This window comes from uncultured Thalassospira sp. (assembly GCF_963976115.1).
Lineage (GTDB): Bacteria > Pseudomonadota > Alphaproteobacteria > Rhodospirillales > Thalassospiraceae > Thalassospira.
Genome location: NZ_CAXBJJ010000022.1, coordinates 1 through 57,671, shown reverse-complemented (window position 1 = coordinate 57,671; position 57,671 = coordinate 1). Strand labels below are relative to the sequence as shown.

Genomic DNA, 57,671 nt, shown 5'->3' with positions numbered 1-57,671 from the left:
GCCTAGATGTAATCTCTAGGAGTTTTCGGGGAATCGAACAGGTAGATCGCCCGTGCTTCCGGGTTAAGTCATTGACCTCTTCGCAATCGGTTCAGGCTTTTCTGGATCTATGGAAAGCTAGGGATGGAGAGCCCGAACTCATGGGCAAGCGTGTCGTCGTCAGCGCAGGGACCTCATTTCCCGTTCCGGATGAGTTCAGAGCTGAAGCGGGGAAATCAATCACTTTCTATCGTAATCATATTGAAGGTGGCCTTGTCTATCTTGAGACCAAAGTCGAGTCGGATGAGCAGGGTTTGAAAAACCTATTTACTCTGAAAGACAATAATTTCCTTGATGGTAGTTTTGATGGGGAAGATTTTTCCGTACCTCGGAGAATCATCCAAATTGCGCGGGCGGAGATAAATTCTTCGGACAGTGCTCCATCGGCTCTGTTGACCGAACGCATAGTTGAGGTTCTGAGCGCTCTCCATCCAGAACACGTATCCATCTCGGTAAGAAAATATATCTCATTTGTAATTACTGCGCTCGATCGAGCTGCGGCTGTAGGCGAAACCCTTGAGCCCGACGAAATTGATCATATCGTCGGAACGTCCTTGGAGAGCCTAGATTTGTTTCCAGATCTAGAATGGAGGGAGCCGGGCTCTGAGGCGCGTATTCTGCGCCGCCTCCGGATGAACGCACTTCACGCCGAGCTTGCCTCTTCAGCCGCTTCCGATATTGACGTCGAGCAGTTGATTGATAAGTGCGCGGTTAAGAAATTTGTTGATGAAAGCGGTGAGGAATACAGTGCATCCGATCAGTCCACATGGCGCACGCTGTGTATGCAGTATTGCCGGACCATTACAAGGGATATCCGACGTCAGATCCCCTACCGAATTTTCATGCAGTTATTTGCTGCCGACAATGTCGGTCTTCCTCTGGGGGACAGAGTTTTTCAGGAAATCGACGAAAATGATTCCGATAGAATTCAGGAATTTAATGCACTTGGGGTTCAAAAGGGGCTGAATCTCAGGCGTTCTGAGGATGCACAGGTTTTTCTGGATTATGAAGCCGAGCAGACCGGGGGGCCGGCGTTGGTGGAGTTAATTGCCAAACAAACCCGGAGAATGGTTGAGAAACTGGCCCGCCCCACGAATGATAAGTTTGATAACCCTTTCTCGAAAATTGCGGACGTTGCGACAATTCTCCTTGGAAGAAGCTCTGAAAAAGATGGACTGACAATTGAAGTCCGATTGGCCGGACAGAGTAGTGCCAATGATCCCACGGTAGGCCTGTTTGCATTTTTGTTTGGCAATTGTCTCTCGAGAGTTGCCGAGTTGAGCCGTGATAACGTTGAAGGTGCAAAGCTGGTTGTTTCTGATGAGCTTACGCAAGTTGTCGCAACGCCTGAGCCAAAAGTCGATGACGATGCAAGCCTTGGGGATGACTCAATAGAGGATCATATCGAATGGCCCCCGGTTGAGGTGGAATTCTCATTAATTAATAGCTCCGGCAAGAAAATCGATTCTGAGGCCGGCTTTGAATGGCTTCCCGAGGATATCGAACATTTAGTCTTTTTCTGGCTTTTGTGCAGTTGCCCGGGATCCCCGCTATTTGAGCCTGTGTATCTCTCGCTGCCGGGCGGCGAGCCTTCAGCTGAAATGACTTGGCTTGCCCAAGCTGCGTCAAGAGTCGCGTCTTTAAGCAGATTACGTTCTCATGCGTTTGCAGACCAGGTTATTGGGGATGGACTTATTACGACCGCTATTGAAAATGGTCGGGAGTTTTTGAGTGCAGTTTCAACACAGGGCCTGACCGTGCCGTTGATTGAGCGATACTGTACTGACTGGGAGGCCCTACTTAAGACAGCAAAAAATGACTACGTTCCTCAAGCTGCAGTAAACCCGGTTATTACAGCACTGCTCTCGTTAACCAGTATCGGCCTTTCCGATAAGCGTTTTCTGGTTACACCACTGCACCCTGCAAAAATGAGATGGATATCTCTCTATCTCACAAGCAGTCAAAATCTGGCTCTCCGATCCTTGGAGGGGCAGTTTCCGCTGAACGAACGTAACCAGAAATTATATTTAAATTGGTTCGACAGGCTGACGCCTCACAAACAACCCCCAATTGCCCCCGGCAGAGATGCAGCTCTAGGTTCACCGGCTCGCCAGGTGGCTTGGTTTGATTATTGTACGCCGCTCGAGTTCGCGACGGGGGATGGTAGTCTGGACAGCCTGTGCCTCGAAGAGGTTGTCCGGCAGTTGAGGGCATACATGGACGCCCATCCCCATAAATCTGATGGGTTGAGCCTTCTGATTGTTGCGCCTTACATGGCAGAATTGCCTGCAAGGTTGGTGGCCGCCTTTAGAAAAGGCCAGTGGAAGAGCCTTAAAATCAATATTCACGTTGTCTCGAACAGAAAATCCTGGGAGCAGATTTCCGATAGCTTTGAGGCGTTAAACTCAGAGAGCCGAATGAGCGTGGGCCTGCCGCTCTTTCCTCCGCTTCAGTTGTATCTACATGAATTTGATCCTGTAAGGGGCTTGGGCTTGGAGGGCGAGAGACTGCTCTTTGACGTAGGTGTTGCCCCCAACTTCCTTAAGGACCGGATCTCTGTTCAGTATAATACGGATCCACCGGTGCCAATGCCGGGTGCTTTTGACCCTCTTCTCGATTTTCCCACACAGATATCGGGCGGGGCCGGAGGTGGTTTTGTTTCTGTATCGATGCGACCTCGTGACCCGGATGCGATGATGTCTGACTGGTCTACAGTTGCGGTCCGGAATACGCGGGGGAAGCCGGTTTCATCATCGCAACCTGAAAACCATGATTTTGCCGAACTCCGTATCGATTTTGGTTCCGCAGAAAAGGTCTTTGCGGAGCTCCATGAGAAATGCCACTGGGTTGTGACTATCGAGGAGCATATTACACGGGAACAGATCGAAAGGTTGGAGGGTGGTCCGGATATCTTGTCCGTCAAAGAGGGGATAGGGTCGGGAGGTCTTTACACTCTAATAGTCTCATCAAATTCGGGACGGAAATTTATCACAGAACGACTGACACGGAAAATTCATAAAATCTGCAGTGCAACTGGTCGGCAGAGCGATGACGCGTTCCAAAAGCAGCTTGCATCGCGGATCTATGAGGAAACCAGTAACATCTCCCCTCGTCTCGCACTGCAGGCAATGGGAATATCCCGTGTGACTGAGGAGATACTTGGACTGTCTGTGGCGAAGGCGCTATCGGACAAACAGCTCCCTTTAATCCCCCAAAAGGGCTGCGTAGGCTGGGTGTCTCTCGATGATCATGTGGAGTGGTTCGGTACGTCAGGCACTACAAGGGCAGATCTTTGCCGCTTTGGTTTTGAGATGAAGAATGACAAGTTGCTGGTTGATATCTTGGTGGTCGAGGGGAAACTCCGACAACAATATGATCCACACGGCATGTCTCAGGTTCGAGAGACGTTGGATCTGCTAAAGTTGGCCCTGGCAAACAATGATGCCGAACCTCCGCTGGATGCTCGGCTATGGAGGGAGAAGGTTGTTTCGGCCATTGAAAATAGCAGCCCGCAGGCACGACAGATTTTTGGCTACGGTGACCAGGGGGCTTCAGCGGCAGCTATCCCTCCCGATATCCGTGATGCTTTCCGATCCGGGCGCTATAGCATAAGGCGTATCAGCGGCCTTTATTCTGCGTGCAGATATGGTTCGGATGGCGATCCCGAGATACTCGAGGAGGGGGACATCTTATTGGTTAAGTCGTATCAGCAACAGATTATCGAAATTGTTGAAGGTGAGATCGTTCCCGAGGCTGTAATTACATTTGGGGAAGCGATCGGTGCGGACAATGCTTCCGCTGGTCAGAGTGTTTCTGATCCCAGTAGCCCTGATGAGCCGTCCTCTGAGAGCGATATTGAAAGCGTGCCGGTACCTTGGACCGTACAGGATGACGTTCAGGCGCCGGGTAATGCTGAGCCGGTTCAGGTTCAGTTCAAGCCGGTTGAGCGTGGGAGAATGGCAGAAGATAAGCTCAAGGGGCTCTACCAGATAATTTTGGATAAGTTTGGCGAATTTGCCGTTAATGTGAAGAAGCCGGCGGACCTAGGCGATTGTTTCGTCGAGGGACCCGCCAGCATTCTCTTCCGGGTCGTTCCCGGCGTTGGCGTTGAGCCCCGGAGAATTTATGAGAAGGCGGATCTCCTCAAACTGGCGCTTGGCCTAGCAAGCGGACAGGAAATCCGGTTCGATATTGGAGATGGATTTATCAATATCGACGTGCCAAAGAGATCCGAAGACCGATATTTCGTAACTGCTGAGAGACTATGGGAGAGGTGGGACAAGCAGAATGGGAAGCTGTGTGTTCCGCTGGGTGAAAACAGGTATGGAGAAATAGTCAGTATTGATTTTTCGTCATCTTTAACACCCCATCTTCTTATCGGTGGAACAACAGGTAGCGGCAAATCAGAGGCTCTCAACACGATACTTTTCGGTCTGGTCAAATATTACGACCCCAAAGAGATCATGATGTTTCTGGTGGACCCAAAGGGTACTGAGCTGCAGGCGTTTGAGGATCATACCTGCCTTGGTGCGCCAATAGGCTGGGATGGGGCCGATGCAATTTCCATACTCGAGAAGTGTGTTCAGGAGATGCAGGCGCGTCTTCAGAAATTCAAAGACAAACGGCAGCGGACACTCCCGGATTACAATGCAGCGGTCGAAGACTCTGAGAGAATACCCTGGTGGATCGTTGTGCTGGATGAGTATGCCGACCTCACTACCGAACCAGCAGAGAAAAAGCAACTTGAGAGCTTGCTGCAACGTCTGGCACAGAAAGCCCGCAGTGCCGGTGTCCACGTCATCGTCGCAACCCAGAACCCCAATGCAAATGTGATAAACACCACGGTGCGCTCGAACCTGCCTGCTCAACTGGCCCTCCGTGTCCGCAGTGGTCAGGAAAGCAGGATCATTATGGATGAGGGGGGGGCGGAAGCACTGAACGGCATGGGGGACGGATTCCTGAAGGCCGGCGGCGAGGTGGTCCGTGTTCAGTGTGCCAAGGTGGAGAAACAATCACTTTGACGTGGTCCTCAGGCTGACGCCGGGTTCATCCGTAACTAAAGTGTTGGATAATATGAGGACAGGATCAGCCTGAGAGTTGGGGGCGGGGTTTTCTGCATGTGGCCTGCTGATTGCCTATCACGAGGCCCGCAGGATAAAGGCAAACGGATTTGACATGCTCCCCTATCTGGTTAAGCCGACGTTTAGGCTTTCCTTATCCCAAGATCTTGTAAACTGCTTTAGCTATTTGCCACGCCAAGTAAGGTGGTACTGCATTACCTACTTGATGATATTGTTTGGTTCGAGACCCACAGAAAAAATAGTTGTCAGGGAATGTTTGTAAGCGGGCAGCCTCCCTCACTGTGAGTGAGCGGCACTGGCCGGGATCGGGATGGATAAAATAATGACCATCCTTGGATATATGGCTTGTAACGGTAGTCGATGGGCGTCCAGACACTTGGGTGCGGAAGCGGTCTGAAAAATGTCCAGAATCCCGGTTCTTATGGGCAGGCTGCAGAAACTCTGGAAACTCATCCAGCTTCGGAGAACGTGCGTACGCGCTCGAAAAAGCAGAAGAGAAAAGGTAACGGCCAATATCGTCCGGGATGTGTCCTCGGGTCTCATGATGCAACGTTGCATGAAGTCGTTCATCATCGAACCACTTGAGGAGATGTTTTGGCATATCGCTAGCAATTGTCTTCTCGCGACTTGACCTTGCTTCAGGCAAGTTGTTGGCAGAAGAAATTTTTTGAGCGATATTCCTCACTTTTTCTGGAATGTTTCCTGTTCTGGCAATGTGCATAGCCTGTTCAACTACTGTTTTTTTCCAAGCTTCTTTCGTGTCGCCGCGGCTAAGTCCACTGCGGAGACGTGAAAGGCCATCAATTGCACGGCCCACGCTCACCTGCTTTTGCGGTTTGCCGAGAAGCGGGCCATCAAGTTTCAGGCGTAGTGCCAGATCCGCCCGAACTCCGAGAATGATTACTCGATGGCGGGCTTGCGGAACTCCAAAGTCTTCTGACCGTATCAGAAAGTCTTTGGCCGAAGCTCGGGAGCCGTCGCTTGGGGCAGAATTTGCGAGCGGTAACAAACGGTATCCGTCTCCCGCCACTTCGAGGTCGTCAAGGACTTTGCTGAAAATCCGACCGCCGTTAATTTGGCTCGAGAGCATCCCCTTGACATTTTCCATCACAAAGGCCGCAGGGCGAAGCCGGTCCAGGATGCGCACATACTCGCGATACAGAAAATGCCGATTATCATCTTCGGGAACGTAACCTGCTTTGCCCCGATTTCTCGATCTTCCAACCAAGGAATATGCTTGGCAGGGAGGTCCTCCGATCAAGATGGTATCGCCATGATGATGTTCGCGTACTTGATCAAGCTCGGTCGCAAGTTCCTCGAATATGCCATCGCTTCCCAAAACACGTTGGCGTACCTCCTTGGCTGCAACTTTCCAATTGTTGGGATAGAGCTCGGCCCAGTTTGGAAGCTCAAGACCACTATTGATAGCGTCGTAATATTCTTGGGGAAACCGGTCAAAGGACCGCAGGAATGCTCTCAGCCGCAACGTTTGAATTGCATGGTCATCCATCTCGATTGAGAGATGGGTCTTCATTGAGGTTTCCTCGTCACGTCCTGCCCTTGAAAATCCTTCACCCAGCCCTCCTGGCCCGGCGAACAAATCAATGATGGCAAATTCTTTGGACATCGTTTCTCCTCATAATGACGAGCCTTTTACCAGGTTTCACCAAGTGTCACCAGGTGGAAAATAAGCTTAATTGCACTATGTTTGTTAAATCATGGATATAGTTGACCCCAATACCCGCTCCAGAATGATGTCGGGCATCAGGAGCAGAAACACGAAGCCAGAGATTCTGCTGAGAAAAGCACTACACGCTGTGGGCTATCGTTACAGACTCAATGTACGTCTGTTGCCGGGCTCACCGGACATAGTGCTGCCGAAGTGGCGAGTTGTGATTTTTGTGCACGGTTGCTTTTGGCATCGCCATCCGGATTGCAAAAAAACGACGACACCGGCAACAAACACTGATTTCTGGACTAAGAAATTTGCGGCCAATACCAAGAGAGATAAAACAGCGATAGAGGAACTGCATAACTTGGGTTGGCGCACTGCAATTGTATGGGAGTGTGCTGTTGGGTCAAAGATTGATGTTGAGCTGATCGATGACTTAGCTAGCTTCGTAAGCCAAACTGCTAAAGAGCATGTAGAATTTGGTACTCCTCAGAAAGGTCGTAATCAACGCTAGCCTCAATGAGTATCTTGGAGCGCGATATACGGTTCGATGCATGACTAGATTACACCAGAAGTAAAATTCGACACATAATCTTCGAACTTTTTAGCCTTTTCCTCAAACTGGATGTAATATAAGTATTTGATTTTATGAATTTTCTAAGGAACAAGGAGAATTCCAATATTTTGCTTCAAAACTTTCCAGCATAATGCGTCGTAAAGTTCGAGATTTCGTTGGAAAACGGTGGTGCGAGTTTCTGGGTTTATGCGTCAATTCACATTTTCGGCTTATATTATGATGCAGGGTCCGCCATTTTGTGGCGGGCCCTGCGTGCATTTGGGGGGCGATATAAACATGCCGATGCATCCTTTTGTTGTGCGCCGTCCTGAGCGACACGGCAATGCCGCCCGATGGAGGTTTCGGGGCCTTGTACGATGGTGATGAAACCATGCGTGAACGGGTGGGCAGTTTAATCGCAACAACGTTAAGCGAGGTATGAAATAGGGGGATGTGTTGTTGAGGGCCGGGGAGAAATGGCCGATAGTGTTACCGGACGGAGCCTGTCAAGGCAGTTTGCGCGTTTGATACCATTTGTTAAGGCATTAAGCGTTTACTCAAAAAAGCAAAATAAACTTGCGGTATGAGCGGATTGGGACGTGGACGAAAATAACGAGTCGAAACGAAGTGGCGCATTGGCAGCACAGGCTGCCATGCAGGCAATAGAAGAACGACGACTGCGCGAGGTGCGGCAGCGTCAGCGGCGTGTTCGGCTGGCCATAGCATCAGTGGTTTTGCTGATTCTGGTCGGTATCTCCGCCGTTGTGACAGTGTCGATTCAGACCCAGCTGGATTTTAGTCGCAAGGCAGATCGCAGCCCCGATGTTTTGATTGCGGGGTTTGATGGCACCGTGATCAAGAATGTTCAGGGCCATTATAGCCAGGATGTGTCGTTAATTACGTTTCCGAAACGGCTTCAAAGCGTGTTTATTGCCGCCAGCGACCCCGGGTTTGAACATCATTTTGGTGCGGGTTTAAGTGATTTGACCCGGATTATATCGGGGGACCCTGAACCGGGATCGACCCTGACAATGAAGGTGGCACGCGGTTTTTTTGCGGTGCCCGATACCGGTGTTATTCGCAATTTCGAAGAATTTCTGGTCGCGCTGTGGCTGGAGGCGCGGTTTGATAAAAGCACGATTTTACGCTCCTATCTCGAGCGCAGTTATGTCGGCTCTGGTATTTTTGGCATTACGGCGGCGTCGCGTATTCTGTTTGGGGTGCAGGCTCAGAATATGAGCGTGCATCAGGCGGCGGTTCTGGCTGCGGCGATGAGTGACCCGATCAATTTAAATCCCCTGCATTTTCCTGCGGCATCGGCCCACGCGGCCAATATCGTGTTAGGCGAAATGGCGGCCCAAAAAATGATCGAACCCGAACAGGTTTCGGCCCTGTCGCGCAGTGTTCCGCAGCTTTCGCCCCGTATTCGCGAAGACGATTATTCGCAATATGTGATTGACCAGGTCATGGAGGAAGTGGCCACCCGGGTTGGTTATACCAGCAAGGATTTGCACGTTGTCACCAGCATCGACACGCGCCTGCAAATTATGGCGCAGGAAGCGGTAAGCGAGATCAGCAAGTTGCGCCTTAAACCACGCGGCGCAGATCAGGCCGCATTGCTGGCAATTAGCCCCGATGGTCGGGTGCGTGCCATGGTTGGCGGTACAAGTTATGATCCGATGTCGCGAAACCGGGCATGGAATATCCGCCATTATCCCGGACGGATGATTAAAATTCTTCCGTATTATTATGCTCTTAACCACAATCCCGATCCGGCCCAATGGGTAGCAGATTCCCGCAACGAAGTTGAAGGATGGAAACCGGTTAACCCCGACCGGCAATATCGCGGGCAGGTATCCTTGCGCGATGCCTTTGCGCGGGACGTGAATACCGTTCCTGTCGAACTGACCCATAAATTCGGCCTGGATAATGTGCGCGAATTTGCGCGTGATATTGGTGTTGAAAGTCCGCTATCGGATGATATTCGCACTGTTGTCGGCCTTGATGCCGTAACGCTTCCTGATATTGCCCGGCTGCACACCTTGTCGTTGAATGGCGGGGTTACGCCAGATGTTACTGTTATCAATGCCATTCGATCGACGGCGGAAGGGCGGCCGGTCCTGTATCAGCGTGTTACCAAAATGCGCGAAAAAATGCTGACCGATGAAGCCATGCAGGCGGTAAACAGCATGCTGGCAGGTGTGACCGACCCGCAGATGCGCCTGGACCGGCCTTTTGTCGGTTTTGGGGCCGCAGCCGGGCGGGGCAGTGACGCGTGGTTTGCCGGGTTTACGGCCGATTTATATACCGTTGTGTGGGTCGGCAATGATGACAAAAGCCGTGCCCCGGGCATCCGGCCCGATATTGACGTGGCATCGTTATGGCGGCTGTTTATGCTTGATGCGTCACAGGGGTTTTCGATCCGTTCGGTCGCGCGGGGCACCAACCAGCGGCTGGTGGAGCAAGATGGTGTTTCCGATATGTGGAAACGCTACTGGTCAGACCCCAATCCGCCCTTGGAAAATCAACCCTGAGCCCGGTTTGTTTGCAGGGTAAATCCTGCCTCATCGACCTGTCGGATCATAAAAACGAACGATGCCGGTGGTTTGTTCGAATTTTGAATTATCTGCGGTGTGCGTGATAGATTAAACGTCTGTTGCAGGGGGCGGCTGTGTCGGCGGCAGTGATTGGGCAGAAGACCAAGGGGCGGGAAATATCTTCAAGACATTGACCGGTGATTGTGCGATGAAAGCCAACCGGTTTCTGGCATCAAGGCCCGCCTTATATTAAGGAAACATGTTCTCCAAGGGCGAAAATCGCCCCTTTTATGCGCTTGGAACATGGTTTCTTAGGGAAATGATGTTTTATTGGCAACGCAGAGCGTGACGGTTCGCACGGGCCTGCAACAGATATCGGCCGGACGGGATTTTTCCGTTCACGGCGGGTAATTTACGTACCCATCCCCGATGATTTCAGGATTTGAGGACGATTTTGGCGAAGCGACCTACCCGTAGCACATCACCGGCCCCCAAGCGCCGGACATCGCGCAGCTCGTCGGGCCGGGCATCATCGCGCGGGCGGCGTCGAAGCAGCCGCAAACGATCCTTTTTCTCCAGGCTGACGTCACTGATGCCACGTCCGATGCTGATCGCCCAGATCATGATGGTTCTGTCCGTGTGGGCGGTGGTGCTGTGCGGCGGGCTGGTAGCCTATTATGGCTATGATCTGACCAGAAAGATTGATTTTGATGTTGCCACCCAGCGCAAGCCGCTGGTGCGGATCATGAGTCTGGATGGTGTGAACCTGGCCAATTACGGTGACCGTTATGGAAGCCCGGTTGAGGTAACCGACCTGCCTGATTATGTTGGCGCAGCGTTTGTTTCAATCGAGGATCGGCGGTTTTATCATCATTTCGGTATCGATCTTATCGGTATAACCCGGGCACTTGCGACCAATCTTTGGCGCGGACACATTGCCGAGGGCGGCAGTACCATTACCCAGCAGTTGGCAAAGAACCTGTTTTTATCGCCCGAGCGCAGCTATGGCCGCAAGGTGGAAGAAGTTCTGTTGTCGCTGTGGCTGGAAATCAAATTTTCCAAAAAGCAAATTCTGTCGCTGTATCTGAATCGCATCTATTTCGGCTCTGGCGTTTACGGGATTGATGCGGCATCGCGCCAGTATTTTGGTATCGGTCCCCGTCGTTTATCGCTCTATCAGGCGGCGGTTCTGGCGGGCCTGCCCAAGGCACCGAGCCGGTATAACCCGCTGGTGGCACCCAAACAGGCGGCCAAACGCGCCAATCAAGTGATCAATGCGATGCTTGATACCGGCGCGATCAGCAAGCAGCAGGCACAGACAAACCATTACAGTACCGTCACAACCGCGTCGGCGAGCGGGCGCGGCGGGCCCAATGTGCGCTATTTTACCGACTGGATTCTGGATCGGGTTACCGATTATGTCGGATATCACGATCAGGATATGGTGGTGTATACGACCCTTGATTCCAAATTGCAGGACTCAGCCGAAGATGCCGTTGGCCGTGTGCTTGCTAGCAAGGAAGCCGATAAGCACCGGGTGAGCCAGGGCGCGCTGGTTGCCATGACGCCGGATGGCTCTGTTCGGGCGATGGTAGGCGGGAAAAGCTTTTTCGAAAGCCAGTATAACCGTGTGACCCAGGCCAAACGCCAGCCGGGATCGGTTTTTAAATTATTTGTTTATCTGGCCGCCCTTGAAGATGACATGCGCGCCGATGACTGGATGCGCGACGAGCCTTATACCGTTAACGGCTGGAGCCCGCGCAACTTTGATCGCCAGCACCACGGCACCCTGTCGTTGCGCGATGCGGTGGCAACATCGAACAACACCATCGCGGTTGAAGTGGCGATGAAAACCGGGCTGGGCAAGGTGATTGATATGGCCCACAAGCTGGGGGTGTCATCGGATCTGCCCGCTGAACCCAGCCTGGCGCTGGGGACGAGCGAAGTCACTTTGCTGGAAATGACATCGGCCTATGCCGTTGTATCGAACGGCGGGTTTAGCATCATCCCTCATGCCATTACCAGGATTGTCGGTCAGGATGGCAAGGTTTTGTACGAACGCGAAGGCGGCTATATGACACGGGTTTTAAACCCGGTTACGGCGGGCGAAATGAACAATATGCTGGCCGCTGTCATGGCAAAGGGGACCGGTAAAAATGCCCTGCTGGACCGCCCGGCGGCGGGCAAAACCGGCACCACATCGGATTATCGCGACGCCTGGTTTGTGGGTTATACCGCCGATCTGGTTGCCGGGGTGTGGATGGGCAATGATAACGGATCGCCGATGGAAGAAGTCACCGGCGGGGGCTTGCCTGCCAGCATGTGGAAATCCTTTATGTTGCGCGCCCATCAGGATTTGCCGGTGCGCTCACTGGGCAAGGCCGCTTTGATGCGGTCTATCCGCATGGGCGAGGATGACAGCTGGAAACAGTTTAATTCCGGCTTTACCGGCAAAAACAGATAATTCCTTTAAATCCCTGGTACGGACGCTGACAAAAAAAGAGGCCGGATGTCGGTTGGCGACAATCCGGCCCGAGGAAGGCATTTTCAGTTCCGAAAGGGAGAATCCGGAACCGCTGGAAAGACCTTGACAAGCGCCTTGATCCGAGGTGGACGCGGGGAGGTGTCGTGGATGCAGATCAAGGGGGTGTCACGTTATCAAAGCCGGATCAGGACGGGTTTTTCACCACCTGATGACCCAACTTCTCCAGGAAAGCCAGGCATTCGTCGAGTTGGGATATCTCGACAAATTCGTTGCGTTTGTGGGCCTGTGCAATCGAACCGGGGCCACAAATAATGGACGGAATATTGCCCTGTTTTTCAAAGATCCCGCCTTCGGAACCGTAGGAAACCTTGCCGGAAACTTCGTCAACAATGTTGCGGACAAAGGCGAAACTTTCGGCATCGGTGCTATCGCCCATGCCGGGATAATGAAAGATTTCTTCCCATTCAAAACCGGTATCGGCTTCGCGGGCTTTCATTTCGGCATCCAGGGTTTCGCTGATACGGGTTTTGATCTGGTCAATCACCGCGGCGGCATCGTGGTCGGGCAGGTGGCGAATTTCAAAGGTAAATTCGCAACTGTCCGGTGTCACGTTGGTGGCGGTGCCGCCCGAGATGGTGGTGGTCAGCATCGTGCTGTGGGGCACGGTAAAGTCGGGGTCGAACGGGCCATTGGTTTCAAATTCGCGCGCGACATCGGAAATCATGGCGATGGCGCGGGCGGCATATTCAATGGCATTGACGTGACGGGGCGCAAAGGACGAATGCCCGGCGGTGCCCGTAACGGTCACACGCATCGAATATTTGCCCTTTTGGCCGTTGATCACATTCATTTCGGTCGGTTCGCCAATAACAGCCAGGCGTGGCGGATGATCCATTTTTGCCAGATGATCCACCATGCTGCCAACACCAAGGCACCCCACTTCTTCGTCATAGGACAGGCACAGATGAAACGGGATCGCCAGGTCCTGTTTGACCAGTTCGGGGATCAGGGCCAGCGCGCAGGCGGCAAAGCCTTTCATATCGGCAGTGCCACGGCCAAAAAGTTTGCCGTCGCGTTCGGTCATATCAAAAGCCGGGCTTTCCCAGCCTTTTTCCAGGGCGGGCACCACATCGGTATGGCCTGAAAGAACAATACCTGGCACGTCTTTGGGGCCGATGGTGGCCAGCAGATTGGCTTTTTCGCCTGTTTCGTCATGAAACAGGGTCGTTTCGATATCGTATTGGGCAAGATAATCCTGCACATATCGAATAAGCCCGAGATTCGAGTTCTTGCTGGTTGTGTCGAACGCCACCAGCTTGCCCAGAATATCGATGGCAAGGTGCAGGCGGGACATGTTGGTCTGGGTCATTTTTTTCAGCTTCTCGTGTCTCGAATTAATTGGCGGCGCGCACATTGCTGCGCCATTTTTGCCATTCGCGGCGAATGGTTAAGGCCACGAACAGAATGGTCAGGGCAAAGAAACCCCATGAAATCCATGACTGGAAGAAAACGCCAAGGTCACCGCGCGAGATTGCCAGCGAGCGACGCATATTGTCTTCAAACATCGGGCCAAGGATAAAGGCGATCAGGAAAGGTGCGGCGGGAATGTTGAGCACCATCATTACAAAGCCGACAACCCCCATGACCAGCAGCACAGCAACGTCAAACGGGCTTGAGGCAACCGAATAAATGCCAAATACACACAGGATAACGATGCAAGGCAGCAGCACCTGTTGGGGAATGCGCGAGATTTTGGCAAAGCCGCTGGCGGTCAGTTTTCCTGCAACAAACAGGAAGAACGAACTAAACAACATGCCAATAAACAGCGAATAAACTTCACCGATATTGTTCTGGAATAACAGCGGGCCGGGGGTAAGGCCGTGGATCATGAAGGCACCTAACATGACACCGGTGATCACGTCGCCCGGCACACCAAGGGCCAGAAGCGGGATCATGGTGGCACCACAACAGCCGTTATTGGCCGATTCAGATGCGGCAATGCCTTCAAGTTCGCCTTCGCCAAACCGGTCGCCGTTTTTCGAGGTGCGCCGCGCCTCGCTATAGGAAAAGAATGCTGCGGTCGACGGGCCAATACCGGGAATGGCCCCCAGAATAACGCCGATAAAGCTGCCCCGGATGATCGATTTCAGGCTGCCGCGAAATTCTTTCATGGTCAGGCGGTTGTCGCCCAGTTTCATGGCCTGGGTGTTTTCCTCGGGCCGGAAAATGGCAAGTTTCAACATTTCAGGCAGGGCAAACAGACCAATCAGCACCGGTACAACGCCAAGGCCGCTTTTCATATCTTCGGTCATGGCAAAACGAAACGAGCCATACATGTCTTCGCCAACAGTGGCGAGTAACAGGCCAAGGCAAGCCGCAACGATGCCCAGCAATAACGAACGGCCGGAAATACTGGCAACAATCGTCAGGGAAAAGGCCATCAGCATGAAATATTCCGGCGGGCCGACACGCAGGGCAAACAGGGCCAACGGGGCGGCCAGAAAGATCAGCGAGATGTTGGAGATAAAATCGCCGATGCAGCTTGAAATCAGCGCCATATTCAGCGCCTTGCCGCCCTTGCCTTCACGGGCCAGCGGGTAGCCGTCCAGAACCGTACAGGCCGCCGAGGCGGTGCCGGGCGTTTTGATCAGGATGGCGGAAATCGACCCGCCATAGGTTGACCCTTTATACAGGGCAACCAGCAGCAGAAGGCTGGTAACGGGCGGTAAATAGAAGGTAAAGGGCAGTGCCAGCGTTACGGCCATCGTGCCGGTCATGCCGGGGATGGCGCCAATAATGACTCCACCCCAGATCCCGGCAGCCATGGCGATGAAATTGGGCAGGGTTGCGACAGCGACAAAGGCGCCAAGCAATTCATTCCACATGGTATTTTCTCGTCAGATCAAATGCAGCAGACGGGCAAGGGAAAACCATTTGCCGTGCGGGAAGGGGGTGTGGGTGATTTCGGTGAAAATCACATAAAGAAAAATCGGGAAAACAATGGTCAGACCGATCATCCAGGCCTTTTTGGAAAAATCACCTGTCATGACGAACAGGAAGGCCAGCAACACCATGGTTGCCGTCAGGAAACCGATTTTGGGCATCAGATAAACAAAGGCGGTAAAACCCGCGATCATCCAGATGAAACGGTAGATGAAAACACGGTTGGCACACAGATAGGCACCAATCGATGTTATCTGGTCGCTGGACCGGCGGCGCATTTTGGGCACCGCCAGAACCAGGGCCAGAACCCCCATGACAAAGCCGACCCAGCCAATAACGCGGGGCCACATGTCGGGGGGCGGGGCAAACCCCGGAATAAAGGACGGAACCCGAACGTAAACCGGGATTAAAACAAACAGAACAAGGGCAAAAAATGCCGTTGCCACCATTCCGGTGTAAAAATCGCGGTTGGGGATCATGGTTCCGCCTCGCATCCTAAAAACGGGGTAAAATCTTATTGGATATAGCCAAATTTCTTGGCCAGACCATGATACAGGTCGAACTGCGATTTGACATAGGCTGACGGGTCTTCATCACCAATAACCGAGATGGAACCACGTTTTTCGGCCAGATCAAGCCACTGTTCGTTGGTTGCAACTTTGCCCAGGATGTCTTTCCATTTGGCAACAACATCGTCGGGCAGGCCCTTGGGGGCGTAAAGACCGCTCCAGCCGGCAACCTGCGCTGCGGTTGCGTAACCCAGTTCCTTTGCGGTCGGAACGTCGGGCAGGTCGGCCATGCGTTTGGGGGCATAAACCATCAATGCGCGCATTTTACCGGCCTGGATATGGGGCATTAGCGAACCGGCGGAAATCGCCAGAAAATCAACGTGATTACCCAAAAGGGCTGCTGCCAGTTCTCCGCCGCCTTTGTAAGGTACCAGAGTCGATGCGCTTAGCGGGTCAAGCCCGGCATCGGTCAACAATGCCTGAACCGAAAAACCGTCAATCGCGGTCGGGCCGGATGCAGCATAGGTGGTTGCCCCGTTGCTTGCCTTGATTTTGGCCATCAGGTCATCAACGGTTTTGATGTCAGACTCGGCATTAACAGCCAAAATCATCGGGGTGGCTTCGAGAATGCCAAGGAAGGTGTAGTCGTCCCATGCGACGGGGCTATCGGAATAAACAGCAGGATAAAGCGCCATGCCAACCCGCGACAGCAGCAGGGTGTAACCATCGGGGTCGGATTCGGTTACGAAACGCGCGCCATTCATGCCACCGTTACCGGTCTTATTCACAACAATGATTGGCTGATCGTTGGTATAGTTGCGCGCTGTTTCTGCAAGCGCACGACCAGCCAGATCAGAGGCGCCGCCAGCGCCATAAGGAACAACAAGCGTAATGGCCTTTTCCGGATAGGAATCAGCCTGCGCTGCCGACGTGAATGCCGTTGCGCAAGCAAGGGCTGCAACACCCAGTGCAGCTTTCTTCAGATGACGAAACATTTTCATGTCTCCCTGGAGGTGGTGGCGTTATTGCCAAGTCCATGCTTTTTATTTTGTGTTTGAAACATGGCAAACTATAACTATTGAAGCAAAAAATTAATTTCACTATTACTTATGTAAATACTGAAATCGGTACAGAGGGGATGGCATGAATTTGCGTGAACTGGAAAGTTTCAATGCTTTTATGACCTATGGCACCGTCAGCAAAGCGGCCGAGGCGATGAATATCAGCCAGCCAATGGTCAGCCGGATGCTGGCTAATCTGGAAAAATCGGTGGGATTTGCGTTATTTATCCGCAAGCGCAACCAACTGGTCGCGACCGAGGAAGCTGTGCAGTTCCATCATACCGTGCTGCGAACCTTAAACGGTTTTCGCGATCTTGAAAGCAGTGCGCGGGCGATTGCCAACCAGCAGCTTGGCAGCATTCGTATCGCGGCCCAGCCGATATATGTGGATACCTATCTTTTAGATGTTATTGCCAAATTCAAGGCGTTACATCCCAATGTGTCGGTCAGCATTACCGATTCGGGGATGGAAGGCATACTGGAAATGGTCACATCGCGAAATTGCGATCTGGGCATTGGCATTACGCTTGATCTGACGGACCGCGATGTGGCGATGATGCGCCTGGCCAAATGTCGTGCCGTTTGTCTGATGCCGCGTGATCACAGGCTGGCCGGGTTTGAAACCATTGATATTGATTTGCTGCGCGGCGAGAAATTTATCGAGCTGAGCAACGGCAGCCCGCTGCGCACCAAGGTTGACTATATTTTTCAGATCGCCGGGCGCTTGCGCCACATCGCGGTCGAGGCGCGCACGGTCAGAACCATCTCTCGTCTGGTGGAACGCAATGTTGGTATCGCGATCAGCGATCCGTTTGCCGCCTTGCTGGTCGATCAGGACCGGGTTGTGGCCCGGCCCCTAACCCCGGAAATTTCGTGGGATGTGGCGGTATTTCATGCCAATCGCGAATTATCGAATGTGCAACGCAGCTTTTTGGCGTTTTTGCGCGATGAAATTCCGCATCTGCGCGAAGCCGGGTGTGTTTTGTAACTGCCGTTTATCGTTTGAACACCGTTCAGGCCTTTTGATCAAAGGCCAGTTTGGCGGCAAGGGTCAAAAAGATACAGCCGGTAAAGACCTGAAACGCCCGGGCGATACGCGCTGATCGGGCCAGAAACTGCCCCAGTTTACCGGCAAAGCCCCCGACCAGACAGTTAATGATGGTGCCGCCAATATTAAGGATCAGCCCCAATAACAGAAATTGCAGCAAAACCGACCCGCGTTTGGGATCGACAAATTGCGGCAAAAACGCCAGCACAAAAACAATGATCTTCGGGTTAAGCAAATTAACCACAATGCCGTCGCGCCACGCCCGAAAGGCAGATCCGGGGCAGGTTTCGGCGGCTTTCAGGGCATTATTGCGGTTTCGAAATGTTTTCAGGGCCAGCCAAACCAGATAGGATATGCCTGCCCAGCGCAGGATTTGAAAGGCAACCGGGTGAGCCGCCAGCAAAGCCGCCAGCCCCAGACCAGCCAGAAATGTATGCACAAGCGCCCCTGTCGAGATGCCAAAACTTGCCGCCAGCCCCGCCCGTGGCCCCGATTTAATGCCCTGCCCCAAACAAAACAGCATGTCGTTGCCCGGCGTCATATTAAGGGCAAGGGCGGTTGGGACAAAAACCAGCAATGTTTCAAGCGGAATGATCATGGTGTGTCCTGAATCTGATTGGGGGCGAAGGGCGGGTCGTTTTTATAAATAGCACCAGCCTGTCAAAATGCCGCAGCTACAGAAATTTGCCAAGCGGCATGCAAGACAATTAGATGTTTACTCGCCCGCGCCAAACCGATGCAGCCCCGACCCGTTCCGTTTTAACCAGTGTTGCTGTTTGGCTGACGAACCATAAAGATCGTCGACCACCTTCCAAAAGCGGGCACTGTGGTTGAGTTCCTGCAAATGGGCCACCTCGTGGGCGACGACATAATCCAGCACATCTTCGGGGGCCAAAATCAGCCGCCAGCTAAAGGATAAATTACCGCCCGACGAGCAACTACCCCAGCGCGTGCGGGTATCCTTGATCGAGATCCGGTTGATTTTTTTGCCGATTTCTCCGGCATAGGCATGGGCGCGCGGGGCAATTTCGAGTTTGGCCTGCTTTTTTAACCAGTCCGCGACTCGACGGTTGCTATGTTCCATGGCACCCGAAACCCAGATCACGCCGGATTCCGCCCAAACCCCGCGTTTGGCCTCGGGCACGGCGCGTATGGCATGTTCCTGGCCCAAAAACGGCACCCAGGCCCCGGGCACAAACAAAACCCGGTCGGGCAGGCGCGACAGGTGGGCTTCGATCCAGTCAATATGCTGGCGCAGCATCGAAAGGGCGGTTTTGCGCGATATACCGTTGGGAACGACAACTTCGACACCATCGAACCCGGGATCGATCCGCAATTTAAGCCGCGACGCACGCGCACTGATGCGCAGGCGCACGGGCACAGGCCCCAAACGCGGCAGGTCAATCTCGGTTTCTTCGATGTTATTTGCCATATTAGTGTGGATAATCGTTGAATCTGTTAAAAAAGCACGCTGAATTTACGCGTTTTTACCGGCAGGTGCATCTTGGGCCTTGCCCGTCACATGGGTTTTCCTATACTCCGCGCGCAAGGTCCAGGCGAATGTTTCGTTTGGCCCCCGTGATGACACGGGATGACGGCGAAACCACGCTGCCCTGGCACAACATCGGAAGAAGAAAGGCGTCACAGCATGAGCAATCCGGTTAAAAAGGTGGTGCTTGCCTATTCGGGCGGGCTGGATACCTCCATTATCCTGAAATGGCTGCGCGAAGAATATAATTGCGAAGTCGTTACGTTTACCGCCGACCTCGGCCAGGGCGAGGAACTGGAACCTGCCCGCAAAAAAGCCGAAATGTTTGGCGTGAAAGAAATTTTCATCGAGGATCTGCGCGAAGAATTCGTGCGCGATTATGTGTTCCCGATGTTCCGCGCCAATGCCCATTACGAAGGCGTTTACCTGCTTGGCACCTCGATCGCACGGCCGCTGATCGCCAAGCGTCAGATCGAAATCGCCGAAATGGTCGGTGCCGATGCCGTATCGCACGGGGCGACCGGCAAGGGCAATGACCAGGTGCGTTTCGAACTGGGCTATTACGCCCTGAAACCTGACGTCAAGGTGATTGCACCATGGCGTGAATGGGATTTGAATTCGCGCACCATGTTGCTCGATTTCGCCAAAAAGCACCAAATTCCGATTTCGGCTGACAAAGCGGGCGGCGATGAACCCCCCTATTCAACCGATGCCAATCTTCTGCATATTTCCTATGAAGGCAAGGCGCTGGAAGACCCGTGGGGCAAGCCGGACGAAAACATGTTCATGCGGACCGTATCGCCGCAAAACGCGCCCGATGCGATCACCACGATTGAAATCGAATTTGAACAGGGCGATCCGGTTGCCATTAACGGCGAACGCATGAGCCCGGCCACCCTGTTGACCGCGCTGAACGACGTTGCCGGTAAAAACGGTATCGGTCGCCTTGATCTGGTGGAAAACCGTTATGTTGGCATGAAGTCGCGCGGTGTTTACGAAACCCCGGGCGGCACCATTCTGGCAACCGCGCACCGCGCCATGGAATCGATCACGCTGGACCGTAATGCAGGCCATCTTAAAGACGAGCTGATGCCGCGTTACGCCGAAATGATCTATAACGGTTACTGGTGGTCGCCGGAACGTCAGGCCCTTCAGCGCCTGATCGATGACACCCAGAAAACCGTTAACGGCGTTGTTCGCCTTGATCTGTACAAAGGCAATGTCACCGTGACCGGTCGTAAATCGCCCAATTCGATTTATTCCGAAGCCCACGTTACCTTTGAAGCCGACACCGTTTACAACCAGCGCGATGCCGAAGGCTTTATCAAGCTCAACGCCCTGCGTTTGCGTCTTGGCTTTGATCGTAACAGCGTTAAGTAATCGCGGCAGACGACAAGAATCGACGATTTGGAACGAGGGGTGTCTGGCACCCCTCGTTCTGTTTTAACCCCCGAGATACAAGACAGGCGATGCAAAGATATAAATGCACTGTCGAATATGATGGTCGCCCCTATCATGGCTGGCAGTATCAGGATGAAGTGATTTCGGTTCAGCAGGTGTTTGAAGCAGCCCTTGAAAAGCTGGTGAAAACATTTGTCCGTGTCCATGTATCGGGGCGGACCGATGCCGGGGTTCATGCCCTGGGCCAGGTGGTGCATTTTGATCTGGAAAAGGTTTATCCCGCCGAAGCAGTGATGAACGCCCTGAACCATTATTTGCAGCCAGACCCGGTGGCCGTGGTCAGTGCTGAAATGGTCGATCAGGATTTTCACGCCCGGTTCGGGTCGAAAAAACGCTATTATATGTACCGGATCATTAACCGGCGCCAACCGCTGACCTTTGAAGCCGGGTTGGCATGGGGTGTTTACAAGGCCCTTGATGTTCCGGCGATGAATGAGGCCGCACAGCTTTTGATTGGCACCTACGATTTTACCACGTTTCGCGCCACCGAATGCCAGGCCAAAAGTCCGATTAAAACGCTTGAACGGCTGGAAGTCGTGGCGTGTGAAGGCCATGAAGTGCGCATTTATGCCGAAAGCCGGTCCTTTTTACATCACCAGGTACGCAATATGGTGGGAACACTGGTGCTGGTGGGCAAAGGAAGCTGGCAACCTGCCGATGTGAAAAAAGCTCTGGAAGCAAAACGTCGCAGTGCCGGCGGGCCGACGGCCCCGGCAGACGGGCTTTATTTTGTTCGGGTTGAATATTGAAAGCGGCACAAAAACGTCTTTTTTGCGCAAAATTCCCCCGGATTACTGTTTGGTATTTTTCCAAATTTCGTTTGTATTCATTTGAATTAGAGTAATCTTTTTTATCGGTAATCCTATTACGGGTATAAGTTTTTTTATTTCTCTTATATTGTTATTTTTCTGCCTGGTCCCACTACGTAAAAAGATCCCTGCAATTTGTTTCGCCGTCCTTCCACGCGGACTCCTGTCAGGGAGTATGAATGGGAGAGACCTGTGAAATGAAAAATAGCATTGTGTTTAAAGTCACCGCGGCCTCTGTGGTGATTCTGATAGTGGGGATCATGTTGCTGGGGGGCGTGATCATGCAACGCGTTTCGCAACAGGTCAGCGACACCAGCCTGCAATCACAGAAACTGAATTTGCGTGTTGCAGCGTTGATGTTTGAGAACGCAGCCCCGGATTTAAAAGTGACCATTGACAAGGCGGGGGAAACCACCCGTCTGGTGATGCCCGAAATTCCCGATCTTTCGTCACATGTGCTGATTGACAGAATTGGCACCGCCACAGGCGAAACCGCCACTGTATTTCAGTGGGTTCCCGATAAAAAAGACTTTATCCGCATTTCAACCAACATCATCAAACCTGATGGCACCCGCGCGGTGGGGACTTTTTTGGGCAACGGCAGTGCGGCCTATCAGCCGATCATGTCAGGCAAGACATTTCGCGGCGAAGCCGTGATTCTGGGCAAGGAATATGTCACCCAATACACCCCGATCTTTAATACGGTTGGCGCAGTGCAAGGCATTTTGTATGTGGGCATTGAAAAGGCCAAGGTTGCGGCGGTTTCCGGTTCTATCGAGATGCGGATTATCGTTTCCGGTATCATTGTCGCCATCATTGCCACAATCCTGCTAACGATTTTGCTGCGTCGCCAGTTGGGGCCGTTTCATGAACTGGGCGATATTATTGAACAGTTTGTGAGCCGCGATTTTTCAGCCGAGGTTCCCCATACCAGGCGGAGCGACGAGGTTGGCGTGATTGCCAAGGGCCTGTTGCGCTGGCGTGAAGCGGCCCAACACATTGGCGAGGCCGAGGAAGCCAAGCTGGTTGCCGAACGCAAGGCGGCTCTGGAACGTCGCGATCAGCGCAATGTTCTGGCAGCCGAGCTTGATGCATCGGTGGGCGAAATTATCGCCTCTGTTCGCCAAGCAACCGAAGGCATGGTGCGGTCGGCCCGGCAACTAAGTGAATCGGCAAATCATTCGATTGCACAAAGCAAAAATGTCAGCAATGCCGCCAATGACGCGGCGCGTAATGTGCAAACCGTTGCGGCAGCAACCGAAGAACTTTCAGCTTCGATCAATAATATTGGCGGGCAGGTTAAAGATTCGACTTTGATTGCGACAACCGCAGTCGAAGAAGCATCGCGTGCCAATGAAATGGTTGGTGGCCTTGCCGTTGCCGCCGAACGCATTGGCGAAGTGGTCAGCCTGATTAACGAAATTGCCGCTCAAACCAACTTGCTGGCCCTGAATGCGACGATCGAGGCCGCCCGTGCCGGTGAAGCTGGCAAAGGGTTTGCTGTGGTGGCCCAGGAAGTTAAAAATCTGGCCAATCAGACCGCCAAGGCAACCGATGAAATTGCGCAGCAGATTGGTTCGATCCAAAGCGAAACCCTTATGACGGTTGAAGCGATTGAAAAGGTAACCCGCACGATTGCTTCGATCAGTGGCATTACGGGTGGTATTTCATCTGCGGTGGCCGAACAAAATACGGCCGTCAATGAAATCGCATCGAGTGCGCAAAATGCGTCAATCGGCTCGACCGAGGTGGTTGATACCATTGCCGCAGTATTACATGCCGCCAGTGATGGGGGCACGGCTGCTGGCGAACTGGAACATTCGATGTCAGACCTGTCGGCGCGCATTGAAACCCTGCAAGGCAAGGTTGTCGAATTTCTTGGGCATTTGCGGGCGGAATAGGCTTGTTAAACGGGATGTGAAAAAGCTGGCAGCGGAAATGTTGCCGGCTTTTTTTGTTGTGGTCGGGATCACTGTTTATCTGGCGAAAACCGGCATGCGCAATCATCGGATCGAATAATAGTTGTGGTTGAGGTGTGTCGGTTCTATTCATTTTCTGCTTGGGCCGTACACATTTCAGGGAATACCCAAATGGCATTCGATTTTCCGATTTTTGCTGGCATCGTCGCAGTGCTGGCGGTTTTTATTATTTTGCAAAGCGTGAAGATTGTGCCGCAGGGCTATCAATACACGCTGGAACGCTTTGGCCGGTTTACCCGCAGCCTGAAACCGGGCTTAAACATCATTGTGCCATTGATCGACCGGATTGGCCGGAAAATGAACATGATGGAAAGTGTTCTTGATGTTCCCTCGCAGGAAGTGATTACCTCTGACAATGCGATGGTGACGGTTGATGGTGTGGTGTTTTACCAGGTGATTGATGCCGCCCGTGCCGCCTATGAGGTGAACCGGCTTGAAGTGGCGATCCTGAACCTGTCGATGACCAATGTGCGTACCGTGGTCGGCTCGATGGATCTGGATCAGTTATTATCGCAGCGCGACCAGATCAACGAACGGCTTTTATCGGTTGTCGACAGTGCCACCGACCCCTGGGGCCTTAAAATCACCCGTGTCGAAATCAAGGACATCACCCCGCCGCGCGACCTGGTGGACTCGATGGGCCGCCAGATGAAGGCAGAACGTGAAAAGCGCGCCCAGATCCTTGAAGCACAGGGATCTCGCGAAGCTGCCATCTTGCGGGCCGAAGGTGAAAAACAGTCCAAAATTCTGGAAGCCGAAGGCCGCCGCGAAGCTGCCTTTCGTGATGCAGAAGCCCGCGAACGTGCGGCCCAGGCCGAAGCCGAGGCCACAATGGTGGTGTCCAAGGCGATTGCCGAAGGCGACATTAACGCGATTAACTATTTCGTCGCCCAGAAATATGTCGAATCACTGTCGCAAATTGCCGCTAGCCCCAACAGCAAACTGGTGTTTATGCCGTTGGATGCGTCAGGTGTTGTCGGCTCAATCGGCGGGGTAACCGAACTGATCCGCAATCTTGGCAGTGGCGGTGGTCGTGCTGCTGCTGGCGATGCGGCGGGTAGTACGGGTGCAACACAAGCCCGCCCCGGGCCGTGGGGTGGTAAATAACGCCCCCGTTTGGTGTGTTTGCGCTGTGATCTGGCAATGCGCAACGACCGATCACTATCTGCGTGTATCAGGCGGCGAGTGTCGGTGTCTGATACACGCATTATTGTGTTAACCATGAAAGGCCAACCAAGGTGGATTTTCTGATTTCAGCGGGCATGACCTATTGGCACTGGTGGAGCCTGGCGGCCATTTTGCTGGTGCTGGAAATGCTGGCACCGGGGGTTTTCTTTTTGTGGCTGGCTTTTGCTGCCGTGCTGACCGGTGCCGCCAAACTTGTTTTTGGCGGTATGATCTTTGAAATCCAGTTGCTGGTTTTTGCGCTGTGCGGTTTGGTCGCCACCTTTGCCGGACGGCGCTGGGTGATGCGCCGTATCAATGCCAAAGGCGATGATGACAATGCCGAATCGCCGGGGTTGAACCAGCGCGAACTGCAATTTCGCGGCCGGATCATTACCTTGCCCCATGATATGACCAGCGGTGAAACCCGCGTGGTGCTGGATGGCACCACATGGCGGCTTTATGTGGGGCAATTGTTAAAAGCAGGCGATCAGGTGCGGATCACCGCGATCAAGGGCACGGTATTGCAGGGTGAAGCCGTTTCAGATTAAACCGGCTTCACTCCATATTCTAACCAAACAGCCAATGCCATAAAAACGGAACGGTCAGGGCGGTGGCGATGGTGTTTAACCCCATCGACAGCCCCGAAAAGGCCCCGGCGGTTTGATTAACCTGAAAGGCCCGCGCCGTACCAATGCCGTGGGCGGCCACTCCCATGGCAAAGCCACGGGCGCGCCAGTCGGTCAGGCCGACGATATTCATGACCGCCGGGCCAAGGGTGGCTCCGACAATGCCGGTCACAATCACACAAACAGCGGTTAGGGCCGGAACCCCGCCAATTTCCTTGGCGATGCCCATGGCAACCGGGGTGGTGACCGATTTGGGCGCCAGGGATGCCAGTGTTTCCATGCTTGCCCCTAATAAATGGGCGATGGCAACGGTGCTGGCCGTGGCCATTAAGGAGCCGAACAACACCCCGAAAATAATCACTGGCAAGGCACGTTTTAACGTTTCCATCTGGCGAAACAGCGGCACGGCAAGGGCCACGGTGGCCGGGCCGAGCAAGAAGTGAACAAACTGTGCGCCGTCAAAATACACCGAATAGGGGGTGCCGGTGACATGCAGGATGGCGGCAATGATGGCAATGGCGATCACTACCGGGTTGCAAACCGGGTTGCGGTTGCTTTTTTGATACAGCCAGAAACCGATGGCATAGGCGACCAGCGTAATCGTCAGCCCGGTCAGCGGTTTGGTTGAAAGATAGACCCATAATTGTGTCAGATCAGCCGGTTCCATCATTTGGCCCCTTCATCTTGCGGGGCGGGGGATGCTTGCGACGCCGGGGGTTTGGGCAGTAATTTTGACATCAGAAATGCGGTGGCGGCGATGGTCAGCAAGGTGGAAATCACCAAAGATGCGGCAATCGGCAGCCAGTCGCTTTTTAACCGGTCGATCTGGGTGATAACGCCAACACCGGCGGGCACAAACAGCAACGAAAAATGCATCAGCAAATTATCGGCGGCATCGGTCAGTTCCCTGGGCGGTTTGCGTTTGATCAGCAGGCCGATAAACAACAGCCCCAGGCCAATCACCGGGCCGGGCACGGGCAAGCTGAAAAGTTCGGATATGACCTCGCCAAAAAGTTGGCAAACAAGGATCAGGGCAAATGCGGCAATCATCTTTGGCCTCCCGATGGTGCGTTTATTGTGATCGTGGTCACGTTTTTCAATTTCTTACTGTGACATACCCTGCTTTGGTGCCGATAACTTTTATTAATAACGAAAAACGCCCGTGCATTTATGGCACAGGCGTTGGCGATAGGCTAAAATCTGTATTCGTTTTAGAAGCGGCTTACAAAATTGCCAGCACATCTTCGGGCGGGCGGCCCAGGGCGGCCTTGTCACCGTTGACAACAATGGGCCGTTCAATCGCACGCGGATGGGCCACCAGGGCGGCAATCAGTTCGTCACCGGTTAAATCGGCTATGCCTTCTTCGCGGGCTTCTTTTTTGCGCATAATCTGCTCTGGTGCTTTGCCCAGTTTTGCCAGAATGGCGGTAAGGTCGGCGACGCTGGGTGGGGTCGTCAGATACTCCACCACCGTGGGGGTCATGCCCTGTTCCTCGATCAGGGCCAAGGTCTGGCGCGATTTGGAACAGCGTGGATTATGGTAAATGGTGACGGTCATTGCGTATTTCCTGTCATTTGGGGCGCTTGTTGGTGCTTTGTTACGTTGTCGTATCGTTACTGTATCGTAATCGTGCCCGGTTAAAGGCCATCAATAATTTGCAAAAGGTTTTCAAGCTCGTTGCGATCAGCATCGATGATGCGGGTGGCAATGTCATAGGAAAAGCCTTGCCGGGCGAGGGCGGCCAGATCCTTGTCGTGTTTTTCATCGCGCTGGTCGGGGGAACGAAACGGGCCAAGGCGGCGGCGCCGCGCATAGGCGGCGGCAGCGGCCAGGTTGGGGTCGGTGCCGCGCATGTCGGTACGGGCGGCATCATCGGCCTCGTCGCGCAAATCGGTGATGGTTTGATCGACCATGTTTGATGCAATGCCGCGTGCGTTTAAATCTGCGCCGATCACGCGAATGGCTTTGCCCTTGCGCAACATGGATCGCGCCCGACCCAGCGCATAGGCCTGATCATTGATGAAGCCCGCTTTTTCACAGGCATTTAAAACGCTTTTCATCCAGTCTTCGGCTTCTTGCGGGTCGGTATCATAGTGCGCAACCGACAGCCTGATTTTGCCGCGCATCAGTTTTTCCAGCCGGGCGCGCGATGCGGTAAAGCGTTCCAGATACCAGGTGGCATAATTCATCAAATAGTCACGGGTCACCCGGCGTGGCTTTTTTTCGGCCGGGGTTTGCCGGTCGCGTCGCGGGCCGGATTGCCGGGTGTTGCGCTGGTTATCGGCCCTGTCGCTTTGTTCGCCCTGATCGGGTTGGCCGGTGGCAAATATGGATGAATTTTTGCGGTCTGACATAACTCTTTACGGGCTGCCCTTGCGTTTGGGGTGCAACTATCCCTATTTTACCGGCAATTATATGTGAATTTCGAGGAAAACCAATGCAAGAGCTTGCTCCGCGTCAAATGGGCGCGATCAACTGGCTCGGCCTGTGGACGCTGTATGCAAAAGAAGTGCGCCGTTTTTTGAACGTGCATCTTCAAACCGTCGGCGCGCCTGTGGTCACCAGTCTTCTGTTTTTGGCGGTGTTCCTTCTGGCCCTTGGCCGGGCGGTTGAAACCGTTAATGGCGTTTCGTTCGCCACTTTTCTTGCGCCGGGTCTGGTCATGATGACCATGGCGCAAAACGCATTTGCCAATACCTCCAGTTCGATTCTGATTTCCAAGGTACAGGGCAATATTGTCGATGTTTTGATGCCGCCGCTATCGGCATTTGAACTGGTTGCCGGTTTTGCCCTTGGTGCTGTAACCCGTGGCGTCATGGTGGGCTGTGCCACCATCATCGCCATGGCATTTTTTGTCGATCTTCAGTTCCATAATATCTGGGCTATTCTGTATTTCGGTATTTCGGCATCCCTGATGCTGGCACTGCTGGGGATTGCCGGGGGTGTGTGGTCGGAAAAGTTTGATCATATCGCCGTTGTGACCAATTTTGTCATTACGCCGCTGTCGTTTTTGTCCGGTACTTTTTACAGTGCCGAACATTTGCCCGAAGCGGGCCGGGTCCTGGCCCATTTCAACCCGTTTTTCTACATGATTGACGGGTTCCGCTATGGCTTTATCGGTGTTTCGGACGGGTCGATCACAACCGGCGTTATTGTGCTTTTATGCGTAAACGTCTTTCTGTCGATCCTGTGCTACCGCATGATCAAAACAGGCTACAAACTGAAGGCCTGATGCGACGGCGGTGTGCCCGTTTTCAGCATTAAATTCCGTTTTTGGGCGGCATTCGGAATTGGATGCTGCCCAATTTATTTGTGCAATGCGTCGAAAAGCGTGTTTTGCCGCATTGACAGGGCTCGGGAATCTCTTGATACTCCGCAGCTTTCCGGTATTCTGCCGGTGCTGACCATGTGGTCAGGAATGGAATTTTACCCTAGTCGAGGAAATAAACCGTGATTACACCCGTCATGCCGACCTATGCGCGGGCCGATTTGGCCTTTGAGAAAGGTGAAGGACCTTATCTCTATGCGCAGGATGGGCGACGATTCCTCGATTTCGGGTCGGGTGTGGCCGTGAATTGTTTGGGCCATGCGCATCCGCATCTGGTAGCGGCCATTACCGAACAGGCCAACAAGGTGTGGCATACGTCGAACCTGTACCGTGTGCCGGGCCAGGAAAAACTGGCACAGCGGTTTGTTGAGCATACTTTTGCCGATACCGTGTTTTTCTGTAATTCCGGTGCCGAAGCCAACGAAGCGGGCCTGAAAATGCTGCGCCGCTATCAGTATGTGAACGGCCATGCCGAAAAGAATCGCATTCTGGTTGCCAGCAACGCCTTTCACGGGCGGACCATTGGCACTTTAACGGCCGGGGCCAGTGACAAATACCGCGAGGGTTTTGGTCCGATGCCCGAAGGGTTCGACCGGGTGGCGTTTGGCAACCTCAATGAATTGCGCAATGCCATTACGGAAAAAACCGCCGGTATTTTGGTGGAACCGATTCAGGGTGAAGGCGGCATCATGCCTGCACCCGAAGGCTACCTTGAAGGGTTGCGCAAGGCCGCTGATGAATATGGCCTGCTGGTGATGTTTGACGAGATACAAACCGGCATTGGCCGGACCGGCAAACTATTTGCCTATGAATGGACCAACATGCTGCCCGACATTATTTCGTCGGCCAAGGGACTTGGCGGGGGATTTCCGGTCGGGGCACTTTTGGCCAATGAAAAGGCCGCTGCGGCCTTAACGCCGGGCATGCATGGCTCCACCTTTGGCGGTAATCCGCTGGCGATGGCGGCAGCAAATGCGGTGCTGGACGAAGTTTTAAAGCCGGGATTTTTCGATAACGTTCTGGCCATGAGCAAATTGATCCGTGATGGCTTGGCAAAAATTTCTGCCAAATATCCCGGTTTCATTGACGAGGTGCGTGGCGCCGGCTTGCTTTTGGGCATGAAAACGATCCCGAATAATGGTGATGTGGTGGCTAAACTGCGCGACCATAACCTGCTGACGGTTCCGGCAGGTGATAATGTTGTGCGGATTTTACCGCCGTTAAACATCACAAAAACCCATGTGGACGAGGCGCTGGCGGCGATTGAAGCCGTGGCGGCTGCCTTTACCTCGTAAGGAACACTCTAATGACGGATATCAGACATTTTCTGGATATCGAAGGCATGTCCACCGGGACACTGCACGATATTCTGACGTTGGGAGACAACGAAAAGGCAGGCAAGGCCCCGTTTGGGGCCAAGCCGCTGGCAGGCAAGACGCTGGCGCTGATTTTTGAAAAACCTTCGACCCGAACCCGGGTTTCTTTTGAAGTTGGCATGCGCCAGCTTGGCGGCGATGTTGTTATTCTTGATGCGGCGAGCAGCCAGCTTGGTCGCGGCGAAAGCATTGCCGATACGGCCCGTGTGCTGTCGCGCTTTGTCGATGCCATCATGATCCGTACCACCGATGAATCCAAACTTTTGGAACTGGCAGAATATGCCACGGTGCCGGTGATTAACGGCCTGACCGACCAAAGCCACCCCTGCCAGATCATGGCCGATTTGATGACGGTGCGGGAATATAAGGGCAAGCTGGACGGGCTTAAATTTGCCTGGGTTGGCGATGGCAACAATGTTTCGACATCGTTTATTCATGCGGCCCCTAAATTCGGCTTTTCGCTTGATATGGCGTGCCCGGTCGGTTATCGCCCGCAGCAGGGGCTGATTGAAACCGCCAATGCCGCCGGTGGCAAGGTGCGCCTGACCGAGTTCGACGACGCCCTTTCAGGTGCTGATGTTGTGGTCACCGATTGCTGGGTATCGATGGGGGATAAAGACTATGATGCCCGTATGGCAGCCTTAACCCCCTATCAGATCAATGAAGGTGCGATGGCGAAAGCGGCCAAAGATGCGATGTTCATGCATTGCCTGCCCGCACATCGTAATGAAGAAGTGACCGATGCGGTGATTGATGGCCCGCAATCTGTGGTGTTTGACGAAGCTGAAAATCGTCTTCATGCACAAAAGGGCATTCTGCTATACTGCTTTAACGGCTTGCCCGCATAAAAATTCTCCCTAGATTAGGGATAACACTTTGGGGCGAACAGCAATGTTCGCCCTTTTGGCATTTGAAACGAACTGCAACCATCGGAACCTGATCATGCAAGTTGCTGTCGATTTTTGTCAGCCCTTTACGCTGGAACATTCCAACATCCGTGGCCGCTTTGCCCGCCTGGGGCCGACAGTGCAAACCATTGTCGGGCAACATAACTATCCGCCTTTGGCCAATGACCTGCTGGCTGAAATCATCGCGTTGGCGGTGTTGCTGTCATCTGCTTTGAAATATGAAGGGCTTTTTACCCTGCAAACATCGTCTGACGGGCCGATCAGCATGCTGGTGGTTGACGTGGACAGCGATGGCAACGTTCGCGCCTGTTTGCGGGTGGATGAAGACCGCCTGAACGCCATGATCGCTGCCGAAGAAGGCGGTGAAGACGCGTTGCGCGGCAAGGTGCATAAACTGATGGGGCAGGGGCATATTGCCTTTACCGTCGATCAGGGCGACGACCATGAACGTTATCAGGGGATTGTGTCGCTGGAAGGCGAAACCCTGTCGGAATGTGCGCAAGCCTATTTCAAGCAGTCAGAACAGCTTGAAACCGCCTTTAAAATGGAAGTCCATCGCGGTGAAACCGACCGTGACTGGTGGGTTGGCGGCATGTTTGTGCAGCGTTTGCCCGGCAGTGCCTCGGGCGATGCGCTGACCCCGGAACAGGATGCCGAATGGCAGGATAACTGGAACCGGGCCAAAATCCTGATGGCAAGTGCGACGGCGACCGAACTGGTCGATATTTCGCTTTCGGCCCATGATTTGATCTGGCGGTTGTTTCATGAAGAAGAACCGCGTGTGTTTGACCAGAACCATTTGCAGTTCAAATGCCGCTGTTCACGCCAGAAAATCGAAGGGGCGCTGGCGTCCTATCCGCTTGAGGAATTGCTTGATATGCGCGAAGCCCATACCGGCGAGGTTGGCGTAACGTGCCAGTTCTGCAATACCCATTACGGTTTTAACGAAGCCGACCTGCGGACGTTAAAAGCCGATATTGCCGCAGATGCCGATTCCGGGGCATAACGGCCAAAAAGCCTGTCCTGCCACTATGGTCACAGGCTTGCCTTAATCATTATTCATCTTCACGATGACAGATAACAGGGCCGGGGCAATGTCCCCGGTTCTTTTCGTAATGATAAATGTTTTGGAGAACGGGGACATGATGGGGTTGTCTATGCGTGGCATAAGCATGGCGTTGGCGGGCGGAATGGCGATGATGGTGGCGGCGTGCACCAGCGCGCCGGTTCAAACTTACCCCGATGTAACGTGGCGGCATTTGCCAGCGATTGCATTTTCAGCCGGGCCGATTGAAAAGGTTGCAGCCTATGGAGTGCCAGCCGCCAATGATTTGCAGCCCGACTTGCCGTTTAATCTGGGTCGCATGGCCATGAAATGGCCCGATGACCGTTTACAGACGGCTGGCACCAACGATATTTTGCGCTACAGCGTGACCGATGCCGAGATCACCACGGCAAGCCTTGAAACCAAAGGCGGGTTCACAGGGATATTCACCGACGATCAGTCGCAAAAAATTAACCTCAAGGTTGGTGCCAAACTGGAATTGCTGAACGAGGACGGTACGCAAAAAGGTGAAGTCGCAGCCATTGTCGAACGCACCCGCACCCTGTCGGAATCGATGTCGGTGGCGGAACGTGAAAAAGCAATTTACGACGAAACGGCGGCTCTTCTGATCGATATGGACCGCGAACTCGATAAACAGATTCATCAAAATCTGGGACGTTTTATTTTGAAATAACCTGTGATCGGCACTCGTGCCTGCCTGTCTGTCTACCTTGTCGGACCATGTGAACTGTACCGGCAGGGGCATTCGGTCCACATCCCGGGGATTGTTCGATGATTGCGGTGCCCCTGCCCTTTGTTGTTGCCCTTGTTCTGGGCATATATGCCTGGCATCTTGGTGCGCGCTGGCGGCATGATCTGCGCGTGCGCCGACCGGCCCTTTTTGCCCTGGCCTGTTCTGCGTTGCTGGTCTGTGTCGGGCTGCGCTGGCATTTTGATACGGCATTTTTCCGGTTTTTACAGCCTGTTGCGGCGTCGGTTTTACCGGTGATGGCATGGATCTGTTTTGCCCGCTTTAATGCCCCGCTGGTGACAGGCAGGCAGTTGGCACTGCACAGTATTTTTGTTGCGATTGTTTTTCTGTGTTCGTGGACCAGGCCCTATTGGCATCCGCCACTTGATGTTTTGTTATGCGGGCAGTTTACCGTTTATGGCATATTGCTGGTGCGTCGCGCGGTCGCAGGTGATGCCTGTTATGGTGATATCTGCATTGGCAACATTGGAACGGCCCGGCGCATTGTGGCGGCGGTTGGGGGGATTCTTATTTTGTCGGCCAGCGTTGATGCAGGAATTGCATTTGATTTTGCCTGGCAAAATGGTCTGCATGTGCGCGAAATTGTTGCCAGCGGCAATGCAGTGATGCTGGCGTTTTGCGTGTTTCTGATTGTGCGTCTGGGCACATATGTTGCACCCGTTGCCGGGTCTGGCGAAGTTGCCGGGGATGAGGGAACTGGCAGAGCGGGCGGGCGCGATGTCGTCGCCGGGCCGATAAAGGATAATACAGCCAAGAGTGACGCATCTGATCGCGACATTGCCGCCGCCCTTGACCAGTTGATGCAAACGCACAAGCTGTATCGCGATCCTGATCTGACACTGGATCGGCTGGCGCGCCGGGCGATTATTCCGGCGCGCACGATTTCGCTGGCGATCAACCGGTATTATGGTCGCAATATTTCGTGCATCATCAATGAATATCGCATAGCCGAGGCGATGCAGTTGTTGGCCGACACAGCCAAAACCGTCACCGATATTCAGTTTGACTGCGGCTTTCAGACCAAATCAAATTTCAATCGCGAATTTCGCCGCGTAACCGGCATGAGCCCGCGCGATTATCGCAGCCGGAACGATTACCCGCAGCACAGCATCACGACGCCGTTTGATGCTGTGCCAGAAACGCAAGGATCTGTTTGATCGCCGCGCGGTGAAGGGCTTCCCGGTCGCCATTGATACCATCGAGACAAATGATGCCATCACCGGGGGTATCTTCTTCCAGTAACGCAATGGCGTTTGGCTTGCACGATTGTAAAAAACTGAAATGGGCCGCGTTTTTAATCACGCTGATTTGCCGAAATTTGGCAGGCAAATGATCAAACAGATATTGCGATTCCAGTTCTGCCGGAATTTTCGGGTTGGGGCTGCCTGCGGCAATAATCAGAACCGGAATTTTGATATCGGCCAAACTGCGATCGCTAAAGCCCCGTGCCAGGCCAAGATCAAGGGAAACAACGCGTTTCACCCTTGTATCGCGCAGGTCTTGCGCCAGTTTGATGCGGTCTGTTTCGGTTTTGCCAATGGCAAAGTCGCGAACAACATCGCAGGCGGCCAAATCGGGGTGGGTTTGACAATCGCGCGCCATTTTGTCGGCATCCATGCGCGCGCCTGCCACCTCAAGAGCAGTCCAGCCGCCCAGCGAATGGCCAATAACCGTGATGTTTTCCCGGTCGATATGCCCTGACCACAGGGCGTGGTCTTCCAGTGCGGAAATCACATGTGAAATGTCGCGCACGCGTTGCCAAAGCAATGCGCCTTTGCCGGGTTCAAGATCGCGGCTGGTGGTGCCCGGGTGGTTGATGGCGGCAACGATATAGCCCGCCCGCACCAGTGCCGTTGCCAGCCACGCCTGATTGCGCCAGTTTCCGCCAAACCCGTGCGACAGGATCACAAGAGGATGGCGGGTTTTATCGGGGATGGCGTCAATAATGGCACGTTGACCGACAAAGGCAGCGTTGTCGGCAATCAATGTTGCGGGTTGGGGGGTGGCATTGTCGGCTGGATACCAGATAACGCCAGCAAGGGCGCGCAAGGGGGCATTTGCCGGGATATCGAGTTTTTGAAACCCGGGTTCCCGAGCATGGGCAGGGGAAAACTGAATTGCAAACAAGCCCAGTATCAGCACAGACATTAAAAAAAATCGACGCATCAAAGAAACCTTTCATGGGTAGGAAGACAGCACCTTTGTGGATCGATATCTTTCCCTGTGGCGACCTCGATCGCGATCTGGTTCCTTTTTGGGCGGATATTTCACCCTGAAGACCCCACCTGGTTGCACGAGGCGGGATCATCCTGTTTTGGTTGTTGATGCGATCGATCAGAAATGTATTTTCGTCGAAATTTAAAAAAACATCATCCCTGACGGAATAATCGGCCCGGCCACCTGTCTAACTATTATCACATCCCAGACAGGAGCCCGCCCCATGACCCTCGTCCGATTTGCAACCTGCCATATTGGTGGTGCTTTGATATCATTTGCTGTGCTGGGCGGGAGCATCGCGTTCGCCCATAACGGTATTGATCACAGCAAACAGCAACCCGATGCGGTATCGGGTATGGCAATGGCAGGTTCCGCTGCGTCTGATCCTGCCTCGAATAAAAATCTGGCACATGAACAACCGTTTTTGCAGGGCAACGAAGCCGCGATGGCCAAAATGATGGCCGGGATGCATGTTCAGCCCACCGGCGATATTGACCGCGATTTTGTTGCGATGATGGCCCCGCATCATCAGGGTGCTATCGATATGTGCGTTGCCTTTTTGCCCTATGCCCAAAACCCGCAGCTTAAACGCCTGTGTCAGGAAATCATCGTGACGCAGCAGCAGGAAATTGCCGCGATGTTTCTTGCCATTGGCAAGGACCTGCCTCCGTCCACCCCCGCGCCCACCCGTTAGGCTTGATCTCGCGGTTATTTCGCGGTTTCAGCCCGCCATTCATCACACCGGGAATGTGCAGGGCTTCCCACCTGCACATTCTGTCTTCGGGGCCGGGTTTCTGTTCCCGCCCGGCCCCGGTCTGGTCCGCCCCGAACCAGCCGGGCGATTTTTATTTTGGCTCCCCCAACATCGCCATCTTCTTTCCTTCATCCCGTAAATGTCTGGAAACCCTATGAAACGTTTATTTGCCTCGACCTTTTTAACCTGCAGCCTGTTTGCCGGTGCCAGTGCGGCATTGGCCGGGCAGGCCCCGCTGGCTGATACGGCAAAGGACATCCCGATCAGTCATCATGACCGGGTTTATGCCGCCGAACAGTTTTCCAACACGGTTTCCGTGGTAGACCCGGCGGATAATAAATTGCTGGGCGTTATTCGGCTGGGTGACCCGCAGCCGCGCAATTTAAGCCCGCTTTATCGCGGGCAGGTACTGGTGCATGGCATGGGCTTTGCGCCCGACCATAAAACACTGGCCGTTGTCGCCGTGGGCAGCAATTCGATTTCCTTTATCGATACCGCGACCAACAGTGTCAAACACACCACCTATCTGGGCCGGTCCCCACACGAAGCGTTTTATACCCCCGATGGCAAGGAAGTCTGGGTTACCATTCGCGGGGAAGATTATGTTTCCGTGATCGATGCCGCCACGTACGAGGAAAAAACCCGCATCAAGGTGCCAGCAGGGCCGGGCATGCAGATATTTTCGCCAGACGGTAAATACGGTTATGTCTGTTCATCGTTTAATCCCGAAACACTGGTGATTTCGGTGGCGGACCACAAGGTCGTCGGCCATATCAAACAGGCCAGCCCGTTTTGCCCCAATATTGCCGCCAGCCCCGATGGCAAACAGGTGTGGTTCACCCTGAAAGATATTGGCAAGGTGCAGGTGTTTGATGCGCGCCCGCCGTTTGACGTGATCAAAACCATTGATACCGGGCCAATCACCAACCACGTTAATCTGGTGCATAATGTCAAGGGTACCTTTGCCTATGTCACCGTTGGCGGGCTTAATCAGGTCAAGGTTTTTAATGCCAAAACGTTCGCGCAGGTGGCAACCGTGCCGGTGGGAAAATTGCCGCATGGCCTGTGGCCGTCGGGCGACGGCACGCGGATTTATGTGGGCCTGGAAAATGACGATGCCCTGGCCGCAATTGATACCTTAACCAACAAGGTGGTGGCGACCATTCCGGTGGGGCAGGCTCCGCAGGCGGTAAATTATGTGCCCGGTGCCGTGACCAGCGGTGACGGCACGGCAAATTTGCAGCCACTGGGTAACACCGATCAGGCGGTGCAGTTTGTGTTGCACCCGGTTGACCATGTCGACCAGCAACCCACCAGCGTGTCACTGTTCGATCAGGGTTTGACCCAGGTGGTTCAGGCATCGGTGAGCGGGCTGGAACCCAAAAAGGATTACGTGCTGGCCTTGTCAAACCATGCCGATGGCAGTGGGGCGTTGCAGGCGATTGCGGCCTTTAAGGCCAATCCGGTTGGCGCTGGCATTGTTAACGCCCTTGGCCCCATTCGCCAGCTTGTGCAGGGCGAAGAAGGGGTGGCCAAGCGGTATCTGGTTATTGCCAGTGGCACGGTTGCCAATATCGGCAAAGCGGTGCAGGTGCAGGCCGCAGATTAGCCGTGATTGACTTGAACAATGCTGCCCGGCACCGGCTTAATGTACCGGGCAGCATGTTTTGTGCGTTCAAAACGAAAAACAGGCATACTCGACCAACAGCCCGGGCCGGAGGCCAGTATGATGCATGATGACGAGATGACCAGACGGATCGCACCGCTTATTCCGGCATTGCGCCGTTATGCGCGCGCCCTGATGAAAAATCCGGCGATGGCCGATGATCTGGTGCAGGATTGCCTGGAACGGGCGGTCAGCCGCTGGCATCAACACCGCAGCGATGGCAATACCCGCACATGGATGTTTACCATTTTGCATAATCTGGCAGTAAATAGCTGGCAGCAGGCCCGTTTTCGCGGCGTGCATGTGATGATTGACGATGTTGGCGATGCGGCATTTTCACATCCGCCACAACAGGACGAAAACCTGCATTTACAGGATGTGATGGCTGCATTGGAACAGTTGCCCGATGATCAGCGCAGCGTTGTTTTGCTGGTATCGGTCGAAGATTTATCCTACGCCGATACGGCAAAGGTGCTGGGTGTGCCGGTGGGGACGGTGATGTCGCGCTTGTCACGCGGGCGCGAACGCCTGCATCAAATCCTTGCCGGTGCCACAAATGGCACGATAGAAAAACCCCACGGACCAGCCTTGCGGAGGGTGAAATGAGCAACCGGCCCATCACCGAAGATGATCTTCATGCCTATATAGACGGTGCGCTGGACGCAGCACGCCACAAGGACGTTGAACGCTATCTGGCGTGCCACGAAGATGTTGCCGTTCGCGTGGCCGGATACCGCAAAGACCGCGATCTTTTGCGCAATGCCTTTGCCCGTGTGGCCGGGGAACCGGTGCCCTCGCGCCTGAATGTGGACCGTATGGTGGTCGCGCAGCGCCAGGCATCGCGCTATCAGATATGGCACTTGGCCGCCGCTGCGATGGTGATGCTGGTGGTTGGGGCCGCCGGGGGCTGGTCGTTGCATGGGCAATTACGCAGCCCCGACCCGACTGTTGCGATGGCAGCACCCGCAACCGGCATTGCCGCCCTGGCACGCGAGGCGGCAGACAGCTATGACGTTTATGCGCCGGATACTTTTCGCCCGGTTGAAATGCGTGCCGATGACAGTGCCGATTTTGTGCGCTGGGCATCGCAACGATTATCACACCCGGTCCGTTTGCCAGACCTTGCACCGGCGGGATATCGGTTTATGGGCGGGCGGATTATCGCAACCGCGCATGGGCCAGCGGCAATGCTGATGTATGATGACGACAAAGGGGTGCGGCTGGTGATGCTGACACGCCCGATGGAGGTTGATCAAAACGCAGCCATGACAAGCAGCCATCGCGGCGAGCTTGGCGGGTATAGCTGGGCGGATAAGGGGCTGGGATATAGCGTGGTTGCCCCGCTGGCCGATGGTACCTTGCATCCGCTGGCCGATGAGATCCGCCGTCAGTTGGGACATGATATTTGACAAAACAAAGGCGTGCGAACCCGAACGGTCGCACGCCTTGTGGCGTTTGTCGATGCCCTAAGCCTAGCGGAACAGCATCACCGGCACATGGCAGGAACGCACCATTTCGGTGGTGGTGCTGCCAATGATCAGGTTGCGAATGCGCGAATGGCCATAGGCCCCCATCACCAGCAAATCATAACCGTCTTTTTCAATTCGGGTTTTGATCACGGTTTCCGGATCGCCTTTTTCAACCGCACTTTCGGTATTGATCCCGGCATTTTGCAAAATCGCAACCGCATCATCCAGGGTCTGTTGACGTTCGCGGTTCATATCACCCGCTGCCAGCAGCAAGCACGACAGTCCCTTGAACACTTTGCTTTGGGCAATGTGGTCAATGGCTTTCATCACGCTGGGGCCACCATCAAAGGCGATGACGAATTTTTCAATCGGCTTGAACGCGCGCGAGGTGACCATGATCGGCTTGGTTGCGGCGCGCACCACCCGTTCCAGATTGGACCCCAAATGCATTTTGGCAAAATCGGCGGCTTCACCGCGTTTGCCGACAATGATCAGGTTGGTGTCTTTTTCAAATTCGGTAATGGCTTCGATCAAATCACCATGGCGCAGTTTGGTGCCAACTTCGGCAATGCCCTGGCTTTCAAGCTGTTCTTTGGCTTCGGCCAGTAATAGACGACCATGTTTTAAGGCCAGCTTGGCTTTTTGTTCATCAAGATCTGCCAGTTCCTGCAACAGGGCACTGCGTGCGCCCAGCTTCAGGTTACCACTGAAATCGGCATTTTCGCCGCTGCCTTGTCGGCGCCCCAGGACATGCATCAAATCAATCGATGCATCGGCGCGCTGTGCGATCCAGGCGGCATGGTCACAAACGCTGTGCGAATAAACCGACCCGTCAATCAGTGCGATCAGATGTGTCATTGGATATGTTCCCTTAATGCCCCATCAGGCGTTCAAATGCGCCGGGTTTATCGTGGATTGCCAGTTTATCGACAATGGTTTCACTGGCGTCATTGAGACCAATCAATTCGACCTCGGCCCCTTCACGGCGGAATTTAAGCACCACCATATCAAGCGCCGACACACTGGAAATATCCCAGATATGCGCGCGGCTGACATCGATCACAACTTTATCGAGGGCTTCTTTAAAATCAAAAGCCAGGGTAAATTTTTCGGCCGATGCAAAGAAGATCTGCCCTTCGACATGATAGGTGCGGGTGGCACCATCGGTTGAAATTTCGCTGCGGATACGGAAAATCTGTGAAATTTTCCAGGCAAAGAAAATGCCCGACAGCAAAACACCAACCAAAACGCCGATGGCCAGATTATGGGTTGCGACAACCACCACCACGGTTGACAGCATTACAACCGACGAACTGCGCGGATGGGTTTTAAGGTTTTTGATCGATGACCAGCTAAAGGTGCCGATTGATACCATGATCATGATGGCAACAAGGGCTGCCATCGGAATGATACGCACCAGATCGCCCAGAACCACGATCAGGATCAGCAGAAAAATCCCGGCCAAAAAGGTTGATAACCGGCCACGCCCCCCAGATTTAACGTTGATCACGGACTGTCCGATCATGGCACAACCTGCCATGCCGCCAATAAAGCCGGTGAAGAAATTGGCAATGCCCTGACCATAACATTCGCGAATACGGTTGCTTGGCGTGTCGGTCAGATCATCGACAATCGATGCCGTCATCAAGGATTCCAACAGGCCCACAGCCGCAACCCCGACCGAATAGGGCAGAATGATCAACAGGGTCTCAAGGTTGAACGGAACATTGGGGATCATAAAGGACGGGAACGCATCGGGCAGTTTGCCCATATCGCCCACCGTGTGGAAATCGGCGGTAATAAACAGTGAAATGGTGGTCAGAACCACAATTGCTACCAGCGGCGATGGCACCACCTTGGTCAGGCGCGGGAACAGGTAAATAATGGCCAGGCCCCCGGCCACCATCACATAGGTCACCCACGGCACATTGGTCAGTTCAGGCAACTGCGCCATGAAAATCAGGATGGCGAGTGCGTTGACAAAGCCGGTCATCACCGATTTGGAAACAAACTTCATCAAATTGCCCAGCCGCAGCAAGCCTGCGAGCATTTGCAAAACACCCGCCAGTACCGTTGCCGCCAGAAGATAATCCAGCCCGTATTCGCGCACCAGCGACCCCATTAATACAGCGGTTGCCGCGGTTGCTGCCGATATCATGCCGGGGCGTCCGCCGAAAATGGCGGTAATGACGGCAATTGAAAAAGACGCATACAGGCCGACCTTGGGGTCGACCCCGGCGATGATTGAAAAGGCAATGGCTTCGGGAATCAATGCCAGTGCCACAACCATCGCGGATAATACGTCACCCCGAATATTGCCCAGCCATTCGGCGCGTAATTTCGGTAGGAAATCTGTGTTCACAGGAATATCTCCAGTCGTCCCCTGTCCCATGGCCGGTGCCGTGGGTGGATTTTTTATCGGAATGTATGAAAGTGTAGAATGATCAATTGATTAGGTGCTTTGCCGCACAGGTATTTGTTGCGCCGGGAAATCTGGTTTCCGTCGCAGCCCCATATTGGCAATGATATTCTTGCACCTTACATTAAATTCTGATCCGTCATTGATCACATGCTGGTAAACAGCGAAATGTACATAGCCCAATTTGGATTGAAAAACAACCATTCGGGCGGTTTTGCTGCGATTGGGAAAATAAAAACCGCGCCTTTTCAATGGTAAGGCGCGGTTTTGTGTAATGTTATTAAATTACTATAACAAAGTTGGCGTATTGTTTTTCTCAGTCGCGATCCTGGATTTCAGCAAGAAAATCATCTATCTCGCTGCGTAAATTATAGGCCTGCCGGGCCAGACTGTCGGCCGCGATGGTGACATCGGCGGCTGCGGTTTCACTGCGTTTCGCCGCGTCGCCAACTCCGGCAATATTGCGCGTAACTTCGTCAGTACCTTGCGCACTTTGCTGGGTATTGCGGGCAATATCGCGGGTGGCGGCACCTTGTTGTTCAACCGAAGCGGCAATGGTGGTGCCAATGGTGTTGATATCGCTAATCACCTCGGAAATTGCCTGCATCGATAATACGGCTTCGCGGGTGGCGTCCTGAATGGTGATGATCTGATTGCTGATTTCACTGGTGGCCCGGCTGGTTTGTGCAGCCAGCGATTTCACCTCGCCTGCAACAACGGCAAATCCCTTGCCGGCATCCCCGGCGCGGGCCGCCTCGATGGTGGCGTTCAAAGCCAAAAGGTTGGTTTGCCCGGCAATATCATTAATCAGGGTTACAACTTCGCCAATGCGATCTGCACTTTGCGCCAGAGTTTTGACCAGATTGTTGCTTTCATTGGTGCGGGTAACAGCCCCTTGGGCAATGTCGCTTGATTTGTGGGCCTGATCGCTGATTTCGAGAATGGATGCCGATAATTGTTCGGCAGCAGACGCAACCGATTTGACATTGCCCGACGCCTGGCGCGCGGCAATAATGACGTTGTTGCTTAAAAGGTTGGTTTGGGCCACGGTTTCGCCCATCACACCGGCACTGGTCCGCATTGATTGCGATGCTTGCTGTACCAATGTTAGCGCTTCGTTGCTGCGGGTGCGGAATTTATCGATCGAGCGGTGAATTTCTTCGGCACGGTCCAGCTTGCGCCGACTTTCGGCTTCGCGTTCACCCGTCAGACGGGCATTTTCGCGCAAATTGGTGCGAAACAGACCCAGAGTTTCAAAAATGCGGCCCACGGCATTGCGGCTGCCCGGTTCGGGGATGGCAATATCAAGCTCGCCCTGCGCCAGGCGTTCCATCAGCGCGACTGCCTGGGTGAGCGGGCGGGTAATGCCGCGTCCCAATGACAGGCCCACCAGAACGGCAATTGCCGCAACACCGACCAGCAGCATCAGCGAAAAATTTCGCATCCAGATGGCCGGGGCAAAAATTTCGTCGCTGTCGATTTCGGCAACCATGGCCCATTTGGCATTTTCAAATGTCATTGGCACATAGGATGAAACCACGCTGGCCGCCCGATAGTTTAAATCTTCCATTGTGCCGGTTTTACCCGACAATGCATCTCGCACCTGTCTGGTGTCGATCTTGCGGCTCAGGCTGGTGCTTTCGCTGCCCATGCGGCTGTCATTACGCATCAGCAAATCCTGACCTACCAGGTAAACTTCCCCGCTTTGGCCCAGTCCTTCACTTTGCTGCAATACATCATTTATGCGAGCCACCGGAATTGCCACGGCAAAAACACCCACCCGGCTTTTGCCGTCATCGCCAAAAACCGGGGTTGCCAAAAAGGCGTTACCGGTGTTTTCAGCCGGGCCATACGGGCTGAAATCCTCGAACGCGATTTGTCCGGGCATGGCATTATTTGCCGCTTTAAACACCCGGCCCAATCCGGTTTGCGTCCACTCTCCATTGGCAACATTACTGGCGAAATCGGGGCGTTTGGCCTCGGAATACAAAACCGCGCCATCATTATTGATCAGGAAAATATCGCCGTAACCGCGTTCATCGAGCAGCTTTTCCATCCACGGATGATACTGGTGATGAATATCAGACCAGGTTGATCCGTCTTTGGCCTGTAATAACCGGTCGCGCTGGTTCGCGGGGTTGGGGTTTTGGGTAATATACAGATTTTGCAGGGTTTTTTCCGGATCGTTACCCAAATCGGACCAGGCAAAAGCAAACAGTTTCATCGCCTGACGGATGGCGGGGCTGTCGGCCTGAATGAGCAAATCCTGCCGCACGGAGCCCAGATATTGCCCCAGTTCGCTTTGCCGCGAATTGGCAAGGGCGTAAAGTTTGTCGGTGGCCCCTTCATTTAAGGCATCGCGGGCAATAACATAGCTTGAAATCGCTGTAATGGCGGTGGCCAAAATTGCAATCAGGGCGATAACAGACGGAATGACCCGTCGTAATGACATTCTGGCTAAAAACCCCACGATGCGCCTTTCTGTTTCTTGCCGCGTTGGGCATAGGCCAGACGCGCTTTATTACTCAAATGTATAGGGTTTTATCTATGAGGCTTTGCAGGTTCGGGGAAATCACATCTGTGTGCTGTTAAGGTGATACAAATGTGAACGATCATTCCAAAATGATGCTTGCCAAAACCTGACCCTGCAAAAGCAAAGCACAAATCGCTGTGTCGGGGCCGGTAAATGGAACCTGTCGCGCTGGTTTATAGGGGCGGGGGCGGGATAGCGGTTTGGAACCGGTATGAAAAAAGGGCGGCATCGGTTAAGGATGCCGCCCTTGAATGTCGTTGCCGGTAAAACCCGATTGGTTAACGGTTCTGGCGGTTATCGATCAGATCATCGACCACGCCGGGATCGGCCAGGGTCGAGGTATCGCCAAGCTGGTCATATTCATTGGCGGCAATTTTGCGCAAGATACGGCGCATGATTTTGCCCGACCGGGTCTTGGGCAGGCCCGGCGACCATTGCAGGTAATCGGGGCTGGCAATCGGACCAATTTCCTTGCGCACCCATTTTACCAGTTCGGCGCGCAATTCTTCGCTCGGTTCTTCATCGGCATTCAGCGTGACATAGGCATAAATGCCCTGCCCTTTAATGTCGTGCGGTACACCAACAACGGCGGCTTCGGCGACCTTGGGATGGGCGACAAGCGCGCTTTCTACTTCAGCCGTGCCCATGCGGTGGCCTGAAACGTTGATCACGTCATCGACGCGGCCGGTGATCCAGTAATATCCGTCTTCATCGCGGCGCGCGCCGTCGCCCGTGGTGTAGGTTCCGGGGAAAGCTGAAAAATAGGTCTGGATAAAGCGTTCATGGTCGCCATAAACCGTGCGCATCTGGCCCGGCCAGCTGCCTTTGATCACAAGGCTGCCATCGGTCGCCCCATCAAGTTCCTTGCCTTCATGATTCATCAGGGCCGGTTCGATGCCAAAGAAGGGCAAGGTCGCCGATCCCGGTTTTAAATCGGTCGCACCGGGTAATGGTGAAATCAGAATGCCGCCGGTTTCGGTCTGCCACCAGGTATCGACAATCGGGCATTTCCGCTTGCCGACATGCTCATGATACCATTCCCAGGCTTCGGGGTTAATCGGCTCGCCCACCGATCCCAAAATGCGCAGCGACGACAGGTCGGCCTTTTCCACCCAGTCGGCCCCTTCACGCATCAGGGCGCGAATGGCGGTGGGGGCGGTATAGAAAATATTGACCTTGTGCTTGTCGCAGACTTGCCAGAAACGCGATGCATCCGGGTAGCTTGGCACACCTTCAAACATTAGCGTGGTGGCACCATTGGCCAGCGGGCCATAAACGATATAGCTGTGCCCGGTGACCCAGCCCACATCGGCTGTGCACCAGTAAACATCGCCATCGTGATAATCGAACACATATTTATGCGTCATCGAGGCATAAACCAGATATCCGCCCGATGTGTGCAAAACCCCCTTGGGCTTGCCGGTGGAACCTGATGTGTAGAGCACAAATAACGGGTCTTCAGCGTTGATTTCGGTCGGCGGGCAATCGGGCGATGCCGCATCGCAAACATCCTGATACCAGACATCGCGCGCGTCATTCCACGGAATATCCTTGCCGGTATGTTTGACCACAACCAGCTTTTCAACGGTTTTGATCCCGGGATGGGTCAGGGCTTCGTCGGCATTGCGTTTCAGGGCAACGCCACGGCCACCGCGCAAACCTTCGTCCGACGTGATCACAACCTTGGCACCGCAATCTTCGATGCGACCGGCCAAAGCCTCGGGCGAGAAACCGCCAAACACGATGGAATGAATGGCACCGATGCGTGCACAGGCCAGCATCGACACCGCAGCGGCGGGGATCATCGGCAGGTAAATGACAACCCGGTCGCCTTTGTTAACGCCCATGGATTTAAGGGCATTGGCAAAACGCGAAACGCGTTCATGCAGGTCTTTATAGGTGATGTGTTCGGAAACAGAGGGATCGTCACCTTCAAAAATGATCGCGGTTTGATCGCCGCGCGTCGCAAGGTGGCGGTCCAGGCAGTTGGCCGCAACATTCAGCGTGCCGTCTTCATACCATTTGATATAAAGATTATGCGGGTCATAGCTGACATTTTTGACCTTGGTGTAAGGCTTGATCCAGTCAATGCGCTTGCCATGTTCGCCCCAGAAGCCTTCCGGGTCATCAATCGATTGCTTGTACATGGCATCGTATTTGGCCTTGTCGATCAAGGCGCTTTTGGCGATTTCCTCGGAGACGGGATAAACGTTCGCAGACATTGTTGAGCCTCTTGTTCGTTTCCTGTGGTCGGTCACGGGTTTCAGGAGCCGTTTGAAACATGGTATCGTGGCCGATGCCAACCCCTGATTTTTCCGGCTAACCGATTGATGTGGCCGTTTTATGGTTCACCAAAATTATCCGGTGTCCGATATTTCTGCCGTCAATCGCTGGCCTTTATCTTGTTCCATGCTAGCGGTCTGAACCGTCGCAGGAAATACAACTTAAGACGGGGGCAAAGCGCCCGGTCCGGGCAAGGCGATATGACAGAACAAAAACAAAGCAGCCGGAACGGTTCTGGCGACGGTTAATTATCTTGTTGAAACATAGGTGAATTTTACCGAAATTTCCAGCGATGGTTACGCCCCTGCGCTGTGTGGCGCTCCAGTGTCACCTGTGCTGCCGGTTCGGTAACGTCATTGTGCGGCCTGTTAAACGGTGAATGTCGCCAGATAACGGGATGGTTGCTGGATTTGACGGAACAAAACAGATACAAGCAGGCAATATTACAGTCAGATGGGGTGGTTATGGATCCGGTTTCTTTGGCCGTGGGTGGCATTGCGGTTTTGGTGGTGTCGCTGATTTTCAGTGTGCAATTGGTTAAACGCGCGCGGGACTCGGCGATGGCCGAGGCCGAGGCGCACAGTGCCCTGCTGGCGGCACAGCTGGAACAGACCGAAACCACCCGGCGCGAACTGGCAACCGAACTGGCCCAGTTGCGCGACCGTTTTGACGCCGCGTCGGAAAAACGTGCCATTGCCGAAACCACAGCCAGCCGGGTGCCGGGGCTGGAAAGTGAAATTCGCGAATTGCGGGGCTCGCTGGAGCATTGGCGCGAAAAAGGCGCCGAACTTGAAACGTCGCTGGAAAAAGAACGCGAAGCCGCACAGGAAAAGCTGCAAATGCTGGATGATGCGCGGGTCAAGTTGCTTGATAGTTTCAAGGTGCTGTCGTCCGATGCCCTTAAAATCAACAATGATGAATTCATGAAAATGGCGCGTGAAAACTTCTCGCGTCTTCAGGAAGGGGCCAAAGGCGACCTTGAAAAACGCCAGCAGGCGATTGACGGGCTGGTAAAACCCATCCGGGAACGGTTAGAGGCCTTTGATGTAAAGGTAAATGAGCTTGAAAATTCACGCAAGCAGGCTTATGGCGAGTTGCGCGAACAGGTTGGGTCGCTGGTGACATCGCAACAGCGCCTGTCACGCGAAACGCAAACGTTAAGCTCGGCCCTGCGGTCCAGCTCGGCGGTGTCGGGCAAGTGGGGCGAATTGCAGCTTAAACGCATTGTCGAGCTGTCAGGGATGCTCAACCATTGTGATTTCGAAGAACAGGTTCACTTCAAAACCGATGAGGGTGACCAGAAACCCGATATGGTGATTCGCCTGCCAGGCGGTAAAAACATTGTTGTCGATGCCAAGGCCCCGACCTCGGCCTATCTTGAGGCGATTGAAGAAAAACATGATGACGCCCGTCGCGAAGCCCTGATGACGACCTATGTTGCCAATGTGCGCAAGGTCATTACCGGTCTCTCCAAGAAATCCTACTGGAAATCCGTTAATTCGCCAGAATTTGTGGTGTTGTTTTTGCCCGGTGAAAGCTTTTTCTCGGCAGCATTGGAACGTGACCCCAGCCTGATCGAAGACAGTTTTCGCGACGGGGTGATTTTGGCAACGCCAACCACGCTTTTGGGCCTGCTAAAGGCGGTGGCCTATGGCTGGCGCCAGGAAGCATTGGCCGATAATGCCCGCGAGATTAGCGAAATTGGTCAGCAATTGTTTGACCGCTTGGGAGCCCTTGCCAAAAACTTTACGGCGATGGGTAAATCGCTTGAAGGGACGGTCAAGCATTACAACAAGACGCTGGGGTCGCTGGAAAGTTCGGTTCTGGTGTCGGCCAAGCGACTGAAGGAAAAGCAAATTGTTGCCGATGATCGCGAAATCGATCAGCCCTTGCAGTCTGAAACCCATGTGCGTCAGCTCAGCAAGCCCGAACTGACGGTCGATTTGCTAGAAGAGGGTGGTGCAACCAAGGTCTGAGCCTGATCAGGAGCCTGATCCTGAGACGGATGTGTTGCCACGGGCCTTGCAGTGGCAGGCAGGGCATCTTTCTTGGGGGGGATGGGGACGGACTTCTTGACTCCCATAACTTGCGGTCTTATCTCCAAGCCCGACTTATATTATATTGAAACCGTTCCATTGGGGGCGGTTTCATCCTTTGCATCCGGAAAACCTGACATGGCCTTGCGTGAAATTCTTATCGTTCCTGATCCTCGCTTAAAGCAGGAATGCGACCCGGTATCGGAGGTGAATGACGAAGTTCGCCAGATTCTGGATGATATGCTTGAAACCATGTATGACGCGCCGGGCATTGGCCTTGCCGGTCCGCAGATTGGCGTCATGAAGCGCCTTGTGGTGCTCGATGTTTCCGATGACAAGGAAAAACCCGAACCCATGAAGCTGGTGAACCCGGAAATCATTTGGGAATCGGAAGATTGCTCGGTCTATCAGGAAGGCTGCCTGTCGATCCCTGATCAATATGCCGATGTGGAACGCCCGCTTGAAGTTGGCGTGCGTTACCGAGATGAAAACGGCAAAGAACACGAGATCGAGGCCGAGGGATTGCTGGCAACCTGCATCCAGCACGAGATCGACCATCTTGATGGTATCCTGTTTACCGATTATCTCAGTGCTTTGAAACGCAACATGATCCTGAAAAAGGTCATCAAGCTGCAAAAATCCAAGAAATCAGCCTGATCTGTCCGCTATCGTCTGCGCGAGAAGACGGATATTTTAATAAGGGCTTGTTTTCCGGCTTTTTTGCTGTCGCAGTCATCTCAGACTACCGCTTTAGCGTGCTGGAACGTAATATGGTCCTGAAAATTTAACGGAATCGTATCAGGTTGCAAAGCCGGTGTGTATCTGGACATAGAAAACCCCCGAAGTTGATATCCAACTTTCGGGGGGCAGTTCATTTTGCAGGGGCGTTTCTTGTCAGCTATCCGATAAAGATTTGAGACGTAGTGGTGTTTTATGGTCGGGAAACCTGACTGTAAGCTCTAGTTCTCCACCGCAGGCTTCGACGAAATTCCGTAAAGTCGAGATATACATGTCAGTCTGGCGTTCCATCTTGGAGACGGAAGCCTGTTGGATGTTTAGGTGCCTGGCAATGTCATTTTGTACCAGGCCTCTTAGTTTTCTCAGTTTTTCAAGGTTGCTGACTTCTTCCAGGAATATGTCAGCGCGGGATTCGATGAGCTCGCGGCGTTCTTTGGGGAGCTCCTGTAAAATCTCGCCCAGTTTGCGTGCCATTGTATGTCTGCCTTAGTGTTTCAGCTTGTTTAGATATGTATGGACTATGATGATAAATAGCTGTCGTAACGTTGATCGGCTGTCGCGATCAATTTTTTGTAAAACCGGTTCTGATTGGTACCGGTCTTGTTGCCTGCTACCAGAATGACAGCATTGCGTTGCGGATCAAATGCGAATGCAATCCGCCATGCACCGCCTTGATAACTGAAACGGAATTCTTTCATGTTTGGGTGCTTTGAGCCGTTAAGAGTGTCTACATACGGTCACCCGATGCTTGGTCCGCCAATTTCAAGTGCACGAGCCTTGGATAGAACCTCGTTTTGCATGTCTTCATCAAATTGGTTGGTGAATTCGTGATCGAACTCGTTACAAAAAATGACTGTCCACATTTTTAATGTCTTAATAAAAATAGGGTTTTGAAATGTTCGGCTATCCTCGAAATATGATAATATAGCCTTGAATGAATATATCTCCTGATGAATTAGTCGTCAAGGGCTATATTTGGGGCAGGCGTAGGTATGGCTTGTTATTTCGGCGAGATAGAGCCAAATTACCGTCAAATATTCTGATAAACATGATGACACGATGATGAATGGACCAGCCGTCATGACGAAATTGCGAATTGCCTTTATGGGAACGCCGGATTTTGCCCTGGTGGCATTAAAGGACCTGGTAAAGGCCGGTCATGATGTGGTGTGCGTGTATTCGCAACCGCCGCGCCCCGCCGGTCGCGGGCATAAGGAAACCCCCGGCCCGGTTCATGCCTGGGCCGCCGATCACGGGATCGAGGTGCGTACGCCGGTATCGCTGAAATCCGACGTCGAAAAACAGGCCTTTGCCGATTTGAACCTGGATGTGGCGGTGGTGGCGGCCTATGGCCTGATTTTGCCCAAGGCCATTCTGGATGCGCCCAAAATGGGCTGTTTGAACATTCATGCGTCGCTGTTGCCGCGCTGGCGCGGGGCCGCCCCGATCCAGCGGGCGATTCTGGCCGGGGATGATAAAACCGGTGTCACGATTATGCAAATGGATGTAGGGCTTGATACCGGCGATATGTTGCTGGTTGATGAAATTGCCATTACCCCGGCAACCTATGCCAATGCCCTGCACGATGATTTGGCCGATATGGGCGGGCGTTTGATTGTTGAGGCGCTTGAAAAATTGCCTGCGGGCGACCTGGTGGCGACACCGCAGCCCGAAAATGGCGTGACCTATGCCGCGAAACTGGAAAAGGCCGAAGCCCGGCTGGACTTTGCCGATGATGCCTGCGTGCTGGAACGTAAAATTCGTGCCTTTACGCCGTGGCCGGGGGCCTATTTTGACCTGGGCAAAGAACGGATCAAAGTTCAGGTGGCCGAAATTATTGCCGATGCCAGCGGCCAGCCTGGCGAGATTATCGACGATCAACTGACCATCGCGTGTGGCAGTGGTGGTGCCTTGCGCCCGACCCGCATTCAGCGCCCCGGCAAAGCCGCAATGGATGCCGATGCGGTGTTACGTGGTTTTGATAAACTGGCACAAGGCGTTATTTTGGCCTAACGCCAATGGTTTCAGTTTATATTCGAAGGGATTTTCCATGTTGCCGCCACGCCCTGTCACCAATCAGGATGGGGACCAGTTGGCACAGTTGATTGCCACGGTTTTTGCCGAATATCGCGGTTGTGTGTTTGATCGCGCCGCCGAGTTCCCGGAACTGTCTGCCATTGCCGATGATTTCGCCCCAAACGGGGCAATCTGGGTGGTAGAAAAGGAAGCGGGTGTGATTGCCGGATGCCTCGGTATTAAAGCATTTTTCCTTTAATATGACCCATTTTGCCAGCTCAGCCTGCCGCCTGGCAAGGAGAAGTCCGCCGGGCGTAATGGGTTTACGGACAAGGATTTCGACGCGGCCAGGCGGCAGACTGTGCTGGCCCACAGGGTTTGATTTTGGCGGTGTTTGGCGGCGTTACACCGCTCGCCCGATGCGCCGCATCGCGCAGCGCGCTGTGCCTTGCCAAACGACACGCCAAAAACAAACAAAATGGGTCATATTAAAGGAAATATGCTTTAAAGTGTCGCCTGATTTGGCCGAGGCGGAATTGCACAAGGTTTACCTTGATAAAAATTGCCGCGGGCAAGGCATAGCACAGCTTATGTTGCAAACGGCGCGCGACTGGCTAATGCAGAATTATCCGGCCTGTCAGCGTTTATTGTTATGGACCGACAGCCGCTTTGATGCCGGGCACCGGTTTTATCAAAAATGCGGTTTTGTGCAAACCGGCGAAACCCGCGAGCTTGCGGATCTGAGCCAGTCTCGTGAACTGGCCTTTGCGGCGGCTCCTTCTCGTCTTTTGGTGGCGCGTTGACGCCGCTTTATCGGCATAAAACCAGACCAAAACACCCCGTTCGCCTTGTGCGCTACGGGTGTTTTTTGGGGAGGACCGGCGACCGAAAGCCGTTAAATCAGGATGCCTGGCCTTTGGCAGCAGCTTCGGGGTTTAAGGCCTTTTGATCGGCCTGTGCCGGTTTGGCGTCTTCGCGCGGGCGGGTAAAGGAACGGGCATCGCGCATGCCCAGTTCCCATGGCGGGACCGGGGTAAATTTTTCGGCCAGAAAGTCCACAAAGGCGCGGACCTTGGGCGAAAGATGCCGTTTATGCGGATACACCGCCGAAATCCACGCGCGATCATGGATAAAATCGGTCAGAACCGGGGTAAGGCGGCCGGCACGAATGTCTTCATGGACCAGATATTCGGCCAGTCGCGCCATGCCAAGCCCGGCGACAACCGCCGCATGCAGGGCATCGCCGTCATTGGCGGAAAAACTGCCCTGGGCGCGAAACGACATGTGGCCTTCGGGGGTTTCAAAGTGCCAGTCGTTGAAACTTTCGCGCGAGGATAAATGCAGGCAGTTATGATGGACCAGATCCTGCGGTTTGCGCGGAATGCCGTTTTTTTCCAGATAATCGGGCGATGCGACAATAAAGCGGCGGTTCACCGCATATTTGCGCGCAATCAGCGAGGAATCTTCAAGTTCGGATAACCGGATCGCCAGATCATAGCCATCGTTGACCATGTCGGTAAATTTATCGTCCAGGGTCAGTTCGATTCGCACATCGGGATACATATTGAGAAATTCCGGGATCAGCGGCACCACCTGATATTTGGTAAAGGCCACCGATGCGTTGATCCGTAATGTGCCGCGCGGGGCGGCATAAAGCTGGGTCACGACTTCTTCGGCTTCTTCGATTTCCGTCAGGATGGTACGCGCGCGTTCGTAAAAGGCGCGGCCTTCTTCCGTCAGGCTGAGCTGGCGGGTGGTGCGCATCAGCAACCGCGCCCCTAACCGGTCTTCCAGCCTTGATATATATTTCGATACCGCCGACGGCGACAGGCGCAAGGCCCGGGCCGCTGCTGAAAAGCTGCCTTCTTCAACAGCATAGACAAAAATTTCCATTTCTGCAGCGCGATCCATCGGCGTTTCCTTAGATCATTTGGTTATTTGTGATCATTGTTCATAAGTAATGTGCATATTGAGGTAATTCCCCTTCGCAGTAAAGAGAATTAGATTGTTTTTCAGACGAGGCGGTGATGGTGCCGCACAAAACGAAATTTAAGGAGGTCCGCTATGAGGACGTTTGCTGACATCAAATTGCTGACGATTGAAACCAGCGAGATCGAAGCTGGCGTGCGTAAGGGCCAGCAGCTTCGCGCCGAATATATCAGTGGTTTCTTTCGCAGCCTGTTCAAGGGCGTTAGCCCCAAGGCGCGCCATGATGCGACCCCGGCCGGTACCGTTGGCGGTGCAGCCTGATCATCCGCAAGGATTTTAACCGTGAGCGCGGTTTGCGCGCTCCGGTCTTCTACCGAGTTCTATGATAGCGTTCTTCCTCCCAAGTTATGACGCTGTTTTCCCGACTGGCCCGGACACTTTTGTGTTCCGGGCCATTTTTTTGCCCGCGATTACCCATTTGTGCCGAAATGTGCAAGATGCCCGCAATTTGATCTGCGCTGAAAATAATGGATCGCCATCCTGCACAGGTTCTTCAGGCGGGATCGTGTTGTTTGATCTGCGGTGGCACATAAAAGCCGGGGCGTTCTGCCAACCACGATAACAGGGTGGCAATCGCCATGCCAATAACTGTTGCGATCAATATGGTGGGTAATTGAACGTTGGCAGCAAACAGCCAGCCATATATGGGCGGCCCTGCCGATGATGCCAGTACCATGATCGCGGTCAGGCTGGAGCGAACGGAACCGATTTCGTTCATCGGCACCAGTTCGGGGACGATTGCGGTACGCAAAGTGGTGGCAAAGCCGGTGGTAAGACCCGCCAGTGCCATATAAACCAAAATAATTTGTGCCGTTTCGGTCCATGCCAGCACGATAACCGCCATCATCAGGGGCAGCAAATGCCAGGGAAACAGTTTGCGCGCCCCGAATTTGTCGATCAGCGGGCCACTGCCAAACGCACCTAACACCGATGTGATGGCAAAAAGAGTAAAGCCCGCAGCAAACCAGCCCAGATCAAAGCCCTTTTGGCTGGCAATAACGGCCTGATGAAAAAACAGTGCGGTTAACACCAGGGGCTGCCCCGCCATCATCAGCATGGATAACCAGATATAGGCCGACTTAAACAGGCGCGGATGGGCCGGGCTGCTGCTGGTGGCGGAGAGGCTTTGAGAATGAGAAGCGGCGGTTTTATGCCCCGTTTCTGGCCGGTCTTGTCGGGATGAAAGGCTATCTGTGTTGGTTTGGGCTGTGGCGGATGTGCTTTTTTCCTGCGTCTGCGGTGTTGGGCTGGCCAGCGGTTCGGTTGCGGGGGCGGCCCTGAAGCCGTGATTGCCCCGCACCAGCCAGGCCGCAAGGGGCATCATCACCCCTAAAATCGCGATTCCCGCCGCAACATAAGCCCCGCGCCAGCCAAGGGCGGCAATCAGGGCCAAAAAGATGGCGGGCATCACCGCTTCGGCCATCGGGAAACCAAAGGCGGCAATGGCAAGGGCGCGGCCCCGGTTCTGGTTAAAATACCGGGCGATGCTGGTCATGCTGACATGTGACATCAAGCCCTGGCCCGCAAAGCGCAACATAAACAGTCCGCCAATCAGGACAATGACATTGCCTGCCGCCGACATCACAAAACAGCCAAGGGCAAGAAAAACCATGACGATAAGGCTGTAGTGCAACATGTCGATCCGGTCGATCATGCGGCCAATAAAGGGCAGGGCGACCGCACTGGCAATGGTGATCCCGGCGTAAATATTGGCAAAGCCGGTTTCATTAATGCCCAGGCTTTGCGAAATGAACGGCACAAACAGGGCGATCAGGAATGTTTGACCAAATGCCGAGCCGAAACTGTGCAGGGCACCAAAAGCCAGCGGGCGGGGTGCTTGTCGCAAAAGGGTTAAAAATGCCATTTTAAAGCAATTTTCCTTTAACATCTTATCGGCTTGAATTTTAAAGATTTTTTCTTTTAATCACGGCAAATAAGAAAATTGTATCGATTCAAAATGGTCTCGTCCACCCGCCTTGCGGCACTGTTGGCGTATTAAAAAACGGCATTGACGGGGATACAATGCCGTTTGAAGTTTTTGGCTGGTTCTGTATTTGGCTTATCCGTGCGAGGAAACGGTGCCAGCGGGGCCCTCAACATCGCACGGTGTCACCTTGATCGGGGCTTGCGCCTGTTCGCCCAGATCAAGGCAGTTCTTTAATTGCGGGCTGCATACATGCCAGCCGTCCCCGGTGGCCCCCGATGCGGCAAGGTTCAGTTCCGGCAACGGGTTCAAGTGCGGGGTGTAAACCCACCAATGGTCTTTTAAAACCGCATCGGGCGGCGGTTCCATTCCGGCGCCGCCGCCTTTTACGCGGGCTTGGACAAGTTGCAGTCCGGCAGGGGTGATGTGGTAATCTTCCTGCCAGCCGGTATGTTCCACCGAATGCATCCACGACAAGGTAAAGGCCGTGATGGCGAGGCTGATGGCTTTACCGGCGCTGAGAATGCAAAGTCCCATTTATTGTGCCCCGGCCGCATCGCCGGTTTTGCGTAACCGCAACCAGTGCATGGCGGCGAAAAGCGCAAACAGGGCAAAGCCCAATATATCGGTTATCGGATAGGCCGCAATCAGGGTGAACGCCGCCACCACTGCGATCAGGCGTTCAGGTATCGTCAGGCGGATATTGAACGCACCAATCACGGCCATGCCCCACAGGCCAATGGCGATGGCGGTTTTGATAAAGATATAGGCGACCGCTGGCCAATAGCCGATTTCTTCGGCCATCGGGCCCCCATCCTGAAGCATCAATGCCGGGGTATAAACCGACATGAACGGGATCAGGAAGCCCGCCGCAGCGACCTTGATCGCCTCGAACGAGATTTTAAGCCCGCTTGCCCGGGCAATGGGTGCTGCGGCAAAGCAGGCCAGTGCTACCGGCGGTGTCAAATCGGCAAGAATGCCGAAATAAAACACAAACATGTGGCTAACGATCAGCGGCACACCCAATTGCAACAGGGCCGGACCGGCAATCGATGACGTGATGATATAGTTGGGAATGGTCGGAATGCCCATGCCCAGCACGATGCAGGTGATCATGGTCAGCACCAGCGACAAAAACAGGCTTTGTGACCCGACATGGACAATGAAAGCACCAAAGGTATTGGCAACCCCGGTTAAGGTCATGGTGCCAATAATGATGCCGACAATGGCACAGGCAACCCCCACCGGCAGGGCGGTTTTTGCCCCTTCGGCCAGCGAGTCGCGGCAGATCAGCAAGGTCTTGCGCCCGCCCTTGGACAAGGCACACCACGCCATCAGCGCGGCAATGGCAATGATGATAACGTAAATGCCAAATTCAAGGAACGCGGCGGCAACCAGGCCAAGGCCGATCCAGAAAATCATGCGGATCGTGCTGTTGGGCAGGCCCAGGATGATCGAGCTTCCCAAAATCAGTAAAACCGTCAGCGACAGGCCAACTGTGCCTGCAAAAAGCGGGGTGTAACCGGTAAACAGCAAATAAACCAGCACCGCCAAAGGAAACAGCAGATACCAGCCTTTGCGAATGGCGGCACGCGGCGAAGGTAATTCGGATTTGGCAATGCCCGACAGGCCATATTTACCTGCCTCGAGATGCACCATCCAGAAGACCGAGGCAAAATACAGAATAGCCGGAATTAACGCTGCCTGGACGACCTCGTAATATTCAACGCCCAGTGTTTCGGCCATGATAAAGGCCACAGCCCCCATCACCGGCGGCATCAATTGGCCCCCCATGCTTGATGTGGCCTCAACCCCGCCAGCAAAGGCCGGGCGATAGCCAAAACGTTTCATCAGCGGAATGGTGAACTGGCCGGTTGTCACCACATTGGCAACGCCAGAACCCGAAATGGTGCCCATAAGCCCCGACGAAATCACCGAAACCTTGGCCGGGCCGCCGCGCGCATGGCCGACAAGGCCCATCGACACATCGGTAAACAACTGAATCATCCCGGCTTTTTCCAGAAACGCGCCAAACAGGATGAACAGGAAGATATAGGTCGATGAGACATAGACCGGAATGCCGTAAATGCCCTCGGTGCCATAGGTCATATGGTCAATCACCTGGGTAAAGGCATATCCGCGATGATTAAGTGGCGAGGGCAGATATTGTCCCAGCAGGCAATAAGCCAGAAAACATGCGGCAATGATCGGCAAAGCCGGGCCCATCAACACATAGGCCCCGGCAAACACCCCGATCAGGGCAATGATGCCAAAAACAATATCGATGGTCAGCGGGTCGCCTGCGCGCAAAATCAGATCGTTATATTCGATCCATTGATAACCCGCGACGGCAACCCCTGAAAGTGCGACAATCCATGCCAGTGTTTTAACCGGCAGGCTGGCTTTGCGGCCAATCGCGATCAGCGGAAAAATCAGCAGGATCAAAAAACCGACATGGATGGCGCGCGTGACCTGGCTGGGAAAATCGATCAGATGGGCGGCGGTTGAAATCTGGAAGGTTGAAAAAACAAACGCGATCCAGAACAGCAAGCGCCCTTCAAATGTCGGGGCAAAACTGTCGACCAGCGGGTCATGAATGCCCAGATCAGGGGAATCGGCAGGTACGTTATGGTGAGATTGGTCTTGCGACATTTAAAGCATATTTCCTTTAATATGACCTATTTTGTTTGTTTTTGGCGTGTCGTTTGGCAAGGCACAGCGCGCGGCGCGATGCG

General features: G+C 53.7%; 48 protein-coding genes and 1 pseudogene. 26 read left to right on the top strand and 23 right to left on the bottom strand.

The features are described from left to right. The first annotated feature begins 140 nt into the window (after positions 1 to 140). Positions 141 to 5,060 carry an FtsK/SpoIIIE domain-containing protein gene (locus tag AAC086_RS21410; RefSeq protein WP_339781859.1) on the top strand — a complete coding sequence of 1,640 codons (4,920 nt, stop codon included), beginning with the start codon at positions 141 to 143 and terminating at the stop codon, positions 5,058 to 5,060. 193 nt (positions 5,061 to 5,253) lie between these two features. Here the strand turns inward: AAC086_RS21410 and AAC086_RS21405 are convergent, their stop codons facing one another. After that, entirely contained in the window at positions 5,254 to 6,747 is a 1,494-nt protein-coding gene (locus AAC086_RS21405; RefSeq protein WP_339781857.1) for a DNA cytosine methyltransferase, read from the bottom strand. 91 nt (positions 6,748 to 6,838) lie between these two features. Here AAC086_RS21405 and vsr point away from each other — a divergent pair, with 91 nt between their 5' ends. Both vsr and AAC086_RS21395 read left to right on the top strand, forming a co-directional pair. Next, positions 6,839 to 7,306: a DNA mismatch endonuclease Vsr gene (vsr, locus tag AAC086_RS21400; RefSeq protein WP_339781855.1), complete on the top strand. Its 468-nt coding sequence runs from the start codon at positions 6,839 to 6,841 to the stop codon at positions 7,304 to 7,306. Positions 7,307 to 7,947: 641 nt separating this feature from the next. Continuing rightward, the gene (locus tag AAC086_RS21395) at positions 7,948 to 9,882 is read left to right on the top strand and encodes a transglycosylase domain-containing protein (protein ID WP_339781854.1); all 1,935 of its coding nucleotides are present in this window, start codon (positions 7,948 to 7,950) and stop codon (positions 9,880 to 9,882) included. 438 nt (positions 9,883 to 10,320) lie between these two features. Here the strand turns inward: AAC086_RS21395 and AAC086_RS21390 are convergent, their stop codons facing one another. Next, positions 10,321 to 10,446: a hypothetical protein gene (locus AAC086_RS21390; protein WP_339781852.1), complete on the bottom strand. Its 126-nt coding sequence runs from the start codon at positions 10,444 to 10,446 to the stop codon at positions 10,321 to 10,323. Between the two features lie 31 nt (positions 10,447 to 10,477). Between AAC086_RS21390 and AAC086_RS21385 the strand changes: the two genes are divergently transcribed. Further along, positions 10,478 to 12,349, top strand: a complete 1,872-nt coding sequence (locus tag AAC086_RS21385; RefSeq protein WP_339781851.1) for a PBP1A family penicillin-binding protein — start codon at positions 10,478 to 10,480, stop codon at positions 12,347 to 12,349. 205 nt (positions 12,350 to 12,554) lie between these two features. Here the strand turns inward: AAC086_RS21385 and argE are convergent, their stop codons facing one another. Genes argE through AAC086_RS21365 form a run of 4 tightly spaced genes read right to left on the bottom strand, consistent with a single transcriptional unit; the run spans position 12,555 to position 16,817 of the window. Continuing rightward, positions 12,555 to 13,739: an acetylornithine deacetylase gene (argE, locus tag AAC086_RS21380; RefSeq protein ID WP_339781850.1), complete on the bottom strand. Its 1,185-nt coding sequence runs from the start codon at positions 13,737 to 13,739 to the stop codon at positions 12,555 to 12,557. 25 nt (positions 13,740 to 13,764) lie between these two features. Then, positions 13,765 to 15,255, bottom strand: coding sequence for a tripartite tricarboxylate transporter permease (locus AAC086_RS21375; RefSeq protein ID WP_339781848.1), 1,491 nt, complete (start codon positions 15,253 to 15,255; stop codon positions 13,765 to 13,767). A 12-nt stretch (positions 15,256 to 15,267) separates the two neighbouring features. Continuing rightward, entirely contained in the window at positions 15,268 to 15,792 is a 525-nt protein-coding gene (locus AAC086_RS21370; RefSeq protein WP_339781847.1) for a tripartite tricarboxylate transporter TctB family protein, read from the bottom strand. Between the two features lie 35 nt (positions 15,793 to 15,827). Continuing rightward, the gene (locus AAC086_RS21365) at positions 15,828 to 16,817 is read right to left on the bottom strand and encodes a tripartite tricarboxylate transporter substrate binding protein (RefSeq protein ID WP_339781845.1); all 990 of its coding nucleotides are present in this window, start codon (positions 16,815 to 16,817) and stop codon (positions 15,828 to 15,830) included. Between the two features lie 148 nt (positions 16,818 to 16,965). Between AAC086_RS21365 and AAC086_RS21360 the strand changes: the two genes are divergently transcribed. Then, positions 16,966 to 17,871 carry a LysR family transcriptional regulator gene (locus tag AAC086_RS21360; protein ID WP_339781843.1) on the top strand — a complete coding sequence of 302 codons (906 nt, stop codon included), beginning with the start codon at positions 16,966 to 16,968 and terminating at the stop codon, positions 17,869 to 17,871. A 25-nt stretch (positions 17,872 to 17,896) separates the two neighbouring features. On the opposite strand, the gene AAC086_RS21355 is transcribed toward AAC086_RS21360, so the two are convergent. Together AAC086_RS21355 and AAC086_RS21350 are read right to left on the bottom strand one after the other, a co-directional pair. Next, complete coding sequence (locus tag AAC086_RS21355) at positions 17,897 to 18,529, bottom strand: LysE family translocator (protein ID WP_339781842.1); 633 nt, start codon at positions 18,527 to 18,529, stop codon at positions 17,897 to 17,899. A gap of 117 nt (positions 18,530 to 18,646) precedes the next feature. Beyond that, a complete protein-coding gene (locus tag AAC086_RS21350; protein WP_339781840.1) occupies positions 18,647 to 19,363 on the bottom strand; it encodes a SprT family zinc-dependent metalloprotease in 717 nt (238 codons plus the stop codon). A gap of 216 nt (positions 19,364 to 19,579) precedes the next feature. On the opposite strand from AAC086_RS21350, the gene AAC086_RS21345 reads away from it, so the two are divergent. From AAC086_RS21345 to AAC086_RS21325, 5 genes are all read left to right on the top strand, one after another. Next, entirely contained in the window at positions 19,580 to 20,800 is a 1,221-nt protein-coding gene (locus AAC086_RS21345; RefSeq protein ID WP_339781838.1) for an argininosuccinate synthase, read from the top strand. Positions 20,801 to 20,889: 89 nt separating this feature from the next. After that, positions 20,890 to 21,630, top strand: a complete 741-nt coding sequence (gene truA, locus AAC086_RS21340) for a tRNA pseudouridine(38-40) synthase TruA (protein WP_339781837.1) — start codon at positions 20,890 to 20,892, stop codon at positions 21,628 to 21,630. A gap of 257 nt (positions 21,631 to 21,887) precedes the next feature. Continuing rightward, complete coding sequence (locus AAC086_RS21335; protein ID WP_339781836.1) at positions 21,888 to 23,591, top strand: Cache 3/Cache 2 fusion domain-containing protein; 1,704 nt, start codon at positions 21,888 to 21,890, stop codon at positions 23,589 to 23,591. Between the two features lie 189 nt (positions 23,592 to 23,780). Next, the gene (locus AAC086_RS21330) at positions 23,781 to 24,776 is read left to right on the top strand and encodes an SPFH domain-containing protein (RefSeq protein ID WP_339781834.1); all 996 of its coding nucleotides are present in this window, start codon (positions 23,781 to 23,783) and stop codon (positions 24,774 to 24,776) included. 131 nt (positions 24,777 to 24,907) lie between these two features. Beyond that, on the top strand, positions 24,908 to 25,384 hold the full coding sequence (locus AAC086_RS21325; RefSeq protein ID WP_339781832.1) for an NfeD family protein: 477 nt from the start codon (positions 24,908 to 24,910) through the stop codon (positions 25,382 to 25,384). Between the two features lie 19 nt (positions 25,385 to 25,403). Here AAC086_RS21325 and AAC086_RS21320 read toward each other — a convergent pair whose 3' ends face one another. From AAC086_RS21320 to AAC086_RS21305, 4 genes are all read right to left on the bottom strand, one after another. After that, on the bottom strand, positions 25,404 to 26,129 hold the full coding sequence (locus AAC086_RS21320) for an LrgB family protein (protein WP_339781864.1): 726 nt from the start codon (positions 26,127 to 26,129) through the stop codon (positions 25,404 to 25,406). Then, complete coding sequence (locus tag AAC086_RS21315) at positions 26,129 to 26,512, bottom strand: CidA/LrgA family protein (protein WP_339781830.1); 384 nt, start codon at positions 26,510 to 26,512, stop codon at positions 26,129 to 26,131. The genes AAC086_RS21320 and AAC086_RS21315 overlap by 1 nt, the downstream gene beginning before the upstream one ends. A gap of 172 nt (positions 26,513 to 26,684) precedes the next feature. Continuing rightward, positions 26,685 to 27,020, bottom strand: coding sequence for an arsenate reductase (glutaredoxin) (arsC, locus tag AAC086_RS21310; RefSeq protein WP_339781828.1), 336 nt, complete (start codon positions 27,018 to 27,020; stop codon positions 26,685 to 26,687). Between the two features lie 80 nt (positions 27,021 to 27,100). Then, on the bottom strand, positions 27,101 to 27,817 hold the full coding sequence (locus AAC086_RS21305; RefSeq protein ID WP_339781826.1) for a RecX family transcriptional regulator: 717 nt from the start codon (positions 27,815 to 27,817) through the stop codon (positions 27,101 to 27,103). Between the two features lie 83 nt (positions 27,818 to 27,900). Here AAC086_RS21305 and AAC086_RS21300 point away from each other — a divergent pair, with 83 nt between their 5' ends. The 6 genes from AAC086_RS21300 (at position 27,901) to AAC086_RS21275 (ending at position 34,049) form a co-directional block, all read left to right on the top strand. Beyond that, on the top strand, positions 27,901 to 28,695 hold the full coding sequence (locus tag AAC086_RS21300; RefSeq protein ID WP_339781824.1) for an ABC transporter permease: 795 nt from the start codon (positions 27,901 to 27,903) through the stop codon (positions 28,693 to 28,695). Positions 28,696 to 28,913: 218 nt separating this feature from the next. Then, positions 28,914 to 30,086: an aspartate aminotransferase family protein gene (locus AAC086_RS21295; RefSeq protein WP_339781822.1), complete on the top strand. Its 1,173-nt coding sequence runs from the start codon at positions 28,914 to 28,916 to the stop codon at positions 30,084 to 30,086. Positions 30,087 to 30,097: 11 nt separating this feature from the next. Further along, positions 30,098 to 31,015, top strand: coding sequence for an ornithine carbamoyltransferase (argF, locus tag AAC086_RS21290; protein WP_339781820.1), 918 nt, complete (start codon positions 30,098 to 30,100; stop codon positions 31,013 to 31,015). Positions 31,016 to 31,109: 94 nt separating this feature from the next. Beyond that, entirely contained in the window at positions 31,110 to 32,081 is a 972-nt protein-coding gene (locus AAC086_RS21285) for an Hsp33 family molecular chaperone HslO (RefSeq protein WP_339781819.1), read from the top strand. A 151-nt stretch (positions 32,082 to 32,232) separates the two neighbouring features. Next, positions 32,233 to 32,814 (top strand): hypothetical protein, encoded by a 582-nt coding sequence (locus tag AAC086_RS21280; RefSeq protein WP_339781817.1) that lies wholly within the window; start codon positions 32,233 to 32,235, stop codon positions 32,812 to 32,814. A gap of 98 nt (positions 32,815 to 32,912) precedes the next feature. Next, positions 32,913 to 34,049 (top strand): AraC family transcriptional regulator, encoded by a 1,137-nt coding sequence (locus AAC086_RS21275; RefSeq protein ID WP_339781815.1) that lies wholly within the window; start codon positions 32,913 to 32,915, stop codon positions 34,047 to 34,049. Here the strand turns inward: AAC086_RS21275 and AAC086_RS21270 are convergent. Then, complete coding sequence (locus AAC086_RS21270; RefSeq protein ID WP_339781813.1) at positions 34,003 to 35,040, bottom strand: alpha/beta fold hydrolase; 1,038 nt, start codon at positions 35,038 to 35,040, stop codon at positions 34,003 to 34,005. The two genes, AAC086_RS21275 and AAC086_RS21270, sit on opposite strands and share 47 nt — an antisense overlap. Before the next feature lie 292 nt (positions 35,041 to 35,332). Between AAC086_RS21270 and AAC086_RS21265 the strand changes: the two genes are divergently transcribed. The 4 genes from AAC086_RS21265 (at position 35,333) to AAC086_RS21250 (ending at position 38,938) form a co-directional block, all read left to right on the top strand. Further along, positions 35,333 to 35,803 (top strand): DUF305 domain-containing protein, encoded by a 471-nt coding sequence (locus AAC086_RS21265; protein ID WP_339781811.1) that lies wholly within the window; start codon positions 35,333 to 35,335, stop codon positions 35,801 to 35,803. A gap of 214 nt (positions 35,804 to 36,017) precedes the next feature. Next, positions 36,018 to 37,472 carry a YncE family protein gene (locus AAC086_RS21260; RefSeq protein ID WP_339781810.1) on the top strand — a complete coding sequence of 485 codons (1,455 nt, stop codon included), beginning with the start codon at positions 36,018 to 36,020 and terminating at the stop codon, positions 37,470 to 37,472. Positions 37,473 to 37,589: 117 nt separating this feature from the next. Then, on the top strand, positions 37,590 to 38,135 hold the full coding sequence (locus AAC086_RS21255; RefSeq protein ID WP_339781808.1) for a sigma-70 family RNA polymerase sigma factor: 546 nt from the start codon (positions 37,590 to 37,592) through the stop codon (positions 38,133 to 38,135). Next, positions 38,132 to 38,938, top strand: a complete 807-nt coding sequence (locus AAC086_RS21250; RefSeq protein ID WP_339781807.1) for an anti-sigma factor — start codon at positions 38,132 to 38,134, stop codon at positions 38,936 to 38,938. The genes AAC086_RS21255 and AAC086_RS21250 overlap by 4 nt, the downstream gene beginning before the upstream one ends. Before the next feature lie 63 nt (positions 38,939 to 39,001). Here the strand turns inward: AAC086_RS21250 and AAC086_RS21245 are convergent, their stop codons facing one another. The 4 genes from AAC086_RS21245 to acs all read right to left on the bottom strand — a co-directional run bounded on the left by AAC086_RS21245 (position 39,002) and on the right by acs (position 46,172). After that, on the bottom strand, positions 39,002 to 39,856 hold the full coding sequence (locus AAC086_RS21245; protein ID WP_339781805.1) for a universal stress protein: 855 nt from the start codon (positions 39,854 to 39,856) through the stop codon (positions 39,002 to 39,004). Positions 39,857 to 39,869: 13 nt separating this feature from the next. Further along, on the bottom strand, positions 39,870 to 41,360 hold the full coding sequence (locus AAC086_RS21240; protein ID WP_339781803.1) for a SulP family inorganic anion transporter: 1,491 nt from the start codon (positions 41,358 to 41,360) through the stop codon (positions 39,870 to 39,872). 373 nt (positions 41,361 to 41,733) lie between these two features. After that, entirely contained in the window at positions 41,734 to 43,869 is a 2,136-nt protein-coding gene (locus AAC086_RS21235) for a methyl-accepting chemotaxis protein (protein ID WP_339781802.1), read from the bottom strand. 359 nt (positions 43,870 to 44,228) lie between these two features. Further along, positions 44,229 to 46,172 (bottom strand): acetate--CoA ligase, encoded by a 1,944-nt coding sequence (gene acs / locus AAC086_RS21230; protein ID WP_339781801.1) that lies wholly within the window; start codon positions 46,170 to 46,172, stop codon positions 44,229 to 44,231. Between the two features lie 525 nt (positions 46,173 to 46,697). Between acs and rmuC the strand changes: the two genes are divergently transcribed. Beyond that, the gene (rmuC, locus tag AAC086_RS21225) at positions 46,698 to 48,209 is read left to right on the top strand and encodes a DNA recombination protein RmuC (RefSeq protein WP_339781799.1); all 1,512 of its coding nucleotides are present in this window, start codon (positions 46,698 to 46,700) and stop codon (positions 48,207 to 48,209) included. Positions 48,210 to 48,407: 198 nt separating this feature from the next. Beyond that, a complete protein-coding gene (gene def / locus AAC086_RS21220) occupies positions 48,408 to 48,926 on the top strand; it encodes a peptide deformylase (RefSeq protein ID WP_339781797.1) in 519 nt (172 codons plus the stop codon). Positions 48,927 to 49,163: 237 nt separating this feature from the next. Here def and AAC086_RS21215 read toward each other — a convergent pair whose 3' ends face one another. Then, positions 49,164 to 49,481 carry an XRE family transcriptional regulator gene (locus AAC086_RS21215; RefSeq protein WP_339781795.1) on the bottom strand — a complete coding sequence of 106 codons (318 nt, stop codon included), beginning with the start codon at positions 49,479 to 49,481 and terminating at the stop codon, positions 49,164 to 49,166. A gap of 44 nt (positions 49,482 to 49,525) precedes the next feature. Next, positions 49,526 to 49,732: pseudogene (locus AAC086_RS21210) on the bottom strand (type II toxin-antitoxin system RelE/ParE family toxin); the annotation flags it as partial. Positions 49,733 to 50,087: 355 nt separating this feature from the next. Between AAC086_RS21210 and fmt the strand changes: the two are divergent. The 3 genes from fmt to AAC086_RS21195 all read left to right on the top strand — a co-directional run bounded on the left by fmt (position 50,088) and on the right by AAC086_RS21195 (position 51,826). Then, complete coding sequence (fmt, locus tag AAC086_RS21205; protein WP_339781793.1) at positions 50,088 to 51,020, top strand: methionyl-tRNA formyltransferase; 933 nt, start codon at positions 50,088 to 50,090, stop codon at positions 51,018 to 51,020. 37 nt (positions 51,021 to 51,057) lie between these two features. Then, positions 51,058 to 51,282 (top strand): hypothetical protein, encoded by a 225-nt coding sequence (locus AAC086_RS21200; protein ID WP_339781791.1) that lies wholly within the window; start codon positions 51,058 to 51,060, stop codon positions 51,280 to 51,282. 250 nt (positions 51,283 to 51,532) lie between these two features. Next, positions 51,533 to 51,826 (top strand): GNAT family N-acetyltransferase, encoded by a 294-nt coding sequence (locus AAC086_RS21195; protein WP_339781789.1) that lies wholly within the window; start codon positions 51,533 to 51,535, stop codon positions 51,824 to 51,826. 97 nt (positions 51,827 to 51,923) lie between these two features. On the opposite strand, the gene AAC086_RS21190 is transcribed toward AAC086_RS21195, so the two are convergent. After that, positions 51,924 to 52,934: a LysR family transcriptional regulator gene (locus tag AAC086_RS21190; RefSeq protein ID WP_339781787.1), complete on the bottom strand. Its 1,011-nt coding sequence runs from the start codon at positions 52,932 to 52,934 to the stop codon at positions 51,924 to 51,926. A gap of 153 nt (positions 52,935 to 53,087) precedes the next feature. On the opposite strand from AAC086_RS21190, the gene AAC086_RS21185 reads away from it, so the two are divergent. Then, the gene (locus AAC086_RS21185) at positions 53,088 to 53,273 is read left to right on the top strand and encodes a hypothetical protein (protein ID WP_339781785.1); all 186 of its coding nucleotides are present in this window, start codon (positions 53,088 to 53,090) and stop codon (positions 53,271 to 53,273) included. A 232-nt stretch (positions 53,274 to 53,505) separates the two neighbouring features. Here AAC086_RS21185 and AAC086_RS21180 read toward each other — a convergent pair whose 3' ends face one another. The 3 genes from AAC086_RS21180 to AAC086_RS21170 form a co-directional block, all read right to left on the bottom strand. Beyond that, positions 53,506 to 54,876 (bottom strand): MFS transporter, encoded by a 1,371-nt coding sequence (locus tag AAC086_RS21180; protein WP_339781783.1) that lies wholly within the window; start codon positions 54,874 to 54,876, stop codon positions 53,506 to 53,508. Positions 54,877 to 55,071: 195 nt separating this feature from the next. Continuing rightward, positions 55,072 to 55,473, bottom strand: a complete 402-nt coding sequence (locus AAC086_RS21175; protein WP_339781781.1) for a DUF1850 domain-containing protein — start codon at positions 55,471 to 55,473, stop codon at positions 55,072 to 55,074. Then, positions 55,474 to 57,588: a TRAP transporter permease gene (locus AAC086_RS21170; RefSeq protein WP_339781779.1), complete on the bottom strand. Its 2,115-nt coding sequence runs from the start codon at positions 57,586 to 57,588 to the stop codon at positions 55,474 to 55,476. Positions 57,589 to 57,671 lie beyond the last annotated feature (83 nt).

Excerpts from the sequence above, each read along its gene's own strand:
- AAC086_RS21410 (WP_339781859.1), top strand. The coding sequence starts at position 141 with ATGGGCAAGCGTGTCGTCGTCAGCGCAGGGACCTCATTTCCCGTTCCG.
- AAC086_RS21405 (WP_339781857.1), bottom strand. The coding sequence starts at position 6,747 with ATGTCCAAAGAATTTGCCATCATTGATTTGTTCGCCGGGCCAGGAGGG.
- vsr (WP_339781855.1), top strand. The coding sequence starts at position 6,839 with ATGGATATAGTTGACCCCAATACCCGCTCCAGAATGATGTCGGGCATC.
- AAC086_RS21385 (WP_339781851.1), top strand. The coding sequence starts at position 10,478 with ATGCCACGTCCGATGCTGATCGCCCAGATCATGATGGTTCTGTCCGTG.
- argE (WP_339781850.1), bottom strand. The coding sequence starts at position 13,739 with ATGACCCAGACCAACATGTCCCGCCTGCACCTTGCCATCGATATTCTG.
- AAC086_RS21375 (WP_339781848.1), bottom strand. The coding sequence starts at position 15,255 with ATGTGGAATGAATTGCTTGGCGCCTTTGTCGCTGTCGCAACCCTGCCC.
- AAC086_RS21370 (WP_339781847.1), bottom strand. The coding sequence starts at position 15,792 with ATGATCCCCAACCGCGATTTTTACACCGGAATGGTGGCAACGGCATTT.
- AAC086_RS21365 (WP_339781845.1), bottom strand. The coding sequence starts at position 16,817 with ATGTTTCGTCATCTGAAGAAAGCTGCACTGGGTGTTGCAGCCCTTGCT.
- AAC086_RS21360 (WP_339781843.1), top strand. The coding sequence starts at position 16,966 with ATGAATTTGCGTGAACTGGAAAGTTTCAATGCTTTTATGACCTATGGC.
- AAC086_RS21355 (WP_339781842.1), bottom strand. The coding sequence starts at position 18,529 with ATGATCATTCCGCTTGAAACATTGCTGGTTTTTGTCCCAACCGCCCTT.
- AAC086_RS21350 (WP_339781840.1), bottom strand. The coding sequence starts at position 19,363 with ATGGCAAATAACATCGAAGAAACCGAGATTGACCTGCCGCGTTTGGGG.
- AAC086_RS21345 (WP_339781838.1), top strand. The coding sequence starts at position 19,580 with ATGAGCAATCCGGTTAAAAAGGTGGTGCTTGCCTATTCGGGCGGGCTG.
- truA (WP_339781837.1), top strand. The coding sequence starts at position 20,890 with ATGCAAAGATATAAATGCACTGTCGAATATGATGGTCGCCCCTATCAT.
- AAC086_RS21335 (WP_339781836.1), top strand. The coding sequence starts at position 21,888 with ATGAAAAATAGCATTGTGTTTAAAGTCACCGCGGCCTCTGTGGTGATT.
- AAC086_RS21330 (WP_339781834.1), top strand. The coding sequence starts at position 23,781 with ATGGCATTCGATTTTCCGATTTTTGCTGGCATCGTCGCAGTGCTGGCG.
- AAC086_RS21320 (WP_339781864.1), bottom strand. The coding sequence starts at position 26,129 with ATGGAACCGGCTGATCTGACACAATTATGGGTCTATCTTTCAACCAAA.
- AAC086_RS21315 (WP_339781830.1), bottom strand. The coding sequence starts at position 26,512 with ATGATTGCCGCATTTGCCCTGATCCTTGTTTGCCAACTTTTTGGCGAG.
- arsC (WP_339781828.1), bottom strand. The coding sequence starts at position 27,020 with ATGACCGTCACCATTTACCATAATCCACGCTGTTCCAAATCGCGCCAG.
- AAC086_RS21305 (WP_339781826.1), bottom strand. The coding sequence starts at position 27,817 with ATGTCAGACCGCAAAAATTCATCCATATTTGCCACCGGCCAACCCGAT.
- AAC086_RS21300 (WP_339781824.1), top strand. The coding sequence starts at position 27,901 with ATGCAAGAGCTTGCTCCGCGTCAAATGGGCGCGATCAACTGGCTCGGC.
- argF (WP_339781820.1), top strand. The coding sequence starts at position 30,098 with ATGACGGATATCAGACATTTTCTGGATATCGAAGGCATGTCCACCGGG.
- AAC086_RS21285 (WP_339781819.1), top strand. The coding sequence starts at position 31,110 with ATGCAAGTTGCTGTCGATTTTTGTCAGCCCTTTACGCTGGAACATTCC.
- AAC086_RS21280 (WP_339781817.1), top strand. The coding sequence starts at position 32,233 with ATGCGTGGCATAAGCATGGCGTTGGCGGGCGGAATGGCGATGATGGTG.
- AAC086_RS21275 (WP_339781815.1), top strand. The coding sequence starts at position 32,913 with ATGATTGCGGTGCCCCTGCCCTTTGTTGTTGCCCTTGTTCTGGGCATA.
- AAC086_RS21270 (WP_339781813.1), bottom strand. The coding sequence starts at position 35,040 with ATGTCTGTGCTGATACTGGGCTTGTTTGCAATTCAGTTTTCCCCTGCC.
- AAC086_RS21265 (WP_339781811.1), top strand. The coding sequence starts at position 35,333 with ATGACCCTCGTCCGATTTGCAACCTGCCATATTGGTGGTGCTTTGATA.
- AAC086_RS21260 (WP_339781810.1), top strand. The coding sequence starts at position 36,018 with ATGAAACGTTTATTTGCCTCGACCTTTTTAACCTGCAGCCTGTTTGCC.
- AAC086_RS21255 (WP_339781808.1), top strand. The coding sequence starts at position 37,590 with ATGATGCATGATGACGAGATGACCAGACGGATCGCACCGCTTATTCCG.
- AAC086_RS21250 (WP_339781807.1), top strand. The coding sequence starts at position 38,132 with ATGAGCAACCGGCCCATCACCGAAGATGATCTTCATGCCTATATAGAC.
- AAC086_RS21245 (WP_339781805.1), bottom strand. The coding sequence starts at position 39,856 with ATGACACATCTGATCGCACTGATTGACGGGTCGGTTTATTCGCACAGC.
- AAC086_RS21235 (WP_339781802.1), bottom strand. The coding sequence starts at position 43,869 with ATGTCATTACGACGGGTCATTCCGTCTGTTATCGCCCTGATTGCAATT.
- acs (WP_339781801.1), bottom strand. The coding sequence starts at position 46,172 with ATGTCTGCGAACGTTTATCCCGTCTCCGAGGAAATCGCCAAAAGCGCC.
- rmuC (WP_339781799.1), top strand. The coding sequence starts at position 46,698 with ATGGATCCGGTTTCTTTGGCCGTGGGTGGCATTGCGGTTTTGGTGGTG.
- def (WP_339781797.1), top strand. The coding sequence starts at position 48,408 with ATGGCCTTGCGTGAAATTCTTATCGTTCCTGATCCTCGCTTAAAGCAG.
- AAC086_RS21215 (WP_339781795.1), bottom strand. The coding sequence starts at position 49,481 with ATGGCACGCAAACTGGGCGAGATTTTACAGGAGCTCCCCAAAGAACGC.
- fmt (WP_339781793.1), top strand. The coding sequence starts at position 50,088 with ATGACGAAATTGCGAATTGCCTTTATGGGAACGCCGGATTTTGCCCTG.
- AAC086_RS21200 (WP_339781791.1), top strand. The coding sequence starts at position 51,058 with ATGTTGCCGCCACGCCCTGTCACCAATCAGGATGGGGACCAGTTGGCA.
- AAC086_RS21190 (WP_339781787.1), bottom strand. The coding sequence starts at position 52,934 with ATGGATCGCGCTGCAGAAATGGAAATTTTTGTCTATGCTGTTGAAGAA.
- AAC086_RS21185 (WP_339781785.1), top strand. The coding sequence starts at position 53,088 with ATGAGGACGTTTGCTGACATCAAATTGCTGACGATTGAAACCAGCGAG.
- AAC086_RS21180 (WP_339781783.1), bottom strand. The coding sequence starts at position 54,876 with ATGGCATTTTTAACCCTTTTGCGACAAGCACCCCGCCCGCTGGCTTTT.
- AAC086_RS21175 (WP_339781781.1), bottom strand. The coding sequence starts at position 55,473 with ATGGGACTTTGCATTCTCAGCGCCGGTAAAGCCATCAGCCTCGCCATC.
- AAC086_RS21170 (WP_339781779.1), bottom strand. The coding sequence starts at position 57,588 with ATGTCGCAAGACCAATCTCACCATAACGTACCTGCCGATTCCCCTGAT.